Genomic DNA, 57366 nt, shown 5'->3' with positions numbered 1-57366 from the left:
GGGTGGGGCCGGGAGCGGGGACCGAGCCCGTGGACCACCGGTCCTGGAGCCTGCCGATCTCGCCGTCCATGGCGCTGTCGGCCCGTACGCCGGTCCAGAAGAGGAGATAGACCACGAAGAGCACGATGAGCGCGCCCACGGTGACAGAGGTTTCGCTGAGCGTCCGTACGATCCACCGCGCCGTCGTCCCGCCCCGCAGCGTCATCCGGCCCCGCCCCTCCCCGCTGCCCCGGGGGGCGCGGCTACGGCTTCACAGGCTGTGCGTAGTGGAGATCCACTGTGCCGGAGTAGCCGGGCAGAGTCACCGCCTCGTGCTGGTCGACTTTCCAGCCCAGGCCGTAGGCGTTCACGTACTGGAGGTAGTTCTGGATGGCGGGGGAGGCGGTCAGCGCGTTGGTGAGCGCCTCGCGGTCGCCCACGGCGGTGATCTTGTACGGCGGGGAGTAGACCCGGCCCTGGAGGATCAGGGTGTTGCCGACGCAGCGCACCGCGCTGGTGGAGATCAGCCGCTGGTCCATGACCTTGATGCCCTTGGCGCCGCCCTGCCACAGGGCGTTCACCACGGCCTGCAGGTCCTGCTGGTGGATGACCAGGTCGTTGGGCTGCGGCTCGGGGATGCCGGGGATCTTGGCGGTGGCGTTCGGCGGGGCGTCGGTGAGCGTGACCGTCACGCCCTGGCCCTTGACCGGCTTGGTGCCGGCGTTCTTCTCCAGCGCCTTGAGCTTGGCCTCCTCGGCCTTGGAGTTTCCGTTGTCGCGCTGGGCGAGGGCGTCGACCTCGGCGCGCAGCGTGGCGTTGGTTTCGTCCTGGGAGCCGTTCTTGTGGCTGCGTTCCTGGATGAGGTCGGACAGCCGCAGCATCGAGTCGTCCGAGCGCAGATTCGTGCCCCGTGCGGTGTCGAAGCTCAGCCAGAACAGCAGCCCGGCGAGCGCGAAGACGATCAGGGTGAGAAGACGCACAGGCCGCAGGCGGGAACGGGCGGGGCGATCGGGGGAGTCAGCGGAATTGCTCAACGTACCCTTACTCCTTACGGCGCCTCGGAAGCACTACGCTAACGGACGCCCGGGAAAGGAATCCGCTCCCCACCGCATCCGCGCCCCGGCGCACACCTCGTACCTCCCCGCGGATGGGGGCACCGCCCGCTCGAGCACGGACGAGAGCGGGGGAGCAGCGCATCGACAGGAGAGTTCCTCGTGCCGAAGTCACGGATCCGCAAGAAGGACGACTTCACGCCGCCTCCGGCGAAGACCACCAACCTGAAGATGAACTCAGGCCGTGGCTGGGTGGCGCCGTTGATGCTGGCGATGTTCCTGATCGGGCTGGTGTGGATCGTGACGTTCTATGTGTCCGAGGGCAGTCTGCCGATCGGGGCCATGGGCAACTGGAACATCGTCTGCGGCTTCGGCTTCATCGCGGTGGGCTTCGGCGTATCCACCCAGTGGAAGTAGCGCAAGCCCTGCCCAAGGCCATCCACACGGTTATCCACAGCCGGGGAAAACTTCAGAAGATCTGTGGATAACCCTCGGGAGGTTGACGCCGGTGTGATCGGCGACTCCTCCCTTCGGACCACGTCTCCCCCTGCCCCGACTGGGGAAACGCAGGTCAGCGCGGTGCGGAAGGAGAGTTCCGCACCGCATGCACAAGATCGGCCACGCACTGTGGACAACGTGCGGTACGGACTCCTCAGCCCACGAGCTGCAGGGTCCGTACCCACACCACGGCGCCGATCGCGAGCAGCGTCACCGCGCAGGTCGCGACGTGCACCAGGGTCCGTCGGTCGCGCGGCGCATGCACCATCCCGAACGCCACCGCGGCGCCCACGACCAGGCCGCCCACATGCGCCTGCCAGGCGATGTTCGGCCACAGGAACGTGAAGACGAGGTTGAGGCCGAGCAGGATCAGCACCGGCTTCATGTCGTACCGCAGCCGGCGCAGCAGGACGGCGGTCGCACCGAGGAGCCCGAAGATCGCGCCGGAGGCACCCAGCGAGGGCTGGTTCTGCGCGGCGAGGAAGTACGAGAGGGCACTGCCGCCCAGGCCGGCGAGCAGATAGAGCGCGATGAACCGCGCCCGGCCGAGCGCCGCCTCCAGGGGCGGGCCCAGCCACCACAGCGAGAGCATGTTGAACGCGATGTGCGCGATCTGCTGGTGCAGGAACATCGCGGTCAGCAGGCGGTACCACTCGCCCTCGGCGACGCCGACGAGTTGGTACCGGCCCGGTTCGGAGGCGAGGCCGACCAGGTCGAGTTGGTTGACCAGCGGGCTCAGCGCACCGCCGGTCGCCATCACGGCGACGAAGACGGCGATGTTGAGGCCCAGCAGGATCTTGGTGATCAGCCGGGGGTCGGCCGCGATCGTGCCGCCCGCGATCGTGCGCGGCGCCGTCGTCTGCGACGCACGGCCGGTGCCGCTGCCGCTGCGTACGCAGTCCGGGCACTGGAAGCCGACCGAGGCGCTGATCATGCACTCCGGGCATATGGGCTTGTCACAGCGGGTGCAGCGGATGCCGGTCGGGCGGTCCGGATGACGGAAGCAGCCCGGCAGGCCGTCGTCGCCCTGCGCGTCCCGCGGCTCCTGTGGGCTGCCTGGCACCTGGTCCATCGATCCCCTCGTCCTCTTCTCCGTCCGGGCGCCCGTCGCTCGCCCTCCCGCCCGGCTCCGGACGAGCGTCGCGCCCCGCCTGATGTACGACCGGGCGGGGCGCAATGGTTCCCCGGCGCGGGCCGGGGCACAAGACGCAGCTCAGCGGGTCTCGATGAGCACCGATTCGATGACGACGTCCTGCACCGGACGGTCGGTGCGCGGGTTGGTCTGGGTGCCGGCGATCGCGTCGACGACCTTCTTGCTCGCGTCGTTGGTGACCTCACCGAAGATGGTGTGCTTGCCGGTCAGCCAGGCCGTCGCGCCGACGGTGATGAAGAACTGCGAGCCGTTGGTGCCGGGGCCGGCGTTGGCCATGGCCAGCAGGTACGGCTTGTTGAAGGCCAGGTCGGGGTGGAACTCGTCCCCGAACTCGTAGCCGGGGCCACCGGTGCCGTTGCCGAGCGGGTCGCCGCCCTGGATCATGAAGCCACTGATCACCCGGTGGAAGACGGTGCCGTCGTACAGGCGGTCCGTGGACTTCTTGCCCGTCGCCGGGTGGGTCCACTCCCGCTCGCCGTTGGCGAGCTCGACGAAGTTCTTGACCGTCTTGGGTGCATGGTTCGGCAGAAGCCGAATCTCGATGTCGCCCTGGTTCGTCTTCAGGGTGGCGTAGAGCTGCTCAGCCACGATCTACCTTCCATAAGTCTGCACTGACGGTTCACGATCCTCGCATGGACCGGCCCGCCCGTCGCCCGACCTCACCCCTGTCGGGCCGTGCGCCACTCTTTCCCGCCGCCCGGCCGCCGTCTCCGCGGCACCTTCGATGCCCTGCGCGGCGCTGTGCGCCGGCGCCCGGCGACCGCTCCCGTCCGTGGCGTGCGCTGCATGTTCTCCGGTCATCCGACCGCGGACTCTTGACGGCCTTCGTACGGATTTCATGCGCCTGAAGCGGCAAACCGTGGCATTGTCGTCAACAAGGCTCCGGAAGGTCCGCAATGACCCGGATGCCCGCTCGCACATGCCGTATGACGTCTGAGCGGGCATGATCTTCAAACGGGTGGACAGGCGATACAGCAGACACGGGGGACCAACCCCCCTAGCCCCGGACATGCCACCGAGGAGGAGGATCCCGTGACCCGCAAGGACAGCGTGCGCGCCGCGACCGGTACGGCCAGGGACAGCGTGCGGCACGCCGCGGAGGTGGTGGCTCCGTATGCCGGTACGGCCAAGGACGCCGCCGTGCACTTCGCTCACGAGGCTCGTACCCGAGCGGCTCCCAAGGTGGCCGAGGCCGCCCACCAGGCGCGCGTGCAGTACGACGCCCATCTGCAGCCCCGGTTCGAGCACGCCCGGGGCACCCTGCCGCCCAAGGTGGACGCAGCGGCGACCCGGGCGGCGCGGCGGACCCGCAAGGCCGCCCGCCAGGCGGCCGACTACACGGCACCGCGGCTGGAGAACGCCGTGACCAGCGCGCGCGCCGCGGCCGAGCCGGTCCGCGAGGAGGCCCTCGCGCGCGGCACCGCCGCGCTCGCCGCACTCCGCGGCCAGGTGACGGCCAAGGAGATCGCCAAGCTCCAGAAGAAGCACAGCCGGCGGGCCAAGTGCGGCAAGCTCGCCAAGCGCCTCACCGTGCTGGGCATCCTGGCCGGCGGTGCGATGGCCGCCTGGAAGTGGTGGGACAAGCAGGCCAACCCGGACTGGCTGGTCGAGCCGCCGGCTCCGACGGAGGTCAGCGACCGCCGCCGGCTGAGCGCGGTCGACGGCAGCGAGGGCGCCGCGCTCGACCCCGAGGTCCAGGCCAAGCAGGCCGAGGCCGAGGCCGAGGAACGCGGTCGCGGCAACACCTGACCCGCCCGCCACCGGCTCACCGGGCCGTGTCCGCCCTCCCGTCACGGGGGTGGTGGACACGGCCCGTTCGCGTCCGGCCTCAGGGTCAGGATGCCGCGGGGGCCCGTGCGTACGTCCGCTGGGCGGCGGCCGGGCCCGTGCCTGCCTCCGCTCAGCGGAGGGCGGCGCGCAGCCGGGCGAAGGCCGTGCGCAGGACGGCCGGGTGGCTTGCCGCGTTGAGGCGGAAGCAGCGGTCGAACGCCGTCCCGCCGAAGCTCTCCCCGGCGAGGACGTGTATGCCGCTCGTGTCGAGCGCCTCGGCGAACCGGCGCGCGTCCCGCTCCCCGTCGGCCTCGGCCCACACCAGGTACGTGGCCTCGGGGGCGGTCGCGGAGACCCGCACGGGCAGGCTCGCCAGTTCGTCGAGGACGAGCCGTATGCGCTCGGCGAGTTCCTCGCGCAGGGTGCGCAGCCACGCGACGCCCTCCGGCCCGTAGCAGGCGACGGTGGCGACGGCGCCGAGGCTGCCCGGGCGCCCCAGGAGGCTCTGCGGCAGGTCGGCGAGGGCTGCCGCGGAGCGCTCGGAGCCGTAGACGGTGGCGCTCTTCAGCCCGGGAACGTTGAACGCCTTCGACGCGGAGGTGAGGCCGAAGGCGCGTACCCCGTGGATGGCGGTGTCCGCGAACGCCGAGGGCATCGCACGACCGGGCATGCCCAGCGGAATGTGCACCTCATTGGCGAGCAACAGCAGGTCGTGCTCCCGGCACACCGCGATGGCCTGCGACATCTCCGGAAGGGTCCAGGCCCGTCCGACCGGGTTGTGCGGCTGGCACACGATCCAGCCCCGGGCGCCCTCCCGGGCCGCGGTGGCCAGGGCCGCCCAGTCGTGCTGCCACTGCGCCCCGGTGCGGAGCAGGGGCACGGCCACCGGTTCGAGGCCCGCCTCGCGGACCACCGTGAACAGATCGCCGTACACCGGCGTCTCGACGATGACGGGGCTTCCCGGCGCCAGACCGGACCGCATCAGGGTGCGCAGCCCCGTCAGCACGTCCGTGGTGCAGCGCAGTCCGGCGACGCCGGCGTCATGGTGGGCGGACAGATAGCGCCCGCACGCCGCCTCCTGCGCCTCGGGCAGGCCGTATCCGGTCTCACCGAGGCCGAGCGCCTCGACCAGGGCGGAGCGCAGGAACTCCGGGGGATACAGGTCCATTTCGGCGACGCCGAGGCAGATGCGGTCGGGGGTGTCCGGCCCGAGCTGCCACTTCAGGGTGCGACGGGCGCGCAGCACGTCGAGATCGTTGATGAAGCGCGGCCGCTCCGGCAGGTGCACCGGGGAGGCCGGACGAGCGGAGCGGACCACGGGCTCCTGTGCCCGCGCCGCGCGGAGGTCATTCGGCATTCCGGTCCAGTTCGATGTAGAGCCGGGTGCCGCCCTTGCCCTTGGTGCGGCGGCGCACGGTCACCGTGCCCTGGATCTCCTTGGGGTGGCGGACGTGCGTACCGCCGCAGGGGATCTCCAGGTCTCCCGAGCGCCACACGAAGACGTCCTGCGTGCCGGGCAGCGGGTCGACGGTCGCCTCCGGGGAGTCGGCCAGCAGGTCCACGATGCGCTCCTGGATGCCGGGGACGACGTCCGTCGGAATCGCGCAGCTGAAGTCGAAGCGGGCGGAGCTGTCGCTGATGTGGCAGCCGCGCGTCGACCGGGTCAGGCCCTGGGACTCCAGGTACTCGCCGGTCGCGTGGAAGAGGAAGTGCGCCAGGGTGTGCATCTGCATGTTGTGCAGCCGCCGCTCCCAGTCGATCTCCATGGTGACCTGCTCGCCCACGGTGAGGGCACAGGGCTCCGCGAACTCGTGGTAGAACACCGCCTCGATGGTGGCGACTTCCCCGTTGGGCAACTGGAACGGGCGGCCACCGGCCTTCTGCACGTCGATGACGCGCTGCCCGTTGACGGTCCCCTGATCGGCGACCTGGCCGCCGGACTCGGCGTAGAAGACGGACTGGTCGAAGATCGCGTAGCGGTCACTGACCTGCAGGACCGTCGCGGTGCCCGTGGTCGCGTAAGGGTCGTGGTGGAAAAGCTGCTTGGTGGGCGGGCAAGAGCTCCACAGGGCGGCTTCAATCACTGCTGTCTCCCCAGTTCAGTAGCGTGGTGCCATAGAGTTCGCCGCGGTCGGCGAAGAAGGTGAGGATCTCCCCCTCGGCGTTCGGCCCCAGCGCGGCGGCGAGCCGGCGGGCTCCCATGTAGCAGACGCCGGAGGAGCCGCCCACGCTGATCCCGCGGGCCGCCAACTCCTGGACGCCGGCGCAGGCTTCGGCGTCGGACACCTCGAACACCCCGGTCACGCGGTCCCGGGCGGAGTCGATGACGGCCGGTATGCGGTTCTGATTGCCGGTGCCCCGCAGGATGCTGGGGGCGGGGTCGCCGCCGAAGGTGATGGAGCCGTGCCGGTCGGCGACGTAGGAGCGGATGCCCTCGGCCTCCAGCATGGCGGACAGCGCGGAGAAGTGGCCGCCGCTGCCGACGCAGAAGATGCCGGCGGCGATGCGCGCGAAGTCCAGGGTGCGCACGAGGTGGGGGACCACCCAGCGGGTGTAGACCTCGGGGTTGAGCGGGCTGTCGTTCTGGTTGGTCCAGTAGTAGTCGGGGTGTTCCGTCCGCAGCTGTTGCAGGAGGTCGTCCCGGGCCTGCTGGAAGCCGAGCACGGGGTGCGGCGCGGGCGCGAGGTGCAGCACGCCGCCCGCCAGCTCGATCTTGCGCCGGGTCACGGCCGGGATGCCGGGGTCGGACACCAGGTGGACCTCGTGGCCGAGTAAGCGGCCCGCGGCGGCGAGGCCCAGGCCCAGCGACCCGGACGTGGACTCGATCACCGGCTGGCCCTCGGCGAGCAGGCCGCGCTCCCTGGCCAGGAGCAGCAGGCCGAGGCCGAGGATCGACTTGAAGCTGGTTTCGGTGGCGGGGCTGCCGTGGACGGCGCGCAGCACGAGCCGGGTGTCGCCGAGGCGGCCGGCGGTGAGGGTGGTCAGTTGGCTGAGCCCGTCGAGGACGGCGTAGGGGTCGACGCGGTCCGGGGGCGCGGCGGTGATGTGCCCGACGGTCATGAGCGGCCCTCCAGAAGGTTTTTGGCCCAGAAGATCGAGATGAGGAGGATGGCGATGCCCGCCAGCTGGATCGGGCTGAGTTCCTGGCCGAACAGGACGAAGCCGTACACGGCCGCGGCGACCGGCTGGAGCAGCACGTAGACGGCGGCCAGTTGCAGCCGCAGGAACTTCACCGCGTGCGCCATGAGGGTCTGCCCGAGCACCTGGGAGGTCACGGCGAGCGCGATCAGCACCAGCCAGCCCTTGACCGTCGTCGGCCACAGGCGCTCGCCGAGGACCGCGGCGACCACGAAGCAGGCCACGGCGCACGCCAGGCTCAGGGTGGCCATGATGCGGGTCGCCTCGTAGCGCTCGCGCAGGCCCTTGGCCACGACGAGGAACAGCGCGTAGAACACGGCGGTCAGCAGGGCGAGTACGTCACCGCGCAGGTGCTCCGGGTCGAGGCCGGTGCCCAGAATGACGAGGATGTAGAGGCCGCCGAGCGCCAGCAGCGCGGGGAAGAGCAGCTTCCACGGAATGCGGTCCCCGAAGAGGAAGAACATCAGCGGGGCGATGATGAACGGCACGAGGTTGGCCAGGAGATTGGCCTCGGCCAGCGAGGTGTAGAGGAACGAGATGTTCCACAGGCACAGGTCGGCCGCGAGGAACAGCCCGCCGAGCACGATCAGGAGGCGGTCGCGCGGCGTCACCCTGGCCTGCTTGGCCGGGGCGGCGCCCGTCCCCGGGTCCCGGCCGTCCTTGGCCGTCCTGGTCGCGTGCCGGGACAGGGCGACGGACATCCCGAGGAGCAGCGGGACGGCGAAGAGCGAGCGGTACGCACCGGTCGCGACCGGGCCGATCTCACTGATCCGTACGAACACCCCGCCCAGGGCCAGGCAGCACACGGCGAGCAGCACCATGCCCTGGTAGTGGGCCTGGGACCGGGTACGGGGCGGGCTCGCGGCCTGCGCGGCCGGCTCGGGAGCGGCTCCCGGCTCCGGAGCCGTGCTGGTGGTGCTGGTCGTCAACGCTGGGCCTCTTTCAGGGTGAACGTCTCGCTGCTGTATCCGCAGGACTCCAGCTCCGCGCGGCATTCCCGGACCCGCAGGTCGTGGTCCGGCTGGTGGCGGGAGAAGATGAGCCCCGCGAGGGTTCCGCTGTGCGCGACGCAGACGCCCAGGGCGCCCAGGTCGCGCTGAATCCGCCGCAGGTCCTCCAGGGATTTCTTGGGCAGCCGGTCGTTGTGCAACTCGGCGCTGCGGGAGGCGACTTCGGCCGCGGCCGCGTAGTCGTCGGCCCGCAGGGCGGTGTCGAGCTGCGCGAAGAGCTCCGCGTAGACGCGCGCCTTGCCCAGGTCCTCGGGGCTCTCCTGGTGGAACTCCTCGGTGCGCACCCAGCCGCCCTCGTCGACGCCGACGAGGGTCCAGCGCAGGTCCGTGCGGTAGGCGGTCAGGAGCCGATGGGAGCGCTGGGCGCAGGCCGCGACTCCGGGGTGCAGGAGGTAGTCGCCGTACTCCAGCTGCCGGGCCACGGAGAGCGCCAGAGCATGCACGACCGGCTCCGGGGTCTCCGGGTGGCGGCTGCGTATGCAGAGCTGAGCGGTGGCCAGGATGTCCGCGGTGGAGCTGGCATAGCCCTTCGCCACCGGGATGTTGGAATCGATCTCGATAGTGCAGTCGGTAGCGCCGTATCCCAACTCGGCGCTCAGCATTTCAAAAGCGGAAAGGGCTTTGTCCCGGCCGCTCGGAGTGATGCCGAGCCGCTTCTCAGCCGTGCCGTCATGCGGGCACAGCCGAGCTTGGCTTTTCAACTCCTCGACGGGGGCAGTGAAAAGAAAATGCTCGAACCCATGCGCACCAAAGGTATACCCCTGGAGAATTTCTCCGAAAGTGCCATGGACCGTTGTGACGATCTCGGCAGGCATGCGGGCAGTTCTATACGGCCATGATCGGAGCCGCAATCCAAGACGCCCTTTAGGTATCCATAAAAGAATTTTTGGAGGCGGGAAAACGGTGTCCACTCCGTCCCTTTAATGCCCTTTGTTGCGGACAAGTCGCCGACCCCTCGCCCGGTTTGCGCCGCTTGATGCCACCGCCGAGCCCATCCGGATTTCCGTGCTCCATTTCTTCGCACCCCATCTCTTTACCTGGACTTGAATGATCCGGTTACTGCCGGCACCGCACGGAGGGTTTCCCGGGCCGCTTCCGGTCTTTCCCGGGACCGCCGATGGGGTTGATCGGAAACACAGCAATTCCGTATGCTCACCGCGTGATCGAGCCCCGCCACCTTCGTGTACTGCATGCCGTGATGAAGGCCGGTTCATTCACCGCAGCAGCACGTGAGCTGAGATGCACACAACCGGCAGTCAGCCAGCAGATAAAAGCCCTTGAGAAATCCGTGGGCACGCCGCTTCTGGCCCGATCAGGGCGGGACGCGCATCTCACGGAAGCCGGCGAGATCCTCGCGCGGCACGCCACCTCCATTCTCGCCAGGCTGACCGCGGCCGAGGAGGAGGTAGCCGCCATCGCCGGCCTGCACGCCGGCTGCGTACGGCTCGTGTCCTTCCTCAGCGGCACCTCCACGGTGATCCCGCCCGCCCTGGCCGCCCTGCGTGCCGCGCGGCCGGAGGTGGAGGTCACGCTCAGCGAGGCGACGCCGCCGCGCGCCATCGGCATGCTGCGCGACGGCGACTGCGACATCGCGCTGGCCTTCCGGTATCCGGAGCTCCCCGGCACCTCTCCGGGTGCCCCCGGCGCGCATCCGGAAGTCCCGGGCACGGAGGAGGAAGACGCCGACTGGAACGGTCTGGCCGCGCATCCCCTGCTGACCGACCGGCTCGTCGGCCTGCTCCCCGAGGGCCATCACCTCGCCGGCGCCGCGAAACTGGAGCTCGCCGATCTGGCCGGCGACACCTGGATCCTCGGCTGTGCGAGCTGCCGCCGCCATGTGGTGAAGGTCTGCCAGAGCACCGGGTTCACCCCCCGGATGGACCTGACCACCGATGACTACCCCACAGTGATCGGCCTGGTCGGCGCGGGCATGGGGGTCTCCGTGCTGCCGGAGCTGGCGCTGAGCTCCCTGCCGTCCGGGACGGTCCGACGGGTGCCGATCGTGCCCACCATCCAGCGGGAGGTGGTCGCCCTGACCCTGCCCGCCTACGAATCCGTGCCCGCCGTGCGGCTCATGCTCCAGCACCTGAAGAGCGCCGCCCGTCTTGCCGGGCAGGCCCTCGACGGCACGTCCTTGCCGCCCCGGTGACACGCACGCCGACGAACGGCCCTGCACGGCGCGGAAGACGTGGTGCACGCCACGGGGTGCGTGGCGCACACCGCGGGGTACGTGGTGCACGCCACGGCGAGAGCCGGGCGGCGCCGGCGGCCGTCAGCGGTCGGGCCGGGGACGACGCCGCGGCCCCGATCTCCGGCGCGACGTGTGCACACGTACGCCCCCCTGCACGCCAAAATGCCCTCCGAAGCCACGTTTCCGCAGTTCAGAGGGCATTTATACGTGGAGCCTAGGGGAGTCGAACCCCTGACATCTGCCATGCAAAGACAGCGCTCTACCAACTGAGCTAAGGCCCCTTCGCGCACCAGGGTACCCGGTGTCCGGACCCTTTCCCGACCGGGTATCGCCGCACACCGTCGCTCTCCGTAGGATGCTTCGCGAGATTCGCGGCAGCGAAGCGACCGGGGAGAACAGGGGAGACGGTATGGACGCAGCACAGCAGGAAGCCACCGCGCGGGCCCGGGAGCTGCAGCGCAGTTGGTACGGGGAACCTCTGGGTGCGCTGTTCCGCCGTCTCATCGACGATCTCGGTCTCAACCAGGCCCGGCTTGCCTCGGTGCTCGGTCTGTCCGCCCCGATGCTGTCCCAGCTGATGAGCGGGCAGCGCGCAAAGATAGGCAACCCGGCCGTGGTCCAGCGGGTGCAGGCGCTGCAGGATCTGGCCGGCCAGGTCGCGGACGGCAGCGTCAGCGCCGCCGAGGCGACCGACCGCATGGAGGAGATCAAGAAGACGGCGGGGGGCTCGGTGCTCAACAACACCGCGCAGCAGACGTCTTCGACCGGGGCGACCACGGTGCGGCGCGTGGTGCGGGAGATCCAGTCGCTGCTGCGGTCCGTCTCCGACGCCGGGGACATCATCGATGCGGCGAACACCCTCGCCCCCGCTCACCCCGAACTGGCAGAGTTTCTCCGGGTCTACGGCGCCGGCCGTACCGCGGACGCGGTCGCTCACTACGAGGCGCACCAGAGTTAGCCACAGGGGACCTTGCGAGTTCAGACAGCGGACGGGGCGCCATGGGTGAGATCTTCGCCGGCCGGTACGAACTGATCGACCCGATCGGTCGCGGCGGGGTGGGCGCGGTCTGGCGCGCCTGGGACGCCCGGCGCCGCCGCTACGTTGCCGCCAAGGTGCTGCAGCAGAGCGACGCGCACACGCTGCTGCGCTTCGTCCGCGAGCAGGCACTGCGGATCGATCATCCGCATGTGCTGGCCCCGGCGAGCTGGGCCGCGGACGACGACAAGGTGCTGTTCACCATGGATCTGGTGAACGGCGGCTCGCTGGCGCATCTGATCGGGGATTACGGCCCGCTGCCGCCGCGGTTCGTGTGCGTCCTGCTGGACCAGCTGCTGGCCGGGCTGACCGCGGTGCACGCGGAGGGGGTGGTGCACCGTGACATCAAGCCGGCGAACATCCTCCTGGAGGCCACCGGTACCGGCCGTCCGCATCTGCGGCTGTCGGACTTCGGTATCGCGATGCGCAAGGGTGAGCCCCGGCTCACCGAGGCCAACTACGTGGTGGGCACGCCCGGTTACTTCGCGCCGGAGCAGATGCTGGGCGCCGAACCGGACTTCCCCGCCGACCTATTCGCGGTCGGCCTGGTCGCGCTCTATCTGATCACCGGCGTCAAGCCGGACGCCGAGGCGCTGATCGACGTCTTCAGCGAGCGCGGTATCCCGAACGCGCCCGAGGGCGTGCCGGAGCCGCTGTGGCAGGTGCTGGCGTCCCTGGTGCACCCCGACCCGGAGGCCCGGTTCAAGACGGCCACAGGGGCGCGCAAGGCCATCCTCGCGGCCGTCGAGCTGCTGCCGGACCTCACGATCGAGGACGAGATCGTCGAGGTCTTCGACCACATAGGCCCGCTGCCGGCCGGCTTCGGGCCGGACGGACCGCTGAGAACCGCCGGGGACGCCCCGGGGCCCGCGACCGCCGGCGCCACCACAGGCACGGCGTCCACCGGGCACGTCTCCATGTCGGACACCGGCAGCTTCCAGCTGGCACCGCCGGAGCCCAGCACCTCGCCCACCCCCGCTCCTGCGCCCGCCCCCACGCCGATGCCGCTGTCGCCGCCGGGCGCCGCGCCCACGGGCCACGGCGCGGCGTCCACGGGCCACGGCGCGGCGTCCACGGGCCACGGCAGTTCGCCGACGGGACACGGCAGTTCGCCGACGGGCCAGGTGGGCGCCTCCACGGGACAGGTGGGGATGCCTACGGGCCACGGCGGTACGTCCACCGGCCATGGCGCCCCGGCCGGCCCGGCGGGACCCGTCGGGCCGGGCACCTCGTCCGGCATCCCCCTGACGCCGCCCCCGGCACCCGCGTACGAGCCGACGTCCGCCGTCCACCCGGAGCACGCCGCGACCCGCCCCTACACGGCGGCTGCGCAGCCGGTCCCCGGCCGGCCGCCGGCCGGGGCAGCCGTCGCCGCGCCGGCCGCGGCGCCCCCCGCCCCGTACCGGAGACCGGGACCACCCGCGAAGGTCGCGGTCCCGGTGCTGATCGTGGCCCTGCTGTGCATCGCGGTCGGCGTCTGGGCGCTGCTGACCGCCTGACGCCCCGCCACGGGCCGCTGCGGGACCGGCCCGTCCGCCCGCTACCAGCCCTGTGGCGGCCCGAACTGCGCGCCCCGCTGCCCCTGTTGCGTGGTCCGGGTCGACTGCCCCGGCAGCGCGGGCGGTGCCGGCGGCTCACCGGAGGCCCCCGCCACGCCGGCCGGACCCGCCACACCGGCCGCCCCCGCCGCCTGCCGCCGGGCCACCAGCGTCCACGTCCCGAGCCCCGCCAGCAGCACCACCCCGGTGCCGATCCCGGCGTACGCCACCGTCATCAGCGTGCCGCTGGTCGCCGCCTCCTGGGCGTTCTGCCCCTTGCGCGCCGTCTCCTGGTCCTCGGGCGTCACGGAGAAGGTGCCGGCCGGCTTGGTGTAGCCGGGCCCGGCCTTGGGGTGGAGCAGGACGTCCACCCGGAGCGTGAGGTCCGTGCCCTTGGGGAAGTACCGCGCGGCATCGGGGTGCAGGGAGACCGCGAGGTAGTACCAGCCCGCGAACCGCATCGCGCTGACTGCGTCGACCGGGTTGAAGCGGTTGCCGTAGTCGACCGGTGCGGTGAACTGCTTGGCGGCGGCGGGCTTGCCGGTGTACGGGACGAAGGTGGCGGTGCCGACCGCGCCGCGGGCCGGGTTGTAGACGCCCAGCCCCAGGGCGTTGCCGACGATTCCGGTGACGTTGCCGGTGGCGTTCGGCAGCTCCGCGCTGAGGTTGAGGCGCTGGCCCCAGTCCACCGGGACGCGGTAGAAGCGGGTCTCGCCGGGCCGGATCCGGTCCGTCCACACCCCGGTGGCGACCGAGCCGGCATCGTTGAAGCCGGTGCCTCCCTTGGCGGCGCGCTCGGTGGGATCCGTGCGCGGTGCGGGCGTCGCGGTGCTCCAGGTGCCCTGGCCGGGCCGAGCGGGCGTGCTGCCCTTGAGCGGGGGCTCTTCGAGGTAGTCCAGCTCGATCGGCCAGGTGTCGGGCCCGGAGGTCGCCGAGCCCTCCCGGGTGAGCACCAGATAGTACGGGCCGGCCTTCTGGCAGTCCGGGCGGTCGGCCCCGATGCGGCGGGTGGCGTAGTCGGCGATCGGATAGGCCATGCCACCGCCGCGGAAGAACGGGCTGGCTCCCGTGTCACAGGAATTGCCGTTGCTGTCCTGGACGTTGATGGTGAGCTTGTCGCCGTAGTCCTCGACCTTGGTGCCGGGCCGGGGCGCCGCGACGGCCGAGAAGTACGCGTTCGTCCTGTCGTCCAGGGTGACGGCGTAGTACTTCTGCTCGCCGCGCTTGATGGTGTCGGTGTGCAGTCCGGGCTTCAGCTGTGGTGCGTCCTCGTTGGTGGGGGTGCCGCCGATCTGCGTGGCGCCGTCCGCGGTGCGGTAGCCGGGGACCGCGTCGGCCGAGGCCACGCCCACCGTCCCCGGCAGCACCGCCACCGCGGCGAGCGTCGCCAGCACGGCGATGCCCCTGTGCGTCGTGCGCGCCGTCACCACGAGCCACCCCTCCTCGGATCCGCGGCCCTGTCGGCAGCGGCCGGCCGACGGCGGGGCCGTACGTAGGCCAGCGCCAGGCCGGCCAGCAGCAGTACGCCCACCCCGCCGACGGCGACCGCCACCACACGTCCTGTGGACCATCCTCCACCGCTGTCCTGCCCGACGTCCGCCGAGCTCCCGGATTCCCTCCGGGAGGCCTCGGCCACGGACGCCCCGGTCTGCGGACCGTCCTTCTCCTTGCCCAGCACGGCGACCCGCAGCACCACGCCGATCTGCGGATTCTCCGCGACCTGGGAGGCCCGGGCGCCCAGCGTCACCGCGATGTAGAAGTCGCCATTGAGGTGCACGGGACGGACGTTGGGGTGTGCCTCGTAGCGGTTGGTCCAGGCGACCGGGACCGTCCCCATGCTGAGCGACGCCGACCGGCCGGTGTAGGGCACATGGGGGCTGAATTCACCGGTGCCGTTGCCGACCGGGGTACGGAACGGTGTGTAGACCTGGGTGGCGCCGTAGGACGCAGCGGCGCGAGAGCCCTTGATCCTCGGCTCGTTGGCGAACTCCACGTCGTAGCGCAGCTGCTGGCCCCAGCCGACCGGCACCTTGTACCAAAGGGTCTGCGCCGGCAGGACCTTGTCCCGCCAGACGCCCGGGTGCAGCGTGCGGGCGTCGTTGAAGCCGGTGCCACCGGTGACGTCCTCAGGGGCGGTGGCGGGCAGCCTGGCGTCCTTGCCGCCCGCGCCGTACTCCGGTGCGGACTGCGCGGGCGTCACGCCCTTCTTCAGCGGATGTTCCACGTGAAACGTCAGCTCCAGCGGCCACCGTGTGGCGTCCGAGCCCCGGGCGGCCTTGCGCTCGACGACCAGCCAGTACCGCCCGGCCTTGTCACAGCTGCCGGTGCCGCTCTGCGTGGGGATCCGGCTGACGCCCGACGTCAGCGGTGCCGCGCCCTCCCGCTGTGCGAACAACCCGGTGGTGGAGTCGCAGACGCCACCGCTGCCGTACGCGATCCGGGTGTGCAGCGAATCGAGCAAGCCGACGGCCGCGCCGGACGGGGGCACCACGGTCGCCGAGAAATCGGCCGCCGAGGCGGCGTCCAGGTCGGTGGCGTAGTAGCGCTCCTCGTTGGGCCCGAGGGAATCCAGATACTGCCCGGGGACGAGGCCCGGTGCCCCGCCGCGGGTCGCCGTGCCGCGGACCTGCTTCCCCTGGAAACGGTAGCCGTCCGCGGAGAGTTGGCCGGCCCGCTGGAGCTGACGGGCGAGCGCCTTGGCATCCGGGGCGTCGTAGTACTGACCGTTGCCCGCCTTGGCGATGCACTCCAGCTGTGTCCGGGCCCTGCCCGCCACCTGGAAGCCGACGGTGTCGATGTGCAGATCGACGCCGGACGCGGCGAGTTGGGCGGCGACCTTGCAGGGCTGCGGCGTCCGGCAGGTGTCCTCGCCGTCGGATATCAGCAGGATCGTGCGCGTGCCGATCGAGCCGGCGGCGGGACGGGGAAGGTCCGCGGCCGCCTTGCGCAGGGAGAGCCCGATGGGGGTGTCGCCCTTGGGCCGGACGCCCGCCACGGCCTTCTTGAGGCCCGCCCGGTCAAGCGCGGCGACCGGCTGGGCGAGCCGGGTGTCGTCGCACCCCTTGGGCTTGTCGGCACCGTAGACCCGCAGGCCGGTGGGGTAGCCGTCGGGCATCGCGTCGACGACCGTACCGACGGCCTTACGGGCGGCGTCGATCCGGGTGCCGCCGGAGCCGTCCTTGCCGGCCATCGACCCGGAGGCGTCGAGCACCATCACCATCCCGCTGCCCTCGGCGGCGGGCACCCCGGCCGGTGCGGCCGCGGCCTGCAGCGGCCCGGCGGTCAGGGCCAGCAGCAGCCCCCCGAGCAACGCCGGCACCCCCCTGCGTGATCGTCGCGCCATGCCCTGCTCCCCCTTGTGTCCTGCTGGTCACTTCACCGACAGAATCTTTGCTTATGCAAGCTAATGGTGTGCTATAGCAAACCCAAGGGGGTCGCCGTCACGGTCCCACAACGACCATCAGCCGCCCCGGCGCCACCGCCGGCCACGCCACCGGAGACCGCTCCACCCGCCGCCGGATGCACGAAACCCCGACCACCCAGGGGCAGTCGGGGTCCGTACGAATGTGCTGTGCGTGTGGGGTCTCAGACACCCGAACCTGCGGGCACGGAGTCGGTCGCCTCCGTCCACAGATCCTGCTCGGCGCGATCCGCCTGGATCTGGCGGTACACGAGGAGCCCGCCGATGGCGGCCAGTGCGACCAGGAGAAGCTTCTTCACCGCGCGACCTCGTCTTTCGTTGACGTAGGGGACCTATGTCGGCCGATGATACACACCGGTTGATACCGATCGGTTACCTAGCCCACCGTCGGCAACACCTCGTCCGCGGCGCCTGTACGCGAGCCAACTTCCGCCCGCGTACAACGAATCGGCCCGGCCGGAGAATTCTCCGGCCGGGCCGACTGTGCAGTGCGGCTACCAGGACTTGAACCTGGGGCCTCTTCCTTATCAGGGAAGCGCTCTAACCGTCTGAGCTATAGCCGCGCGTTCGCTGCACCGAAAGATTAGCGCACTTCAGAGGCGTTCCCAAAATCGGTTCCGGGAGCCGTGCGCACACCCGTCCGCGAGGGCTCACTCGTCCTCGGCGAGGGTGAGCTCGACGCCGCCGACGAAGCCCGCCGACAGGTTGTAGATGAAGGCACCGAGCGTGGCCAGCGCGGTCGCCAGCACCACATCGATCACCGCGATGATCGAGGTGAACAGCAGCACCCGCGGCAGCGACAGGAAGGACTGCAGATCGAAGCCGGAACCGTCGCCGGAGCCGGTGGCGTCACTGATCGTCCCGCCGACCGTGGTGAAGACGCCCATGGCGTTCATGACCATCCACAGCACCGCGACGGCCACGACCGTGCAGATGCCCAGCGCGATGGAGAGCAGGAAGCTGACCTTCATCACCGACCACGGATCGGCGCGGGCCACCCGCAGCCGGGCCTTGCGGGTGCGCGGGGCCGTACGGGCGCCCGTACGCGGCAGGCGCACCGCGGACCCGCCCTGTGATCCGCCGCCGGTGGCATACGCCTGAGGAGGCTCGTACGGCTGTGTGGAGCCGCTCTCCGGCCGCCCCTGGGGCTGCGGTTGCGGCTGACGGGTATCGGTCACGGGTCCCCCCTGGTGAGAGCCCTCGTCTCGGGGGCCGGTGGCAGAAACGGCGGAGCCACGGGCGCTGTCATCCGTCACGGTGGCGGGTCCGGACGAGGAGCCCTTTCCGGCTCCCGGTCCATCCGCTGCAGCGCCCGTGGCTCCACTCACGACCTACTCCTCGTGCTACTCCGCCGCGGGCTGCTCGCCCTCGGCCACTGTGGGCTCGGTCCCCTCGGCCGCGTCGGTCTCCTCGGGCGCCTCGCCCCCGTCGACCTCTTCGGCCTCACGGCCGGCCTCTGCGTTCCGTGCGATGCCGACGACGGCATCCCGCTTGCCCAGGTTGATCAGTTGGACGCCCATGGTGTCACGGCCGGTCTCGCGCACTCCGTTGACCCGCGTACGGATCACGCCACCGCCGAGCGTGATCGCGAGGATCTCATCGGTGCCCTCGACCACCAGCGCGCCGACCAGGGAACCCCGGTCCTCCACGATCTTGGCGGCCTTGATGCCCAGACCGCCACGGCCCTGGACACGGTACTCGTCGACCGGAGTGCGCTTGGCGTAGCCGCCGTCCGTCGCGGTGAAGACGTACGTACCGGCGCGGACCACGTTCATCGAGAGCAGTTCATCGCCCTCGCGGAAGCTCATGCCCTTCACACCGGAGGTGGCCCGGCCCATCGGGCGCAGCGCCTCGTCGGTCGCGGTGAACCGGATCGACTGCGCCTTCTTGCTGATCAGCAGCAGGTCGTCGGTGTCCGACACCAGCTCGGCGCCGATCAGCTCGTCGTCCGTGCCGTCCTCCTGCTCGCGCAGGTTGATCGCGATCACACCGCCGGAGCGGGGCGAGTCGTAGTCCTTGAGCGGCGTCTTCTTCACCAGGCCGGCCTTGGTGGCGAGCACCAGATACGGCGTGGCCTCGTAGTCGCGGATCGCCAGGATCTGCGCGATCTGCTCGTCCGGCTGGAAGGCGAGGAGATTGGCCACATGCTGACCCCGGGCATCGCGCCCCGCGTCCGGGAGCTCGTACGCCTTGGCGCGGTAGACCCGGCCCTTGTTCGTGAAGAACAGCAGCCAGTGGTGGGTCGTGGAGACGAAGAAGTGGTCGACGATGTCGTCTTCCTTGAGCTTCGTGCCCCGGACGCCCTTGCCGCCGCGCTTCTGCGAGCGGTAGTCGTCGGTCTTGGTGCGCTTCACATAGCCGCCACGGGTGATCGTGACGACGATGTCCTCCTCGGCGATCAGGTCCTCGATGGACATGTCGCCCTCGAAGGGCACCAGCTTGGAGCGCCGGTCGTCGCCGAACTTCTCGACGATCGCGGCGAGTTCCTCGCTGATGATCTGGCGCTGGCGCTCCGGGGAGGCCAGGATCGCGTTGTACTCGTTGATCTTGCGCTGCAGCTCGTCGTGCTCGGCGGTGATCTTCTGGCGCTCCAGGGCGGCCAGCCGGCGCAGCTGCATCTCCAGGATCGCGTTCGCCTGGATCTCGTCGATCTCCAGCAGGCCCATCAGGCCCTCGCGCGCCACGTCGACGGTCTCACTGCGCCGGATCAGCGCGATGACCTCGTCGATGGCGTCCAGCGCCTTGAGCAGACCGCGCAGGATGTGCGCCCGCTCCTCGGCCTTGCGCAGCCGGAACTTCGTCCGGCGGACGATGACCTCGACCTGGTGCGTGACCCAGTTGCGGATGAACGCGTCCAGCGAGAGCGTGCGCGGCACCCCGTCGACCAGCGCGAGCATGTTGGCGCCGAAGTTGGTCTGCAGATCGGTGTGCTTGTAGAGGTTGTTGAGGACGACCTTGGCGACCGCGTCCCGCTTGAGGACGATGACCAGGCGCTGGCCGGTACGCGAGGACGTCTCGTCGCGGACGTCCGCGATGCCGCCGACCTTGCCGTCCTTGACCAGGTCGGCGATCTTCTGCGCGAGGTTGTCCGGGTTGACCTGGTAGGGCAGCTCGGTGACCACCAGGCACTGGCGGTTCTGGATCTCCTCGACCTCGACCACCGCACGCATCGTGATCGAGCCGCGGCCGGTGCGGTAGGCCTCCTCGATGCCCTTGCGGCCGACCACCAGGGCGCCGGTGGGGAAGTCGGGGCCCTTGATCCGCTCGATCAGCGCCTCCAGCAGCTCCTCATGAGAGGCCTCCGGGTGCTCCAGCGCCCACTGGGCACCGGCGGCGACCTCGCGGAGGTTGTGCGGCGGGATGTTGGTGGCCATACCGACCGCGATACCGGCCGAGCCGTTGATCAGCAGATTGGGGAAGCGCGCCGGCAGGACCGTCGGCTCCTGGTTACGGCCGTCGTAGTTGTCCTGGAAGTCGACGGTCTCCTCGTCGATGTCCCGGAGCATCTCCATCGACAGCGGCGCCATCTTGCACTCGGTGTACCGCATGGCCGCAGCCGGGTCGTTGCCCGGAGAGCCGAAGTTGCCGTTGGAGTCGACCAGCGGCATCCGCATCGACCAGGGCTGCGCCAGGCGGACCAGGGCGTCGTAGATCGAGGAGTCGCCGTGCGGGTGGTACGTACCCATGACGTCGCCGACGACGCGGGCGCACTTGTAGAAGCCCTTCTCGGGGCGGTAGCCGCCGTCGTACATCGCGTACAGCACGCGGCGGTGGACGGGCTTGAGGCCGTCCCGGACGTCGGGCAGCGCACGCGAGACGATGACGGACATCGCGTAGTCGAGGTAGGAGCGCTGCATCTCCGTTTCGAGCCCGACGGGCTCGACGCGCATGCCCACGCCTTCGATGGCGGCGGGCGTGCCCTCGGCGGTCACGCCGTCCGGGGTCACGGGGGTGTTCTCGTCGGCCATGGTGGTTCAAAGTCCTTTCGAGCTGCGGCTGTTGTACGGGCCGACAGGGCTCAGATGTCGAGGAAGCGGACGTCCTTGGCGTTGCGCTGGATGAACGAGCGACGTGCCTCGACGTCCTCACCCATCAGCACCGAGAACAGGTCGTCCGCGCGGGCCGCGTCGTCCAGCGAGACCTGACCCAGGACACGGTGGTCGGTGTCCATGGTCGTGATGCGCAGCTCCTCGGCGTTCATCTCACCGAGACCCTTGAAGCGCTGGACCGAGTCGTCCTTGATGCGCTTGCCGCTCCGCTTGCCGAGCTCGATCAGCGCGTCCCGCTCCGGGTCGGAGTAGGCGTACTCGAAGTCGTCCCGGCCCCACTTGATCTTGTAGAGCGGCGGGCGGGAGAGGTAGACGTGCCCGGCCTCGACCAGCGGCCGCATGAAGCGGAAGAGGAAGGTCAGCAGCAGGGTGTTGATGTGCTGGCCGTCGACGTCGGCGTCCGCCATCAGGATGATCTTGTGGTAGCGGAGCTTCTCGATATCGAAGTCCTCATGGACTCCGGTGCCGAAGGCGGAGATCAGCGCCTGGACCTCGTTGTTCTGCAGGATCTTGTCGACCCGGGCCTTCTCGACGTTGAGGATCTTGCCTCGGATGGGCAGGATCGCCTGGTACTCCGGGTTACGGCCCGACTTGGCCGAGCCACCGGCGGAGTCACCCTCGACGATGAAGATCTCGCACTTGGTCGGGTCGTTGGACTGGCAGTCGCTCAGCTTGCCCGGCAGCGACGCGGTCTCCAGCAGGCCCTTGCGGCGGGTCAGATCCCGCGCCTTACGGGCCGCGACCCGGGCCGTCGCCGCCTGGATGCCCTTGCGGACGATGTCTGCGGCCTCGTTGGGGTTGCGGTCGAGCCAGTCCGTGAGGTGCTCGTGGACGACCTTCTGCACAAAGGTCTTGGCCTCGGTGTTGCCCAGCTTCGTCTTGGTCTGGCCCTCGAACTGCGGCTCGCCGAGCTTGACCGAGATGATCGCCGTCAGACCCTCGCGGATGTCCTCACCCGTGAGGTTGTCGTCCTTCTCGCGCAGCAGCTTCTTGTCGCGTGCGTAGCGGTTGATCAGACCCGTCAGCGCCGCACGGAAGCCCTCCTCGTGCGTACCGCCCTCATGCGTGTGGATGGTGTTCGCGAAGCTGTAGACACCCTCGCTGTACTGGGTGTTCCACTGCATCGCCAGCTCGACCGAGAGCAGCCGCTCCTTGTCCTCGGCCTCCACGTCGATGACCGTGGGGTGCACCAGCTCGCCCTTGCGGGAGTTCAGGTACTTCACGAAGTCGACGATGCCGCCCTCGTAGTGGTAGCGGACCGCGAGGGGCTTGCCCTCCTCGTCCACATGGTCCGGGCGCTCGTCCGTCAGCGCGATCGTCAGACCCTTGTTGAGGAACGCCATCTCCTGGAAGCGCCGGGACAGCGTCTCGAAGCTGTACTCGGTGGTCTCGAAGATGTCGCCGTCGGCCCAGAACGTCACCGACGTGCCGGAGTCCTCCCTGGCCTCGTGCTTGGCCAGCGGCGCCGTCGGCACACCGAGCTTGTACTCCTGCGTCCAGCGGTAGCCGTCCGTGCGGACCTCGACCGCCACCCGCTGCGACAGCGCGTTCACGACGGAGACACCCACGCCGTGCAGACCACCGGAGACCGCGTAGCCGCCGCCGCCGAACTTGCCGCCGGCGTGCAGCACCGTCATCACGACCTCGACGGCCGGCTTGTTCTCGGACGGCACGATGCCGACGGGGATGCCGCGGCCGTTGTCCACGACGCGGACGCCGCCGTCCGGCAGGATCGTCACGTCGATGGTGTCCGCATGGCCTGCCATCGCCTCGTCGACGGAGTTGTCGACCACCTCTTGCACGAGGTGGTGCAGACCGCGCTCGCCCGTCGAGCCGATGTACATGCCGGGGCGCTTGCGGACCGCGTCCAAGCCTTCGAGGACGGTGATCGCACTGGCGTCGTACGACTTCTCCACCGAGGAGTCGCCCAGGGCGCCGGCAGGAACCCCCTCTTCTGTAGAAGCCGTGTTGTTCTCGTTGAGGTCGCCGGAGTCGGCCACGAAGCGCCCTTTCTGGCACAGCACGAGCCCTTCCGCGCCTGTGGGGATCACCCCAGGGAAGACAGGCGGGAGCGGCTGCGTCGTTCGACATGTTCCGCGAGTGGGCGGGATTGCCATCAGTCTACCGGTAGCGCCGACACTCATGGGGGTTTGCAGGCACCTGAGTCGTCATGTGCCGCCCTGAACTGGCGTCCGCCGACTCCCCATATCCGAGAAGGGGCCCCAGGACGCTCACACGGGCACTCAGCGCTTCCGGCTGTCAACCGGCGGCTACCGTGAGCGGAGTCTCACCCGCCTCACCCGTATGCAGGGGTTCCGCCGCACGTCACCCACGGGCCACGGGGCTCAGCCGTAGGTGTCGCCGGGGCCCTTGCTTCCCGGTGCCCGCAGCGCTCCGTAGCGCCGGGCGGGACCGCCGGGGCCCAGCACCTTGATCACCTTTACGGTGCCGTGGCCCAGGTCCCCGTTGAGGCGTGCCACCAGCGTCGGGGCCAGCAGCCGCAGCTGCGTCGCCCACGCCGTCGAATCGCACTGCACGGTCAGCACCCGGGCGTCCTCGTCGTACTTCTGCGGCTCGCAGTGCTGCGCCACCTCGGGCCCCACCAGCTGCGGCCAGCGCCCCATCACTCCGCCGACCGCCGCCGGGGTCTCCCAGCCGCGCTCCGTGATCAGCCGGTTGATCGCCGCGCCGAGCGGCAGCGGATCGCGGCCGTCCGCCCGCGCGCCCGACCGCAGCCCCCCGCGCCTGGCCTGCTTCTTCTGCTGCGCGGCCGCGCCCCGCGCGCGCGCCTGCTCCTTGGCGGCCACCAGTGCCTGACGGGCCAGATCCACACCGGAGAGCTCCGGGGCCTTGGGCCGCTCGGGCTGCGGGTCGCTCACGGGGTCACCTTCTCCACGGCGCCGTCGGACACCGCGTAGCGCGCGCCGGCCAGCACCTCCGGCACATCGTCGGCCACCGCCGCCGTCACCAGCACCTGCTCGCCCGGCGCCACCAGCTCCGCCAGCCGCTCGCGGCGCCGCGCGTCCAGTTCGGCGAAGACGTCGTCGAGGACCAGGACCGGTTCATTGCCCTCGGCCCGCAGCAGGTCGTACGACGCCAGCCGCAGCGCCAGCGCGTACGACCAGGACTCGCCGTGGCTGGCGTAGCCCTTCGCCGGGAGCTGGCCCAGCTTGAGCACCAGGTCGTCGCGGTGCGGGCCGACCAGCGTCACCCCGCGCTCGATCTCCTGCTTACGGGCCTCGCCGAGCGCGGCCAGCAGCACGCCGTACAGCTCCTCGCGGGTCCCGGCGGCGGCCATCGCCTCGCCCGCGGAACCGCGGTACTCCAGCGCCAGCGGTCCGCCGCCCGGCGCCAGCTGTTCGTACGCCTTGTCCGCGAGCGGCTGCAGCGCGGCGATCAGATCGAGCCGCTGCGCCAGCAGCTCGGCGCCGGCGCGCGCCAGATGCTGGTCCCAGACGTCCAGCGTCGACAAGTCCATCTGGCGGCCCCCGTGCCGGCGTGCCAGCGCGGCGGTCTTCAGCAGGGTGTTGCGCTGCTTGAGGACGCGGTCGTAGTCGGACCGCACCCCGCCCATCCGCGGTGCACGCGCGGTGATCAGCTCGTCCAGGAAGCGCCGCCGCTCCCCCGGATCGCCCTTGACCAGCGCCAGATCCTCCGGCGCGAACAGCACCGTGCGCACGATCCCCAGCACGTCCCGCGGCTTGACCTGCGAGGACCTGTTGATCCTGGCGCGGTTCGCCTTGCCCGGATTGAGCTCCAGCTCGATCAGCTGCTGCCGCTCGCCCTGGACGACCGCGGCCCGGACGACCGCTCGCTCGGCGCCCATCCGCACCAGCGGCGCGTCCGAGGAGACCCGGTGGCTGCCGAGCGTGGCGAGATAGCCGACGGCTTCGACCAGATTGGTCTTGCCCTGTCCGTTGGGTCCCACGAAAGCCGTGACGCCCGGTTCGAGCGGAACCTCGACCCGGGCGTACGAGCGGAAGTCGGCGAGGGACAGATGCGTGACATGCATGACGGAGCGCCGACCTCCCCCGGCTGTTCCTGCGGTTTCGTACTGCTTCGAGCTGCTGCGTGCTACTTCTTGCTCTCGACCGCGTGGCCGCCGAACTGGTTGCGCAGCGCGGCGATCATCTTCATCTGCGGGGAGTCGTCCTGACGCGACGCGAAGCGGGCGAAGAGCGAGGCCGTGATCGCGGGCAGCGGCACGGCGTTGTCGATCGCGGCCTCGACCGTCCAGCGGCCCTCACCGGAGTCGGCGGCGTAGCCCCGCAGCTTCTCCAGGTGCTCGTCGTCGTCGAGGGCGTTGACGGCCAGGTCGAGCAGCCAGGAACGGATGACCGTGCCCTCCTGCCACGAGCGGAAGATCTCCCGGACGTCGGTGACGGAGTCGACCTTCTCCAGGAGCTCCCAGCCCTCGGCGAAGGCCTGCATCATCGCGTACTCGATGCCGTTGTGGACCATCTTGGCGAAGTGGCCGGCGCCGACCTTGCCCGCGTGCACCGCACCGAAGTCGCCCTCGGGCTTGAGGGCGTCGAAGATCGGCTGCACCGTGGCGACGTCGTCCTTCTCGCCGCCGTACATCAGTGCGTAGCCGTTCTCCAGGCCCCAGACGCCGCCGGAGACGCCGCAGTCGACGAAGCCGATGCCCTTGGCCTTCAGCTCCTCGGCGTGCTTCTCGTCGTCGGTCCAGCGGGAGTTGCCGCCGTCGACGACGATGTCACCCGGCGACAGCAGCTCGGCCAGCTCGTCGATCGTGGACTGGGTGGCGGCACCGGCCGGCACCATGACCCAGACCACCCGCGGACCCTTGAGCTTGTCCACAAGCCCCTGCAGGCTGTTGACATCCGCCAGGTCCGGGTTGCGGTCGTATCCGATGACGGTGTGGCCGGCGCGGCGAATGCGCTCGCGCATATTGCCGCCCATCTTGCCGAGACCGACGAGACCGAGCTCCATCAGAGACCCTCTTTGCACGTAGTCGTTGCTGTCGTACCCGAGTCCGAGCCTACGCCCGCAGGTCCGCGCACACCTGTGGGCTCAGCCGCTCATCAGGGGCCCTTCAGCCGGTCGCCGCACGGGGCGGGGCCAGGGCACCGCGACCCACGGCGGCTGCCCGCCGCGGGTCGCACGCACGGCCGTCAGCCCGACAGCCGCACCGGCATGATCAGGTACTTGTACGCGTCGTCCGCTTCGGCGTCCTTGGCCGGCCGGCCGCTCAGCAGCGCGGGCTTGGTCGAGGTCGTGAAGGACAGCTGCGCCACCGGGGAGTCGATGGCCGACAGGCCCTCCAGGAGGAAGCCGGGGTTGAAGGCGATCGAGATGTCGTCGCCGTCCAGATCCGCGTCCACCCGCTCCACAGCCTGTGCATCATCGCTGGAGCCGGCCTCCAGGATCAGCACACCCTGCTCGAAGCTCAGCCGGACCGGGGTGTTCCGCTCGGCCACCAGCGCCACACGCTTGACGGCCTCGACGAACGGGGCGGTCTCGATCACGGCGACGGAGTTGAACTCGGTCGGGAAGAGCGTGCGGTACTTCGGCAGGTCGCCTTCCAGCAGCCGCGTCGTCGTCCGCCGTCCGGCGCCCTCGAAACCGATCAGACCCTCGCCCTGCCCGGAGCCGGACAGCGCGAGCGTGACGGTGTCGCCGCTGCTCAGGGACTTGGCGGTGTCCAGCAGGGTCTTGGCGGGGACCAGCGCGACCGCGGAGGCGTCGGGGCTCTCCGGCTTCCACAGGAACTCACGCACGGCGAAGCGGTAACGGTCGGTGGAGGCCAGCGTGACCGTGTCGCCCTCGATCTCGATCCGTACGCCGGTGAGCACCGGAAGGGTGTCGTCACGGCCGGCGGCGATGGCGACCTGGGCGGCGGCCGCGGCGAAGACCTCACCGGGGACGGTGCCGGTGGCGGTGGGCATGGCCGGCAGCGCCGGGTACTCCTCCACAGGAAGGGTGTGGAGGGTGAACCGCGAGGAGCCGCAGACGACGGTCACCCGTACACCGTCGGTGGAAATCTCCACCGGGCGGTTGGGGAGGGCGCGGCAGATGTCGGCGAGCAGCCGGCCGGAGACGAGGACCGTGCCCTCCTCCTCCACCTCTGCGTCCACCGAGACCCGTGCGGAGACCTCGTAGTCGAAGCCGGAGAGGCTCAGCGCGCCGTCCTCCGCCTTCAGCAGCAGGCCCGCGAGGACGGGCACCGGCGGACGGGCCGGGAGGCTCTTGGCCGCCCAGGCCACTGCCTCCGCGAGTACATCGCGCTCCACCCGGATCTTCACCGGAACCGCCTCCTGCTGTTGCTGGCTCTCGCCCTGCTGGCCTTCGTCGTCGGCTGAGTTGCCGGAGACCAGTCTGACGCACACCACCGACAGTCGGTGCGGCTCGGGGTCAAGTCGGATCGACCGATGCCGGATGCCCGGCGGCCAACTTGTGCACAGGCCCCGTTTCCGAACGAGTTCCCCGGTAGATATCCGTGGTCGTAGTAGTAGGGCCTGTGGAAACCGTGGACAACTGCTTTTGCGCAGGTCAACACGGATTTTTTGTCCACTGCTCCTGTGGGCGGCGGCCGTGGATAAGCCGGCGACTCTGTGGACCGCGGGAAGTTCTGCACACCCGATGCACAGGGGACGGCTACTTCTCCCCAGTGCCATCCCCAGCTTTACCCCGGTTCCCCACAGCCCAACCAGCCAACTTGGTGTGACGGCTTTCACTCGCCCCGGTGAGAGCGGGTGTTGCGTTGCCGAACAGTGGACAGGGGTGTGGAGAAGCTGGGGACAACAGCGGCCTGCCTGTGGGCGGCCGGTGGACAAGACCGTACCTCCCCTGTGGACGAATCCGCTGTCCACATCCTGTGGAGGGCGGTTGGTCACAAATCCACACGCGGCTGACCTCCCCCGATGCACCGTCAGCTCATCGTCCTGTGGATCCCACAGGGATAACTTTCCCTTCCCCAGGATGTGGAAGGAAATTTGTTGCCCAATCTGTGGAGAGAGGCCGTGACCGGGCCGGGATTCGAACACGGCCGGCACGCTCCACAGGTTTGGGACGCCCGCGGGGCGGATCGATCCGTGGCGGAAGCACCTCCGAGACGGCTCGGGACGGGCTCGGAACCGGCTCGCAAGGGGCTCGGGAGAGCGTCGGCACGAGCGCGGGAGCCGCTCGGGAAGCTCACAGGACCGCCTGGAGAAAGCTGGGCGGCGCCGGGACAGCCGGGAGCGCGACGAAATGACTCGCGGTGCAAAGGACTGCGCGACGCGAGGACTCGCGACGCAAGCCCGGGAGCCCCAGAAGGGAGGTCCCCCGCCGTCTCCCCTCTGTACGACGAAGGGCGCTCCGGGAGCGGTCCCGGAGCGCCCTGGGCGTCCTGTGGTGGCCGGTGCGGGGCCGTCGCGCCGGCCTCAGCCGTTCTTGATGCGGTTGGTCAGCTCGGTGACCTGGTTGTAGATCGAGCGCCGCTCGGCCATCAGCGCGCGGATCTTGCGGTCGGCGTGCATCACGGTCGTATGGTCCCGGCCGCCGAACTGCGCGCCGATCTTCGGCAGCGAGAGATCGGTCAGCTCGCGGCACAGATACATGGCGATCTGGCGGGCGGTCACCAGCACCCGGCTGCGCGAGGAGCCGCACAGATCGTCGATGGTCAGCCCGAAGTAGTCGGCCGTCGAGGCCATGATCGCGGTCGCGGTGATCTCCGGCGCGGCGTCTTCGCCCCCGGGGATCAGATCCTTCAGCACGATCTCGGTCAGCCCCAGGTCCACCGGCTGCCGGTTGAGCGAGGCGAACGCGGTGACGCGGATCAGCGCGCCCTCCAGCTCACGGATGTTGCGCGAGATCCGGGACGCGATGAACTCCAGCACCTCCGGCGGCGCGTTCAGCTGCTCCTGGACCGCCTTCTTGCGGAGGATCGCGATCCGGGTCTCCAGCTCGGGCGGCTGGACGTCGGTGATCAGACCCCACTCGAAGCGGTTGCGCAGCCGGTCCTCCAGAGTGACCAGCTGCTTGGGCGGCCGGTCACTGGAGAGCACGATCTGCTTGTTGGCGTTGTGCAGCGTATTGAAGGTGTGGAAGAACTCCTCCTGCGTCGACTCCTTGCTCGCCAGGAACTGGATGTCGTCGACCAGCAGGATGTCCATGTCGCGGTAGCGCTTGCGGAACGCGTCCGCCTTGCCGTCGCGGATGGAGTTGATGAACTCGTTGGTGAACTCCTCCGAGCTCACATACCGCACCCGGGTGCCCGGATACAGACTCCGTGCGTAGTGCCCGATCGCATGCAGCAGGTGGGTCTTGCCCAGCCCCGACTCCCCGTAGATGAACAGGGGGTTGTAGGCCTTGGCAGGCGCCTCGGCGACGGCGACCGCGGCGGCGTGCGCAAAGCGGTTCGAGGCACCGATGACGAAGGTGTCGAAGAGGTACTTCGGGTTCAGCCGCGCGGTCGGCTCCCCGGGGCCGGTCGCCGGCGCCGGCTGGGCCGCGAGCGGGCTGGGCGCACCGCTGGGTGCCGGAAGGACGGCGCCGGGGCCGGAGCCGGGAATGCCCGAGCGGCCACCGTGCCCGCCGGGCTGGTGCTCGGAAAGATCGCGGCGCGGCTGGTCGTAGCGGGAGCGTGGATCGTCGGAGTGCTGTGACGGCCCGCCGCGGTCGGGCGCCTGCCCGCGGTAGTCGTTCTGCCGCTGCTGGTGCTGCGCTACATGGGACGACGGGGAGGCGTACGGATCGCGGTCGGGGAAGCCGCCCAGGTGCTGCTGCCAGCCGTAGTCGTCGCGCGGGCCGGGGCCGCCGGCCATGGGGGAGTGCTGCGGCCAGCCGCCGGGCTCGTGCCGGGGCTGTGGGTAGTCCGGATAGGCGGGCCGGACACCCGGCAGGTCGTCGCCCTGGCGCCCGTAGCCCTGCCGGCTGTCGTGCCGGGGCTCGTAGCTGTCGTACTGCTCATGCTGTGGCGACTGACGCGACTGCTGGTGCGACTGCTGAGAGTGCGGGGCCTGCTGCTGCGGCTGGTGCTGAGGCGGCTGGTGCTGCTGGGGGGCAGCGGGAGCGGACGGTGCCGCGGGCTCCTCGGAGGAGTCGTCGACGGTGATCGCGATCCGGACCGGGCGGCCGCACTCATGGCTGAGGGCCTCCCCGATCAGTGGCGCCAGCCGTCCCTCGAGCACGCCCTTGGCGAATTCATTGGGCACGGCGAGCAGCGCGGTGTCGGCGACCAGCGCCAGCGGCTGGGTGCGCTTGAGCCAGTCCTGGTCCTTGGGCTTGAGGCCGTCGGCCTCCGCACGAAGGAGATGATCGAGTACCCGCGGCCACACTGCGGCAAGATCGGCAGGGACATCAGCCACAGGGCACGCTCTCTCACAGTCCCACGAATGTGTGATTCTCAGGACGGGCGGGAAGGAATCGGAGTTCAGCCACGGTAGTCAGGGCGGGCCTGGGTATTCAAGTTGTTGTCCACAGGCTGTGCATAGTGTGTCCCGGCGCGGGGCCGGCAGGGGCTGCCGAGGAGCCGGTTTGACCGGATGGCGTAGCCGCGCGTACCGTGACCAGGTCGAGTTGTCGATGGCTGCTGCCGCCTGCCTCCGATGGGCAAAGATCACGCTCGAGTGATCGTGTAGCGGTGCACTTAGGCGTTGCGAGCTACTCGTGGGCGCACGGTGACAGCCAGTCGACGCCCCACATCTGTCTCTCCTTGAGACAACAAGCATTCCTGGAGCCCCCGAGTGAGCAAGCGCACCTTCCAGCCGAACAACCGCCGCCGCGCGAAGACCCACGGCTTCCGTCTGCGCATGCGGACCCGTGCCGGCCGCGCGATCCTCGCGTCCCGCCGTGGCAAGGGTCGCGCCCGTCTGTCTGCCTGAGCAGCCTGAACCTAGGTCCATGACGTGCTGCCTACCGAGCATCGGCTGAGGCGGCGCGAGGACTTTGCGACCGCGGTACGCCGGGGACGCAGGGCCGGGCGCCCGCTCCTTGTCGTTCATCTTCGCAGCGGTGCAACGGACCCGCACGGGTCGGGGGAAAGTGTTCCCCCGGCACGTGCGGGTTTCGTCGTGAGCAAGGCAGTTGGCATCGCTGTCGTCCGGAACAAGGTCAAGCGCAGGCTCCGCCATCTCGTGCGCGACCGGCTGGACCGGCTCCCCGCCGGTAGCCTGGTTGTCGTACGGGCCCTGCCCGGTGCGGGTGATGCGGAGCACGATCAGCTGGCCCGCGACCTGGACGCCGCCTTCGAGCGGCTGCTGGGAGGGGTGCCGAGAGGCTGCAATCCCCCGGGGTCTGCGACCGGCAGCAGCCGCGCCGCAGGCTCCCGGAACCCCGGACGGGACCCGGGAGGGAGCGCACAGTGAAGTACCCGCTGCTGCTTTTGATCAAGATCTATCAGTGGACCATCAGCCCCCTGCTGGGACCGGTCTGCAAGTACTACCCGTCGTGCTCGCACTATGGCTACACGGCCATCGACCGGCACGGCGCGGTGAAAGGGACTGCGCTGACAGCCTGGCGCATCCTGCGGTGCAATCCGTGGTCGCTCGGGGGCGTCGACCACGTCCCTCCCCGGAAGCGTCCGGTTTGGCATCAGCGGCTGAGGAGCCGCCTGGGCGGGCCCACCGTCCCTGAGCCTGTCGCCCAGCCCGAGACTCAGCCCAACGCCCAAGGAGCCTGATTCGTGGACACGATCCTCGGTCCCCTCTATATCGCTGTTTCCTGGATCATCGTCCAGTTCCACTCGTTCTACAGCCTCATCTTTGACAAGGACAGTGGCGCGGCGTGGGGTCTGTCCATCGTCTCGCTGGTGGTGCTGATCCGTATCTGCCTGATCCCGCTCTTCGTGAAGCAGATCAAGTCGACGCGGAACATGCAGGCGCTCCAGCCGAAGATGAAGGCGATCCAGGAGCGCTACAAGAGCGACAAGCAGCGCCAGTCCGAAGAGATGATGAAGCTCTACAAGGAGACGGGCACCAACCCGCTCTCGAGCTGTCTCCCGATTCTGGCCCAGTCGCCGTTCTTCATCTCGCTGTACCAGGTTCTGAGCCACATCGCGCAGAACAAGACGGTCGGCGTCATCGACCAGCCGCTGCTGGAGAGCGCGCAGAAGGCGCACATCTTCGGTGCCCCGCTGGCGGCGAAGTTCATGGACAGCGCGGAGAAGATCCAGAGCCTCGGCGCTTCGGTGCTCGACGTCCGCGTGGTCACGATCATCATGATCGTCCTGATGTCGGCGTCGCAGTTCTACACGCAGCGCCAGCTGATGACCAAGAACGTCGACCTCACGGTGAAGACGCCGTTCATGCAGCAGCAGAAGATGCTGATGTACGTCTTCCCCATCATGTTCGCCGTCTTCGGCATCAACTTCCCCGTCGGTGTTCTCGTCTACTGGCTGACCACCAACGTGTGGACCATGGGCCAGCAGATGTTCGTCATCCGTCGTAACCCGACGCCGGGCAGCAAGGCGTTCGCCGAGCGTCAGGAGCGGCTGCGGGCCGCCGGCAAGCTCGTCGAGGACCCGGCCGAGGTCGCGGCGAAGCAGGCCGCCGAGGAGGCGCGCCACAACCGTCAGCAGCCCAAGCGCCAGACGAAGGCCAAGCGGCAGACCGGCGGCGCCCCGGCCGGCGGTGCGCAGAGCCGTACGCGGGCCGGATCCGCGGCGCGTGGCACGGACGCCGGCACGGCGGGCTCTGGTCAGGGTGCCGGGAAGAAGCAGTCGCTGGAGAAGAAGGACGCGCAGGGCGGCAAGGAGAAGGGCGGCGCCTCCGGGTCCCGCACCACCAAGTCCGGACAGCGCAAGGGCCAGCAGCCCAAGCACCCGTCGAAGAAGTAAGAAGGAGTCCCTTTCGTGACGGACACGACCCCTGCCGCCGAGGGCACCGACACCCTGACCCGCCTGGAACAGGAAGGCGAGATCGCGGCCGACTACCTCGAGGGCCTGCTGGACATCGCGGACCTCGACGGCGACATCGACATGGATGTCGAGGCCGACCGTGCCGCCGTGTCGATCATCAGCGACTCGACCAGCCGTGACCTGCAGAAGCTCGTGGGCCGCGACGGTGAGGTGCTGGAGGCGCTGCAGGAGCTGACCCGGCTGGCCGTCCACCGCGAGACCGGTGACCGCAGCCGTCTGATGCTGGACATCGCCGGCTTCCGGGCGCGTAAGCGTGAGGAGCTCGCGGAGATCGGTGCGAAGGCGGCCGAGGAGGCCAAGGGCACCGGTGAGCCGGTGAAGCTCGACCCGATGACGCCCTTCGAGCGCAAGGTCGTCCACGACGCGGTGGCCGCCGCCGGGCTCCGGAGCGAGTCCGAGGGCGAGGAGCCGCAGCGCCGAGTGGTCGTCCTCCCGGCCTGACCGCTCAGCGCTCCCGTTTTTCTTTGGCCCCGTCTGCTCGCAGGCGGGGCCAAAAGTTGTCAGCGTTCTGTGTTATCCCGGGTGGTTGACCCGGGTTCCCGGCAGGAAAAGCAGTCCAAAGGAAGGGCGGTTCCCGTGACGGAGGCAGCAGCGGAGCTCCCTCCTCCGCCGAAAGCGGCGGAGGAGGTATTCGGCGAGCGCTTTGCGGAGGCCGTGCGGTACGGCGAACTGCTCGCCGACGCCGGCGTGACGCGAGGGCTCATCGGCCCGCGCGAGGTGCCGCGCCTGTGGGAACGGCATCTGTTGAACTGCGCGGTGCTCTCCGAGGTGGTGCCCGAGGGCGTCTCGGTCTGTGACGTGGGCTCGGGGGCGGGGCTGCCCGGCATCCCGCTCGCTCTGGTGCGCCCGGATCTGAAGATCACGCTCCTGGAGCCGCTGCTGCGACGTACGAACTTCCTTCAGGAGGTCGTCGAGCTGCTGGGGCTGGACCATGTCACGGTCGTGCGTGGCCGGGCCGAAGAGGTCATGGGCAAGCTTCCTCAGGTGCATGTGGTGACGGCGCGCGCGGTGGCTCCGCTCGACCGGCTGGCCGGCTGGGGCGTTCCGCTGCTGCGTCCGTACGGAGAGATGCTGGCGCTCAAGGGCGATGCCGCGGAGGAGGAGCTCAAGGGTGCCCGGGCGGCGCTGAGCAAGCTCGGCGTGGTGGAGACCTCGGTGGTGCATGTCGGCGAGGGCATCGTGGATCCGCCCTCGACCGTCGTGCGGGTCGAGGTAGGTGAGAGCCCGGGCGGAGTGCGCTTCGCGGCGAAGCGGGCGAAGGCGGCCCGTGCGAGCCGGGTGTCGAGGGGTCGCCGACGTTGATGCCCGAGTGATACAGATCAGCACTGATTGAGGCGCGGAGTCTGCCGGTCCGTGAATGGGGATCGGCAAATTCCGTAAATGCCACCAAAACGACACAAGACGGAGTGTCGCGGCTCATTCAGACGTGACGCTGGCATCGTGTTTCACGTGAAACGTCGTTCTCTGCTGCAAGGGATCATCGGCCGTGGTCGTGCGGCCGCCGCGCCGCGCGACCGCAGGCCCACAAGGGTCACGGAAGTATCCACAGGAGTGGGTTCGTCCACAGGAGAACGGACCTCACTGGTTCACGACACCGAAAGCATGGCAGGCTCTGAACATTGCGAGCCCTCTGTCGAGGAGAGTGAATCCTTGCGGTCCGACGCCAACATCGCGGGACCGATGACCGATCCGGTCCCCGGTCCCCGTAGTGAGTCGTTCGGGGACGACGTTTCACGTGAAACGCCGCCCCCGATGGACGACACCCCGATCGGTCGTGCAGCTCAGCTGGCGGTGGAGGCACTTGGCCGCGCGGGTGAGGGGCTGCCCCGGCCTGAACAGACTCGGGTCATGGTGGTTGCCAACCAGAAGGGCGGGGTCGGGAAGACCACGACCACGGTGAACCTGGCGGCCTCCTTGGCTCTGCACGGCGCACGCGTGCTGGTGATCGACCTTGACCCCCAGGGCAACGCCTCGACGGCGCTGGGGATCGACCATCACTCCGAAGTGCCGTCCATCTATGACGTTCTGGTGGAGAGCAAGCCGCTCTCCGATGTGGTGCAGCCGGTCGTGGATGTGGAGGGCCTGTTCTGTGCGCCCGCCACGATCGATCTGGCCGGCGCGGAGATCGAACTGGTCTCGCTGGTGGCACGCGAAAGCCGGCTGGACCGGGCCATCAAGGCGTATGAACAGCCGCTGGACTACATCTTCATCGACTGCCCGCCCTCTCTCGGTCTGCTGACGGTCAACGCTCTGGTTGCCGGCGCCGAGGTGCTGATCCCGATTCAGTGCGAGTACTACGCCCTTGAGGGGCTGGGCCAGCTGTTGCGGAATGTCGACCTGGTGCGGGGACATCTGAATCCCGCGCTCCATGTCTCGACGATCCTGCTCACCATGTACGACGGGCGCACCCGGCTGGCCTCTCAGGTCGCCGATGAGGTGCGCAGCCACTTCGGCCACGAGGTGCTCCGTACGAGCATCCCCCGGTCGGTGCGCATCTCCGAGGCACCCAGCTACGGGCAGACGGTGCTCACCTATGACCCGGGATCCAGCGGCTCGCTTTCCTACCTCGAAGCGGCCCGGGAGATCGCATTGCGTGGGGTCCCGCAGACCGGGGGCCAGGGCCTCAGCGTGAACTATGAAGCACAGCACAGCATCTCGGAGGGGACGCAGTGAGCGAACGACGTAGAGGCCTGGGCCGTGGGCTCGGTGCGCTGATCCCCGCAGCACCGCAGAGCACGGACCATGTCGGAACCGCAGGACAGGGTGCGACGTCACCGTCCGCCGTACCGGTCTTGACCCCGGAGCGAGGAGTAGCGGCCGCCAAGGTGACCTCGCTGCCGGCGCACGGTGTTTCACGTGAAACGGAAGCACCGGCCGGGAGGGAGACATCGGAGACGGGCGTCTCGGAAGTATCCGGCGCGCACTTCGCCGAGGTTCCCCTGGATGCGATCAAGCCGAACCCCCGCCAGCCGCGCGAGGTCTTCGACGAGGATGCCCTTGCCGAGCTGGTGACCTCCATCAAGGAGGTGGGTCTGCTCCAGCCGGTGGTGGTCCGCCAGACGGGACCGGGGCGGTACGAGCTCATCATGGGCGAGCGCCGCTGGCGGGCCTGCCGTGAGGCCGGCCTGGAGAAGATCCCCGCGATCGTGCGGGCCACCGACGACGAGAAGCTGCTGCTCGACGCGCTGCTGGAGAACCTCCACCGGGCACAGCTCAATCCGTTGGAAGAGGCAGCTGCGTACGACCAGTTGCTCAAGGACTTCAAGTGCACCCATGACGAGCTGGCCGACCGGATCGGGCGTTCGCGTCCGCAGGTCTCCAACACGCTGCGGCTGCTGAAGCTCTCGCCGTCCGTACAGAAGCGGCTTGCCGCCGGTGTGCTTTCCGCGGGACACGCCCGCGCGCTGCTGTCCGTGGAGGACTCGGACGAGCAGGACCACCTTGCCCGCCGCATTGTTGCGGAGGGGCTCTCGGTCCGTTCGGTCGAAGAGATCGTGACACTGATGGGGACGACACCCCAGAGTGCGAGCAAAGCCAAGGGGCCCCGTGCGGGTACTCGGGTGTCCCCCGCGCTCACGGGTCTCGCCTCCCGGCTGTCCGACCGCTTCGAGACCCGGGTGAAGGTCGATCTGGGGCAGAAGAAGGGAAAGATCGTCGTCGAGTTCGCCTCGATGGATGATCTGGAGCGCATCCTTGGCACCCTCGCCCCTGGTGAGGGGCGCGTCCTGGGCCAGACACTGGCCGAGGAGAGCCACGAGGACGAGTGAGCTGACCCCTCGGTCCTGGGCGGGCCGTGTTCCGGAGTCGATACCGGAACACGGCCCGCCCTTTGCTCTCTTGCGGTACCGGTGCCCGTAAAGGCTGGTTACGATGCGTTCGGGTATGGCACGCATCCATGTGGAGACACCTCATACCGAGGAGAGGGCCATGCGATCGGTGAGCCGCACCGGACTGTTGGCCGCGGGGTTCAGCCTCGCAGCCGTCGGAGGATTCGTTGGAGGACTGCTCAGAGAGCAGGCGGCACTGACGGTGCTGCGCGGTGCGGCAGGCGAGGGAAGTGAGGACCTGGGTTCATGGGCCGTCGGTTCGTACCGCTCACGCTGGACAACCTTCCGGATCTCCCCAAGCGCTGCCGCTCCTGTGTCTTCTGGGAGCTCGACCCCGTCAGCGGCGAGGCCGCGGTAAAGGCGGGTCGCCCCGAGCTGGAGAAGGAAGCCTGGATCTCGGCAGTACTGCTGGAGTGGGGGTCCTGCGGGCGGGTGGTCTATGTCGACGAGGTGCCCGTGGGCTTCGTGATGTACGCCCCACCGGCTTATGTGCCGCGCTCCACGGCCTTCCCCACGAGCCCGGTATCGCCGGACGCGGTGCAGCTGCTGACGGCCTGGCTCATTCCCGGCTACCAAGGTCAGGGGCTGGGACGGGTGATGGTGCAGACGGTCGCCAAGGACCTCATCCAGCGCGGCTTCAAAGCCATCGAGGCCTTTGGCGATGCCCGCTGGAGCGAGCCGGCATGTGTGCTGCCCGCTGATCATCTCCTTGCGGTGGGCTTCAAGACCGTACGCCCTCACCCCCGCTTTCCCCGGCTTCGCCTTGAGCTGCGGAGCACCATCTCCTGGAAGGAAGACGTCGAGCTGGCGCTCGACCGTTTGCTGGGAGCTGTGCAGAAGGAGCCCGCGCTGCGGCCGCTGTGAGGCGCTGTTTCCCGTGAAACAGAGAACGGGCCCACCCCCTCGTGGGGTGAGCCCGTTTCCCGTGAAACGTGACGGCGTGCGTCAGGCGAGGTAGTCCTCCAGGTCGCGCACGATCGCGGCCTTCGGCTTGGCGCCGACGATGGTCTTCACGACCTCGCCGCCCTGGTAGACGTTCATCGTCGGGATCGACATGACGCCGTACTTGGCGGTGGTCGCCGGGTTCTCGTCGGTGTTCAGCTTGGCGATGACGATCTCGTCATGCTCGGCGGCAATGGCCTCCAGGGACGGGGCGACCTGGCGGCACGGACCGCACCAGGTGGCCCAGAAGTCCACGAGAACGGGCTTGTCGCTCTTGAGGACGACCTCTTCGAAGTTGTCGTCCGTGACGGTCACCGTGGCGCCGGCCATGGCAATCTCCTTACTGGGTGGGTGGTGGGAAAGCTGGGTGCGAGGATCAGACGGTGGCGGTCTTGTCCGGCTCGGCCGTCGCCTCGCCGTCCGACAGCGCAGCGAGGAACCGCTCGGCGTCGAGGGCGGCGGAGCAGCCGGTGCCGGCCGCGGTGATCGCCTGGCGGTAGGTGTGGTCAACGACATCGCCGGCGGCGAAGACACCGGTCAGGTTGGTACGCGTGCTGGGCGCATCGACCTTGAGGTAGCCGTCGTCGTCGAGCTTCAGCTGCCCCTTGAACAGTTCGGTCCGCGGGTCATGGCCGATCGCGATGAACAGTCCGGTGACGGGAAGCTCGGCGGTCTCGTCGGTCTTGAGGTTGCGCAGCGTCAGGCCCGACAGCTTGCTCTCGCCGTGGATCTCGGCGACCTCGCTGTCCCACACAAACTTGATCTTCGGGTCGGCGAAGGCACGCTCCTGCATCGCCTTGCTGGCGCGCAGGGTGTCACGGCGGTGGACGACCGTGACCGACTTGGCGAAGCGGGAGAGGAACGTGGCCTCCTCCATCGCGGTGTCGCCGCCGCCGATCACGGCGATGTCCTGGTCCTTGAAGAAGAAGCCGTCGCAGGTGGCGCACCAGGAGACGCCGCGGCCGGACAGCTCGTCCTCACGGGGCAGACCGAGCTTGCGGTGCTGGGAGCCGGTGCTGACGATCACGGTCTTCGCGCGGTGCACGGTTCCGGCGGAGTCGGTGACGGTCTTGATCTCGTCGGAGAGGTCGACCGCGATGACGTCGTCCGGCACCAGCTCGGCGCCGAAGCGCTCGGCCTGGGCGCGCATGTTGTCCATCAGGTCCGGCCCCATGATGCCGTCGCGGAAGCCGGGGAAGTTCTCCACGTCGGTGGTGTTCATCAGCGCGCCTCCGGCGGTGACAGCACCTTCGAAGACGAGCGGCTTCAGGGACGCGCGGGCGGTGTAGAGCGCTGCGGTATAGCCCGCGGGCCCGGAGCCGATGATGATCACGTTGCGGACGTCGCTCACGGGTGTCTTCCTTGTCTCTGCCGACTGCTTGCTGGGGCTCTCGGAATCTCTCACCCCACCCAACGGATCCTACGGGGCGAGCATTCCCGGAGTGTCACAGTGCACGTCTCGTCACTCAGTCTCGCTGGTACGAGTGCGTCAGCAGGACCTTTCCGGGAGCGGGTGGTGTGGCGGAGACGCACGAGGACGCGATGACATACGCAGAGACACGCTTCGTGTCGGCCGGGTCCGGCAGCACCACGAGGTAGGCGTCCTTGCCCTGGTAGCGGGTGTGGCTGGACGCGAGCGGAGCTTCCGGACGCCCGGTTCCCTGGCGTACACACGACGGAACGGTGTCGGCACTGCCGCGCAGGGGGCTGTCGGGGGAGCTTCGAGTGCCGAGGTCCGGGGTCTTGTGCGAGCCCTTGGCCGCGAGCAGATCGTGGACATGTGAGCCAAGGTTGGCGGCGGTCAGGTCGCCTGCCGCAGTGGTGCTCTTCTCGGTGGTGGCATGGGGGTGGGGGGTGCTTGCCTGGGTGCCGTCGAGAGCGGCGTTCTGGAGAAGGAAGCCACCGAAGCTCAGGACCGCCGCGGCCGCTGCGGTCCCGAGCAGGATCCGGGGCCAGCGCCGAGCACGGGAGGAGCGACTCCCCAGCGATGGCCGACCCGGACCCGAGGAGCCCCGGGGGCGCCCGGCGGGCCGGGTGGGCGGCGTGGCGCGGCTGGGCGGCTCGTCCTTGGTTTCACGTGAAACGGTGACCGGAGCGGCGACTGTTTCACGTGAAACAGTGACCCTGCCGGCGGGAGCAGTGGCATCCAGCAGCGCCTCGGCCGCGAGAGCGGCATCGATGCGACCGGCGACATCGGCCGGCATCCGCACCGGGCCGGGGAGTGTGCCCAGCAGCGCCCGGATCTCCTCCAGGGAGGCGTAGACGTCCGCACACAGTGCGCAGGTGGCGAGATGGTGGCGCAGATCCGCGGTGCGGGTGGGGGACAGCAGCCCGTCCGTGAGGTCGGAGATCTCGGCGACCTCCGGGTGCTCAGTGGGGTGCTCCCCCGTGCCGGTAGTCGATGTCACGCTCGCCCACCTCCGCCCTTCACGGCACCTGTGTCCTTCGGTCCTGCCGTCGGTGGGACGGATGTCCCCTGCGCCCGGTTCCTTCCCCCGCTCGCGGCATTGCTACCCCCGTCGTCGCCGCGCAGATGGGTGACCAAGGGAAGGAGTCGAGCACGGCCCCGTGCACAGCGGCTTTTCACCGTTCCGGTGGGGATATCCAGAATCTCTGCGGCTTCCGCGACGGGGTAGCCCTGCATATCGACGAGGACCAGGGCGGCACGCTGCTCCTCGGGGAGGGTGCGCAGGGCACCGAGCAACTCGCGGTGCAGGTCCTCACGCTCGGCCGGCACCGCGGCGGATTCCTCAGGTTCGAGAAGCTGCTCCAGCCGCTCGGTCTCGGCGACGGGCGAGGTACGCCGAGAGGCGGCCTTGCGGGCTCGGTCCAGACACGCATTGACCGTAATGCGGTGCAGCCAGGTGGTGACGGCGGACTGGCCGCGGAACGTATGGGCCGCGCGATAGGCGGACACCAGGGCGTCCTGTACGGCGTCGGCGGCATCTTCACGGTCCCCGAGGGTGCGCAACGCCACCGCCCAGAGCCGGTCGCGATGGCGCCGGACGATTTCCCCGAACGCATCGGGGTCGCCGGCAACGTGGCGGCTGAGGAGGTCTTGATCGCTGCAGTCGTCCAGCGAGCTCATGAAAAGACCCCCTCCCTTTGGGACTGACTTGATCTCACCAAGATCGTTCCTCGGTCGCAAGGCCCGCCGCACAGCTTATGGCACTACTTCGACCCTGTCTGGGGCCACATAGCAACCTGGCGCCGAACCGCGTGGGTTCGGCGCCAGGTCTCTGCGCAGTCAATGCATCGCTTGCCGGGTCAGCGGCGACTCAGCCGGTGACCTTCACATCGGAAATTCCGCCTCGGAACCAGCCGGACTCCCCGTCGCTGGGCAGCGCGGTGATGTGGATCAGGACGTACTGGGTCTTCACCGGCTTGTCCAGCTTCACCGTCAGCTTGTCTCCGGCCTTCGACGACGTCGCGAGCCGCTGGGAGAAGTCACTGAGAGAGGTCGGATTCGATGCGGAGGGGGCGGCGGCCAGAATCTCTGCGGTCTGGCCCGGGCGGTACATGCTGACCTGCACGCCGGAAACGTCCTTGGCGCTACCAAGGTCTATGACGACGCCGCTGCCGTCCTTGCGGTTCGGCAGGTTCCCGAAGTTCGGCCACCCCTTGAACCGCTTGGTGATCCACGCGGTCGACGGGTCGCCGTCCGCCGCGGCGGAGGCCTTGTCCCCGGAGAACGCCTCCCCGAGCGGGGAGAACTCCGTGGCACCGGCGATCGGCAGGGGCTTCGCGGGCTTCTTCTTGGCGCCCTGCTGCGGCTGGGAGTTCTGCGGCTCGTCCTGATCGTGCTCCCGCTTCAGCAGCGTGTCCGCCAGCTGCCAGCTGCCCAGCCCCAGCGCCGCGATGAGCAGGGCGGAGACGGACCACTTCAGGGCCCGGCCGGTGCGGCTCTGCAGCGGGGGCGGAGGCGTGGCGACCGGCTGCGTCTGCCGGGCGGACGGGCCGTTGTGGACCGACGTCTGCCGGTGACTGCCCTGCTGGTACCCCGTGCGCTGGTACGGCGGGGGCGTGGTGAATGCCGTCTCCGGGGGCCGGATGCGCGGCATGGTTGCGACGGCCTTGGCCAGTTCCTCGGGGGTGGTGCAGGGCTGTTCCTGGCGGGAGGCCGTGGCGCCATCGTTGATCAGAGCGCGCATGGCGAGCTCGGACAGCCCGCGGTGCACGCCGGCCCGCACCTGGTCGGGCGCGATGAGCCCGACGCCCTTCGGCAGGCCGGTGAGGCCGTGGGCGTCGTTCTCGTACGGCCAGCGCTGGGTCAGCGCGGCGTAGAGCAGCGCGCCGATCGCTTCCGTGTCCGTGCGCTGTGGGTGCTCGCAGGTGATGCCGCGCAGTGCTGCCATGACGGCCAGGCCGCGGATGCGGTACTGCCCGGACTCCGTCCGCAGCACCGAGCCGGGGGTGATCCGCAGATGGGACAGCCCCTCGCGGTGTGCGGCGGCCATGGCCTGGGAGACCTGGCTGACGAGCTGGTAGGCGTCGTGCGGCTCCAGCGGGCCGTTGGCGAGCACCGTGGTGAGCTCGGTGGCGTCCGGCAGCCACTCGTGGACGACATAGACGAGGTCGTTCTCCTCGACGGCGTCCAGGACCTGGACGAACCGTGGGTCGCCGAGCAGTGCCGAGGAACGGGCGGCGGACAGCACCGGCCGGGCCCGTGGGTGTTCGGCGGGCAGGATGTGTACGCCGACGGCGCGGCGCAGCTTTTCGTCGACCGCGCGCCAGCTGCTGAATCCGTCCAGACGGGTGACGCACTCCTCGAGGCGATAACGTCTGGCAAGCTTGTGGCCGCTGTGCAGTTCCGGTGGCTGGGCTTCGATCGCCTCGGCACGCTCCTCGTCGGTGCCTGCGGCGTCGTTTTCCCTGCCGGATACCTTCTCGGCCTTAGCACCGTCGTCCGTGGCCTTACCCGCCTTGGCGGTCAGCGGTTCTTCACCGCTCGTGTCAGCCACGTCGACGGCAGCCGTGCTCCGTTCCGCCACCGTCGTTCCTGCCTCCCCATCCGTTGCAGGCTCAATGAGCCAAGACAATTGTGCCCACAGTCCGCCACTATGCACGACACACGGTGGCAGTCGATGGTTGTGCTCTTTCAGCGCCCCAGCTTCGACCGGACCATGCCGACCAGGGCGTTCAGTTCCTCGATGCGCATTTTGCGTGCGGCGACGTAGAACACGGCCAGAAGTGCGGCAGCGCCGACGACCAGAGCGGCCAGCGACCCGAGGACCCCGCTGCCGAGCGACTGCATGATGCCGTAGACCGCGGCCCCGGAGATGATCGTGGCCGGGATGCTCGCGCCGGCCAGCCGCGCGTAGGTCCGGACGACGTGCGCGGTGTCGAGATCGCCGTCCATCCGCTTGCTCAGACGCTGCCAGGCCACGCCGACGCCGATGATGTACGCCAGGCCGTAGGAGGCAGCCATGCCGACCACAGCCCAGCGGGCGGGCAGGACCAGGAAGCACAGGGCGGAGGCCGCGGCGTTCACGGCGGCGACGATCACCGTGTTGTAGAAGGGGGTGCGGGTGTCCTCGTACGCGTAGAAGGCGCGCAGGACGACGTACTGCACCGAGAAGGGGATCAGACCCACGCCGAAGGCCATCAGCATGTAGCCCATCGGGACCCCGGCGCCGGACGAGCCGTAGACCAGCGTGCACAGCGGGATACCGAGGGAGAGGAAGCCGAACGAGATCGGGACGATGGCGACGGCGGAGGTGCGCAGGCCCTGCGACATGTCGTCGCGGACGGCTCCGGCGTCACCGTCGTGCGCGGACCGTGCCAGCCGTGGCAGCAGCGCCGCCATCACGGAGACGGTGATGATCGCCTGCGGCATGTTCCAGATCAGCTGGGCGCTGGCGTACGAGATGAAGCCGGTGCCCGGGTGTCCCTGCTGGTCGGCGGTGTTACCGGCCCAGGTGGAGAGCTGGGTGACGACGAGGACGCCCGCCTGGTTGGCGAGCACGAACAGCACCGTCCACTTGGCGAGCTTGGCGGCCTTGCCCAGGCCGTGGCCCCGCCAGTCGAAGCGCAGCCGGAGCTTGAAGTCGGCGTCGCGCAGGTACGGGATCATGGCCAGCGCCTGGACGACGAGCCCGAGGAGGGTGCCGATGCCCAGGAGCCGGATGCCCTCGTCGGGGATGGTGGTGACGCCGATGTGCGAGGTCTTCGCGGTGCCGTAGACCCAGATGAACAGGCCGAAGGTGGCGATCATGACGATGTTGTTGAGGACCGGGGTCCACATCATCGCGCCGAAGCGGCCACGGGCGTTGAGGATCTGGCCCATCACCACATGCAGGCCCATGAAGAAGATCGTGGGCACGCAGTATCGGGTGAACGCGACCGCGACCTCGTTGGCTGCCGGGTCGCGGGAGATGTCGAAGGAGACCAGTTTCACCAGGAGCGGCGCGGCCACGACCGCCAGGACCGTCAGCACGCCGAGGACCACGATGACCAGGGTCAGCAGCCGGTTGGCATAGGCCTCGCCGCCGTCGTCGTCCTCCTTCATCGCGCGCACCAGCTGCGGGACGAAGACGGAGTTCAGTCCGCCGCCGATGGTCAGGATGAAGATCATCGTCGGAAGTTGGTAGGCGACCTGCCAGGAGTCACCCAGCACCGCACCACCGAGCGCCGCGACGATCAGCGCCGAGCGGACGAAGCCCGTCAGACGGGACACCATCGTGCCGGCGGCCATCACCGCGCTGGACTTGAACAGGCCGGAGGCCCGGCCACCGGACGGCTTGCCGGCCGCCGCCACGGGGGCGGGCTCCGGCTCCGGCGCGGACTGCTGCGGTACGGCCTCGGGGCCGGGTGCTGCGGGCGGGTGTTGGGGCTCGTAGTGCTGCTGGTCCCGGTAGAGATGCGCAAAGGCATCCGGCTCCGGACGTTCCTGGGCGGCCTGGGTGATCAGGTCGTCGACGCCCAGGAACTGGGTGGTCGCCGCGGCGTCGCCATACGGGAGATTGCGGCTGGGCCCCTGGGGCTCGGGCGGCGGAGGTGAGGCCCACAGCTGCGGATCGGGGGCGTGCCGGCCGGCGGCAGGCTGCTGGTAGAGCGGCTGTGTGGGCTGCCCCGGCGCCTGCCCCTGGGGCGGCGGGTGCGCGGCGCGGTCGTAGAGCGCCTCGGTCACCGGGTCCTGTGCCGTCGGGTCCTGTGCGCGGTGCGGATCGTTGCGGTAGGCGTCCTGGACGTAGGGGTCCTGGTCCGCGGGCAACGGGGGCGTCGGAGGGACCGGCCCGTTGGGGTCGCCACTGGCGCCCCGGCCCCGGTCACCGTCGTACGGCGAATTCATCGCTGCCCCACCTCATCCGTAGCCGGCCGTCCGGCCCCGCCATCTATCAACGGTCCACTTTCTCACCTGAGCCGGACGGGTCGGAGCTTTCCGAACCGGTGTCCGGCGTGGGGTCACTCGGCTGCTCGGGTTCGTCGCCGTCCGTGCCGCCGTTGTCGCCGTCCGTGCCCGTATCGCCGTCCGTGCCCGTATCGCCGTCGGTCCCGTCTCCGTCGGATCCGTCCCCGTCGGTTCCCTCTCCGTCGGTTCCGTCCTCGGCACGCCGGCCGGCTGCCCGCTTGCGCTGGAGGTAGATCCGGACGCCGGCGAGGACGAGCAGCAGCACGCCGCCCGCGATGACGAGCATCACCGTCGCGGTGATCTCCGTGACGTTCACCTGGAACATCATGGGCTTACCGTAGGGCTTTCCGTCCGAGGTGTAGAGCTGGGCGGTCACCCACGCCCGGCCGTTCGCATTCGCTGTGGTGTCGAACTTGAACGACTGGCTGTGCCCGCCTTCCACCGTGATCGTCTGCGGCTTCCCCGCGTCCAGTCGGTTCGGCTGCGAAGAGGTCAGCCTCAGCGTCATGTCCTTGACGCCCTGGAACAGGTTGTTCTGGACCGTCACCGGAATCGTGGCGCTGCGCCCGGAGAGCGTCGCCTCCGACTTCTGGATCAGGTGCACCTTCTTGGTCAGGCCGTCGAGGTAGCTGCGGACGGAGTGACGGAACGCCTTGGCGTCGGTGGGATCCCGTCGCCACTGCGTCGACATCTCGCGCATTATGGCGTTGCCGAACGGGGTCACCACGCGCTCCGGCTGGGCCAGGATCACCTGGTAGTCGTCCAGTGCGGCCTGGGTGCCCTGGATCTGCCGGAAGGCCCCCGTGGGGAGCTCCTGCCGCCGCAGCGACGACGGGTAGGCGCTGCCGCTCGGGACGTGCCGGGTGGCCGCGCGGTCGGGCTTGGCCTTGGCCGCGCCGCTGAGGTTCAGCGGCTGGGTCCAGCGGTCGGACTGCTTGAGCTCCCGCAGCGCGGTGGCCATCGCCTGGGCCTGGCTGACCGACGGCATGCGCTGCGGTGCGACGACGATGCTGCGCTGCCGGCCGGGGTCCTCAAGGTTGATCATCTCTGTCTGGGCGAGGAACTCCTGGACCGCGTGGGCGGAGTTTCCCGCCTTCGACATATCGCCTTCGAAGGCCCGTGAGAGCTGCGCATCCGCGACGACGGCGGTGTTGCCGCCGCCGATGGGCCGGGCGGCCGTCGGGGTGTAGGGCAGCCCGCCGGCCTCGCGGAGGCTGTCACTGCGGGTGATCACGTTGTGCGCACCGGCCGAGGTCGCGACATCGACGATGGAGGAGTCGATCGCGCCGTCGACGGGCCAGGCGAAGTCCGTGCGCGGTTTGACGCCGAGGATCGTGTCCACGGTCTTGTCGGCAAGGTCGGTGGCCGGACCGAGGTGGCTGAGTGCGCTGGGCACGCTCTTTCCGTGGTGGGCCAGCGAGGCCAGGTCAGGGTCGGCGAAGGGCAGCGCGACCACCTCGTGGGTCTTGACCGCTTCCTCGAGTTCGTGGAGCCACTGCTTGGCGACCGCCTGGTTCTTGCCCATGCGGCCGTCCGGGCCGTTCACCCGGTACGACTTGGTCATCGCGTCGACCGTCGCGAGCAGGTCGGGATCGATGACGAAGGTCACCGGGAGGTTCTTGCCCAGCGCGACCATCTGCTGCAGCCGGCCACCGGGCGCGAGCTCGGCCGCGAGATCGTCGTCACGGAAGACCGGGGTCTGCTGGGCGTCGGGGTTGGTCTCCGCCGTGAGGTGCGTGGAGGAGATCAGTGGCCACATGTACGTGAGCTGCGTCTTCTTCTCGGCGTCGGACTCCTGCCAGGGGAGGAACGTCCGGTCGAAGCCGAGGACCTGCCCGGCCGGCGCGGACGCGGAGCGCCCTGACAGAGAGATACCGAGCTGGTACACCCCGTCCTTGCCGAGATCGAGATCCTTGACCGGCACGCTGAGGCTGAAGGGCTGGCTGACGCCGGGCTCCAGCTTGCCGATCTTCTCCGTGTGCCCGTCGACCGCTTCGCCGTCCGCGCCCGGCAGATAGCCGGTGCGACGGGACAGGCTCTCGATGGAGCTGCGGCCGCCGATTGCGGCGCCGCGGTGCATGGCGACCTTGGCGTCCGTGATCGTGCTGCGGCCGTCGTTGATCAGCGTGCCGGAGACGGTGACCGTATCGCCCTTGGACGGGGCGGACGGGGACATCGAGTCGATCGTCACGTCGACGGTCCGGGAGCCGGTGGGAGCCGCCTGGGCGGAGGGAGCGTGCGGGACCTGGAGCAGCCCCACGAGAAGGAGCACTCCAGTGAGCAGTGTCACGGTCCTTCGCAGCCATCGACCACGCGGCCGTTCAGTCGCCTGGAACCCTGCCGCCTCGGCCACGCGCTCGCCCGTCCCTCGTCGTCGTCTGTGGTCGTCGGAATGTGCGTCCACGAATGGTAACGAGGCCCGCCGCGCCGGAGTGCCAGGGACTGCTCCACATGATGGCGACGCAGCGGGCAGTGTGCCCAGCCTGTCCCCTTTATTACGTGACGCCTGGGGCTGCGCGGCCACGTACCCTGTTTTGTTGTGCCGAACGCCAACAATGACCTCCCCGCCCCGCTCTCCGAGCGGACCCCGCAGTCGACGAACGCGCTGAACCATGTGCAGCGTCGTGCCGTGAGCGAGCTGCTGCGGGTGTCCCCGGTTGCGGATGACCTGGCCCGTCGATTTCAGGAGGCCGGGTTCACACTTGCCCTGGTCGGCGGGTCGGTCCGGGATGCGCTGCTGGGGCGGCTCGGCAATGACCTGGACTTCACCACCGATGCCCGCCCCGAGGACGTCCTCAAGATCGTCCGCCCCTGGGCCGATGCGGTCTGGGAGGTCGGTATCGCCTTCGGGACGGTCGGCTGCAAAAAGGACTCGTTCGACATCGAGGTCACGACCTACCGCTCCGAGGCATACGACCGCACCTCCCGCAAGCCGGAAGTGTCGTACGGGGACACCATCGAGCAGGACCTGGTGCGCCGGGATTTCACGGTGAACGCCATGGCGGTGCTGCTGCCGCAGAAGGAGTTCGTCGACCCGCACGACGGTCTGGAGGACCTGGCGGCGCGCGTACTGCGGACGCCGGGGACGCCGCAGGAGTCGTTCTCCGATGATCCGCTGCGGATGCTGCGCGCGGCCCGTTTCGCCGCGCAGCTGGACTTCGAGGTCGCGCCCGAGGTCGTCGCCGCGATGAAGGCGATGTCGGCTCGCATCGAGATCGTCTCCGCGGAGCGTGTGCGGGACGAGCTGAACAAGCTGATCCTGGCGCCGCACCCGCGCGAGGGGCTGCGGCTGCTGGTCGATTCGGGCCTGGCCGACCAGATCCTGCCCGAGCTGCCCGCACTGCGGCTGGAGAGTGACGAGCATCACCGTCACAAGGACGTCTACGAGCATTCGCTGACGGTCCTGGAGCAGGCGATCGACCTCGAGGAGGACGGTCCCGATCTGGTGCTGCGGCTGGCGGCCCTGCTGCATGACATCGGCAAGCCCAGGACGCGACGCTTCGAGAAGGACGGTCGGGTCTCCTTCCACCACCACGAGGTGGTGGGCGCGAAGATGACCAAGAAGCGGATGACCGCCCTGAAGTACTCCAACGACATGATCAAGGACGTCTCGCGGCTCGTGGAGCTGCATCTGCGCTTCCACGGCTATGGGACGGGCGAGTGGACGGACTCCGCGGTCCGCAGGTATGTGCGGGACGCCGGCCCGCAGCTGGAGCGGCTGCACAAGCTCACCCGCTCGGACTGCACCACCCGCAACAAGCGCAAGGCCGGTGCCCTGTCCCGTGCCTATGACGGGCTTGAGGAGCGCATCGCGCTGCTGCAGGAACAGGAAGAGCTGGAAGCGATCCGCCCGGATCTGGACGGTAACGACATCATGCAGATTCTGGGTCTTCGCCCGGGCCCCGAGGTCGGCAAGGCCTACAAGCAGATGCTGGAGCTTCGGCTGGAGCACGGCCCCATGGACCGTGAGGCGGCCATCGCCGCACTGAAGGAGTGGTGGGCTACGCAGAGCTGATGTTTCACGTGAAACGTGCGGTCGATCAGCCGGCACGTTTCACGTGAAACGAGGAGCGGTGTTTCACGTGAAACACCGCTCCTCGCCTATCCGATGCCTTCAGGCCGGCTACTTCGCGGCAGTCAGGCAGAGCACCATGGCGGTGTCGGCGCGCCTGCGGCGGTGCGTTTCCTTGACGTAGGCCGGCTGACCCGCGGGGCACACGGACGTGTCCGAGGTGCCGTTGTGCACGGCGGTCACCTTGTACTGGGCCTTCGAGGTCCCGCAGTCCACCACTTCGAGGCCGTCATCGAGCGAGCTGCTGGACTTGTGCACGCAGTCGCCGACCTCGGCGGATTCTGCGTCGTCCATGCTGCTGATCCAGCCGACGGCGATGACGATCAGCCCGATGACGAGCCCGATGCCCTTCAAGATGGCCTTGGGGGAACGGCTCTTGGCAGGCCGCGGCGGCGGCACGGGAGGTCCGCCCTGCATGTACGGCTGCTGCGGAGCCATGGGGTAACCCGGCGGTGGCTGCTGTCCGTACGGAGCCTGCGGCTGCGCGGGGTGGGCGTAGCCGCCCTGGGGCTGGCCATAAGGAGCCTGCGGCGCTTGTGGTGCCTGCGGATAGGGGTTCTGCCCGTAGGGCGGCTGTCCGTATGGCTGTTGTCCGTACGGCGCCTGGCCGTACGGATTCGCGCCCTGAGGCGGCGTGGTCATGGGATTCCCCCGGTTTTGATGTGTACAGGCTTGTGTAGGACGCCCGTAAGGTATCCGGTCCGGGTGCCCTGCCGCAGAAGCCGGGGTACTCACCGCACGGGGGAGGGCCTCGCTCCGCGACCGAAGCGGACCCCGGCCGCGGCCACCAGCGCGTACAGCACGGTCACCACGCCCAGCAGCGCGGTGGACCGTCCGTCCGGAGGCAGCATGAGGGCCGCGACCGCGGCAGCGCCGACGTAGGCGACGTTGAAAAGGACGTCGTAAATGGCGAAGATCCGGCCGCGGAAGGCGTCGTCGACGGAAGACTGGACGATGGTGTCCGTGGAGATCTTGGTCCCTTGCGTGGTGAGGCCGAGCACGAACGCGGCAGCCAGCATCGGCCCCGGCGTGAAGAACAACCCGAGGGACGGCACCAGCACTGCGTCCATCGCGGCACAGCAGACGATCCAGCCGAACGCGGTCAGCCGTGTGACGGCCCAGGGCGTGACGACGGCGGCGGTGAAGAAACCTCCACCGGACACCGCGACGGTGATCCCGAGCAGTGCCAGGCCCTCGGATTCGGTGTCGGACCAGGAGTACCGGCACAGCATCAGCACCATGACCGTCAGGGCTCCGTAGCAGAACCGGATCAAGGTCATCGCGATCAGCGCGCGCGCCGCGGTGCGCCGCTCGGCGAGATGGCGCAGACCCTCCGCCAGTCCGCGCACCGTGCTCAACAGGGCTTCCCGCAGATGCGGTTGGAGGCGTGCGGGGTCGGGACCGAGCAGCTGCGGCGTCATGCGCAGCGAGGTGAGGGCCGAGCAGAAGTAGAGGGCCGCGGCGAGCAACACGACGAACGCGTCCACATCCGAGCCGGCCAGCCGGATGGCGAAGGCGAGCCCGCCGCCGGCCGTCGCGGCGAGCGTTCCGGCAGTGGGGGCAAGGGAGTTGGCCATGACCAGCTGTTGTCCCCCGTCGACCACTCTGGGGAGCGCGGCCGAGAGCCCGGCCAGGACGAAGCGGTTCACGGCGGTCACGGCCAGGGCCGAGACGTAGAAGAGCCCGTCAGGGACATCCGACACGATCAGCGCCGCGGTCACCATGGCCAGCAGGGTCCGCAGCAGATTGCCGTACAGCAGGACCTGTCGGCGCCGCCAGCGGTCGAGCAGCACCCCGGTGAACGGCCCGAGGAGTGAGTACGGCAGCAGCAGGATCGCCATGGCGGAGGCGATGGCTTCGGGCGAGGCCTGCTTCTCGGGTGAGAAGACGACGAACGTCGCGAGTGCGACCTGGAACACCCCGTCAGCCGCTTGGGACAGAAGCCGTGCGGCAAGGAGCGAACGGAAGTCGCGGAGCCGGAGTAATACGGACAGGGCGCGCACCGCATGCATGAGGCACAGCCTCACACAGCCCGCAGGCCTCCGGGTGGAATACCCGGAGGCCTGCGGAGGGAGAGTGCGTCGGGCGTCTCAGCGCTCGACCTCGCCGCTGATGAACTTCTCGACGTTCTCCCGCGCCTCGTCGTCGAAGTACTGCACCGGCGGCGACTTCATGAAGTACGAGGACGCGGAGAGGATCGGGCCACCGATGCCCCGGTCCTTGGCGATCTTCGCGGCGCGCAGGGCGTCGATGATGACTCCGGCGGAGTTCGGGGAGTCCCAGACCTCGAGCTTGTACTCCAGGTTCAGCGGGACGTCACCGAAGGCACGGCCCTCGAGCCGGACGTAGGCCCACTTGCGGTCGTCCAGCCAGGCCACATAGTCCGAGGGGCCGATGTGGACGTTGTCCTCGCCCAGTTCACGGTCGCGGATCTGAGAGGTGACGGCCTGCGTCTTGGAGATCTTCTTGGACTCCAGGCGCTCGCGCTCGAGCATGTTCTTGAAGTCCATGTTGCCGCCGACGTTCAGCTGCATCGTGCGGTCCAGGATGACGCCCCGGTCCTCGAAGAGCTTGGCCATCACACGGTGTGTGATCGTGGCGCCGACCTGCGACTTGATGTCGTCACCGACGATCGGGACACCGGCCTCGGTGAACTTGTCCGCCCACTCCTTGGTGCCGGCGATGAAGACCGGGAGGGCGTTGACGAAGGCGACCTTGGCGTCGATGGCGCACTGGGCGTAGTACTTCGCCGCGTCCTCGGAGCCGACGGGGAGGTAGCAGACCAGGACGTCGACCTGCTTGTCCTTGAGGACCTGGACGACATCGACCGGGGTCTCGGCGGACTCCTCGATGGTCTGGCGGTAGTACTTGCCCAGGCCGTCGAGGGTGTGGCCGCGCTGGACCGTCACGCCGGCGTTCGGCACATCGCAGATCTTGACGGTGTTGTTCTCGCTGGCGCCGATGGCATCCGCGAGGTCGAGCCCGACCTTCTTGGCGTCGACGTCGAAGGCGGCCACGAACTCGATGTCACGCACGTGGTAGTCGCCGAACTGCACGTGCATGAGGCCGGGCACGCGGCTCTTCGGGTCGGCGTCCTTGTAGTACTCGACGCCCTGTACCAGCGAGGCGGCGCAGTTGCCCACGCCGACGATGGCTACGCGAACCGAACCCATTCCGGTTGCTCCCTGTGATCTCGATGAGGCTCCGCACGACGGAACCTCATGTGGTGGTGTCATCGGACGGATCCGGCCGGGAACCACCCCGGTGCCGGGGCAGGCCGCCCGTATCTCTTGACTGGTGCTTGCTGTCCTGTGCTGCGGGATCCGGTGCGCGCTGATCGCGCCCGGCACGCTCACTTTCGATGAGCTCGTTCAGCCAACGGACTTCGCGCTCCACGGACTCCATGCCGTGCCGCTGCAGTTCGAGGGTGTAGTCGTCCAGCCGCTCGCGGGACCTGGCCAGGGAGGTGTGCATCCGCTCGAGGCGCTCCTCCAGCCGGCTGCGGCGGCCTTCCAGCACACGCATCCGCACGTCCCGCGACGTCTGGCCGAAGAATGCGAAGCGGACGCCGAAGTGCTCGTCCTCCCACGCGTCCGGTCCGGAGTGGCCGAGCAGTTCCTCGAAGTGTTCTTTGCCCGCTGCGGTCAATCGGTAGACGATCTTGGCTCGGCGCCCTGTCAGAGCCGCGGCCGGTACGGCCTCCGGGGCGCCGTCCGTCTCCTCGATGAGCCAGCCGTTGGCGACCAGCGCCTTGAGGCAGGGGTAGAGGGTGCCATAGCTGAACGCACGGAAGACCCCGAGCGAGGTGTTGAGCCGTTTCCGCAGCTCATAGCCGTGCATCGGGGACTCGCGGAGCAGGCCGAGGACGGCGAACTCGAGGATGCCGGAACGTCTGCTCATCCTCCACCTCCCTGGTCTGTGCCTTCTTTATGTCGTGCTGATGTATCGACTCGATACATCCAGACGATAGAACGGTCACCTGGGTGGAACAAGAGGGGGGATGGTGAACGGCGTCACATCACTGAATCGTGCTAATCAACCTGACTGATTTGGAGTGAATTTCAACACTGGGCAGGTTTTGGACGTGCGTAGTCTGTGCGGCATGCAGACTGCCGGGAACCGCGGGCCGATATCTGACGTCCCCGTCCTCGGTGTATTGCGGTTCGCGCCTCAGGAGCGAGCCGTGCATCGGGGGGACCTGAAGACAACTGCCGCCTTCAGGCGACGAGATAGCGCGCCTGCCCGAGGAGTATTCGTTCCATGAGCGAGCACCGTCGCAAACCGCCACAGCCGCAGAGTGGCGGACGTGCCGCGGCCCGACGCGCCGCACAGCCACCAGGGCGTCGTGGCGCCCCTTCGCGTGGCTCCGCTGCCGGCCCTGCCTCCCCCTCCGAGTCGTACGGCGACGAGCCGCGGCAGGGTGGGCGTGCCGAGGCCCGCAGAGCCGCTCAGCGCAGCGGCCGCCGCAGGGCGCCCGAGTCTGCTGGGATGGGCTCCGGTGCCGGAGCCGGCGGCCGCGGTGGCGGAGGCCGGCGCGGTGGTGGCGGCGGCCCCGAGGGAGGCCGCGGTCGCGGCAGCGGAAAGCCTGCCAAGAAGCGTCTGATCGATTACCCGCGCGCCAACCGCAGCGGCTGGCGACGCTTTGTGCCGTCCTGGAAACAGGTCGCCAGTCTGTGCGTCGGTTTCATAGGGCTGATCGTCGGCGTTTCCGGAGTCGCGCTGGCCGTGGTGCACGTTCCCGACGAGAGCCTGGCGGCCAAGTCGCAGAACAATGTCTATCTCTGGGCCAATGGCAAGGTCATGGCTCGCGACGGTGAGACAAACCGGCAAAACGTCACGATCAATGAAATTCCGCGTTCGATGCAGAATGCGGCAATCTCCGCGGAGAATGCCTCGTTCCGGACGGACTCGGGCGTGGACCCGATGGGTATCGCGCGCGCCGTGTTCAACATGGCCAAGGGTGGCGAGACCCAGGGCGGATCGACGATCACCCAGCAGTACGTGAAGAACGCGATGCTGAGCCAGCAGCAGACCATCGACCGCAAGTTCAAGGAACTGTTCATCGCGATCAAGGTCGGCTGGTCGAAGAACAAGGACCAGATCCTCCAGGGGTACCTCAACACGAGCTACTACGGACGCGGTGCCTACGGCATCCAGGCCGCGGCTCAGGCGTACTACGGCGTGGACGCCGCCAAGCTGAAGCCGGACCAGAGTGCCTTCCTGGCCACGGTGCTCAAGGGTGCGGATCTGTATGACCCCGCGGGTGGTACCAGTCCGGGAGCCACCCGGGCGGCGAACACCAAGCGTGCCGAGGCGCGCTGGTCCTGGATCCTCGACCGCGAGGTCGCCAATCACCTCATGTCGAAGGCGCAGCGGGACTCGTACCGGGGGAAGTTCCCCAAGCCGAAGCTGCCGAAGCCGGTGGCCAGCAAGAGCGGTCAGATCGGCTACATGATGGACACCGCGAAGAAGTATGTGCTGAAGCACTCCGGGCTCAGTGAGGCGCAGTTCGACAAGGGCGGCTACACGATCCGGACGACCTTCGACGAGAAGCGGACCAATCAGCTCGAGACCGCGGTCAAGAAGGTCGACAAGCGGTACATCGACCCCAAGAAGCGCGCGAAGGACAAATACGTCCAGTTCGGTGGCGCCTCGGTGGTACCGGGAGACGGCAAGATCGTCGCCCTGTACGGCGGTGAGGGCTACGACAAGGGGCACTTCAGCAACAACGCCGATACCTTCGGTGTGCCGGTCGGCTCGACCTGGAAGCCGTTCGTGCTCGCTGCGGCGATGAAGTACGGAACGGCCAAGAGCGAGGGTCAGCCGATCTCGCCGGACAGCCGGTACAACGGCAATGACCACCTCAAGGTGAAGGACGCTGAGGGTAACTTCGTCCGGAAGCGGGACAACTCGGTCTTCTATCAGGAGAACGAGAGCAACCACCCCTGGGGCTACATCCCCTTGACCAAGGCGATGGAGCAGTCCGTCAACACCCCCTTCGTGCAGCTCGGCATGGATGTCGGGATGAGCAAGGTCCGGGACATGGCGCAGTCGGCGGGCATTGCGCCGGCCAGTTTCGACAAGAACCTGAACCCGTCCTTCGCGCTGGGCACCTCCACGCCGAGCGCGATCCGGATGGCCGACGCCTACGCCACGTTTGCCGAGTCGGGCACGAAGGTCGAGCCGTATTCGGTGACCAAGGTGACGTTCGAGGGCGAGGACCTGCCGGGCTTCGACAAGCCCAAGTCCGAGACGGGGATGGACGCCAACATCGCCAACAACGTGACCAAGGTGCTGAAGAACGTCATCCAGAACGGCACCGCGACGGAAGCCAAGAAGCTGAACATGCCGGCAGCGGGCAAGACCGGTACCACCGACCAGAACAAGTCGGCCTGGTTCGTCGGCTACACCAAGCAGCTGTCGACGGCCGTGTCGATGTTCCGTGAGGACGCGCAGAACCCCCGTCAGCTGTCCATGAACGGTGTCGGTGGCTTCGACTCGATCCACGGTGGTGCGCTGCCCACCGAGGTGTGGACCGAGTACATGCTGCAGGCGATGAAGGGCGTCACCCCGGAGGACTTCCAGCCCGCCACGCCCATCGGGGACCGGGTGGACGAGGACGGCATGCCGACTCCGAAGCCGACCCCCACGCCGTCGGACACGCCGTCGAACACTCCGTCGGAGACTCCCAGCGAGTCCGCTCCCCCGACGAACTCTCCCAGCCCGAGCCCGTCGCAGTCCTGCTCCCCCTGGGACATCAACTGCAAGAACAGCGGTGGTGCCAGTAGCGGCGGAGGCAACGGAGGAGGAACGGGCGGACCTGGTGGTCCGGGCGGTGGCACCGGAGGCACCAGTCCGACGCCTGCCCCGACGGACGCAACCGGTGGTGGCGGCTGGTTCGGTGGCCCGACCGGTTGACGAGCACCGACCGTTTCACGTGAAACGCTGAATGTTTCACGTGAAACATGGAGCCACGAAGCCCCCGCCTGGATTGTCCGGGCGGGGGCTTCGCCGTTTTCCGTCCACGGCCGTACGGCAGGATGGGGCCATGACGAGCGTGCGACGGGACGAGTCGGTGCGGCCGACGAAGCGGGATGAGGTGGCGGCGGCCGGCAGCGAGCTGATCGGAGGGCCGATCGGCCGGCACGCGCTGCTCGGAACGAGTTGGCTGACGCCGGTCCGGGTCATCGCGCTCGTGGCCATCGGCATGTTCGCGCTCGGCATGGTGCAGAAGCTGCCGTGCTACAACGGCGGCTGGTTCTTCGGGGCCACCAGCCAGTACACCCACGCCTGCTACTCCGACATCCCCCACCTCTATGCGGGGCGGGGCTTTGCCGAGGGGCTGATCCCGTACTTCGACCGGCTGCCCGGCGATATGGAGTATCTCGAGTACCCGGTGCTCACCGGTGTCTTCATGGAGGTGGCCTCCTGGATGACGCCGCACGCAGGTGGCATTCAGCAGCGCGAACAGATCTACTGGCTGGTCAACGCCGGCATGCTGATGATCTGCGCCGCCGTGATCGCCGTGTGCGTGACCCGCACCCACCGGCGGCGCCCCTGGGACGGCCTCCTGGTCGCCCTGGCGCCCGCCGCCGCCCTCACCGCCACTATCAACTGGGATCTCCTCGCGATCGCCCTGACCGCTGCCGGGATGCTGATGTGGTCACGCAGCCGGCCGCTGGCGGCCGGTGTCCTCATCGGGCTGGCCACCGCGGCGAAGCTGTATCCGGTACTGCTGCTGGGCCCGCTGCTGGTGCTGTGCTGGCGCGCGGGAGCCTGGCGCGCCTACCGGAAGGCGGTGGCCGGTGCCCTGGTGTCCTGGCTGGTGGTGAATCTCCCGGTGATGATCACGCATGATGCCGCGGGATTCCACATCCGGGAAGGCTGGGCGAAGTTCTACACGTTCAGCCAGGAACGGCCCATCGACTTCGGATCGGTCTGGCTGCTGATCTCGCAGCGCACCGGGAATCCCCTGGAGAACGCCAATACCTACGCCACCCTGCTGATGATCCTCGGCTGCGGTGCCATCGGCCTGCTGGCCCTTTATGCGCCGCGCCGGCCGCGCTTCGCCCAGCTGGCGTTCCTCGTCGTTGCGCTGTTCATCCTCACCAACAAGGTCTACTCGCCGCAGTACGTCCTGTGGCTGACCCCACTCGCCGCGCTGGCCCGGCCGCGCTGGCGGGACTTCCTGATCTGGCAGGCCTGCGAGGTCATGTACTTCCTGGGGATCTGGATGTACCTCGCCTACACAGGAAACGGCGACAAGCACCAGGGGCTCCCCACGGAGGGATACCAACTGGCCATCGCCCTGCACCTCTTGGGCACCCTCTACCTGTGTGCCGTGGTGGTACGGGACATCTGGCTGCCGGAGCGCGACGTGGTCCGCAGGGACGGGGACGACGACCCCTCGGGCGGAGTCCTGGACCACAGTCCTGATGTGTTCGTGCTCGGCAGGAGCCACCACCAGCCGCGGCACGCG

Annotated in this window: 46 protein-coding genes, 2 tRNA genes and 2 pseudogenes (1 of these 50 cut by a window edge); 17 read left to right on the top strand and 33 right to left on the bottom strand. The window is 69.1% G+C overall.

The window, feature by feature from the left end; translation table 11 throughout:
* A pseudogene (locus EST54_RS06520) lies at window positions 1-205 on the bottom strand (class E sortase); the annotation flags it as partial.
* 37 nt (window positions 206-242) lie between these two features.
* The gene (locus EST54_RS06515) at window positions 243-1013 is read right to left on the bottom strand and encodes a DUF881 domain-containing protein (protein ID WP_129245916.1); all 771 of its coding nucleotides are present in this window, start codon (window positions 1011-1013) and stop codon (window positions 243-245) included.
* A 180-nt stretch (window positions 1014-1193) separates the two neighbouring features.
* Between EST54_RS06515 and crgA the strand changes: the two genes are divergently transcribed.
* Window positions 1194-1448: a cell division protein CrgA gene (crgA, locus tag EST54_RS06510; protein ID WP_006604446.1), complete on the top strand. Its 255-nt coding sequence runs from the start codon at window positions 1194-1196 to the stop codon at window positions 1446-1448.
* 235 nt (window positions 1449-1683) lie between these two features.
* On the opposite strand, the gene EST54_RS06505 is transcribed toward crgA, so the two are convergent.
* Together EST54_RS06505 and EST54_RS06500 are read right to left on the bottom strand one after the other, a co-directional pair.
* A complete protein-coding gene (locus EST54_RS06505; protein ID WP_129245914.1) occupies window positions 1684-2601 on the bottom strand; it encodes a rhomboid family intramembrane serine protease in 918 nt (305 codons plus the stop codon).
* Between the two features lie 141 nt (window positions 2602-2742).
* Window positions 2743-3270: a peptidylprolyl isomerase gene (locus EST54_RS06500; RefSeq protein WP_129245912.1), complete on the bottom strand. Its 528-nt coding sequence runs from the start codon at window positions 3268-3270 to the stop codon at window positions 2743-2745.
* A gap of 444 nt (window positions 3271-3714) precedes the next feature.
* Here EST54_RS06500 and EST54_RS06495 point away from each other — a divergent pair, with 444 nt between their 5' ends.
* Window positions 3715-4431, top strand: coding sequence for a DUF5324 family protein (locus tag EST54_RS06495; protein WP_129245909.1), 717 nt, complete (start codon window positions 3715-3717; stop codon window positions 4429-4431).
* Between the two features lie 151 nt (window positions 4432-4582).
* On the opposite strand, the gene EST54_RS06490 is transcribed toward EST54_RS06495, so the two are convergent.
* Genes EST54_RS06490 through EST54_RS06470 form a run of 5 tightly spaced genes read right to left on the bottom strand, consistent with a single transcriptional unit; the run spans window position 4583 to window position 9415 of the window.
* The gene (locus tag EST54_RS06490; protein ID WP_244942451.1) at window positions 4583-5770 is read right to left on the bottom strand and encodes an aminotransferase class I/II-fold pyridoxal phosphate-dependent enzyme; all 1188 of its coding nucleotides are present in this window, start codon (window positions 5768-5770) and stop codon (window positions 4583-4585) included.
* 28 nt (window positions 5771-5798) lie between these two features.
* Window positions 5799-6536, bottom strand: coding sequence for an alanine--tRNA ligase-related protein (locus EST54_RS06485; protein WP_129245905.1), 738 nt, complete (start codon window positions 6534-6536; stop codon window positions 5799-5801).
* Entirely contained in the window at window positions 6529-7512 is a 984-nt protein-coding gene (locus EST54_RS06480; RefSeq protein WP_129245903.1) for a pyridoxal-phosphate dependent enzyme, read from the bottom strand. Before EST54_RS06480 ends, EST54_RS06485 begins: the two co-directional genes overlap by 8 nt.
* Complete coding sequence (locus tag EST54_RS06475) at window positions 7509-8519, bottom strand: DMT family transporter (protein ID WP_129245902.1); 1011 nt, start codon at window positions 8517-8519, stop codon at window positions 7509-7511. Before EST54_RS06475 ends, EST54_RS06480 begins: the two co-directional genes overlap by 4 nt.
* Window positions 8516-9415: a GHMP family kinase ATP-binding protein gene (locus EST54_RS06470; protein ID WP_443742721.1), complete on the bottom strand. Its 900-nt coding sequence runs from the start codon at window positions 9413-9415 to the stop codon at window positions 8516-8518. The genes EST54_RS06475 and EST54_RS06470 overlap by 4 nt, the downstream gene beginning before the upstream one ends.
* A gap of 344 nt (window positions 9416-9759) precedes the next feature.
* Between EST54_RS06470 and EST54_RS06465 the strand changes: the two genes are divergently transcribed.
* Window positions 9760-10749 carry a LysR family transcriptional regulator gene (locus EST54_RS06465; RefSeq protein WP_244942450.1) on the top strand — a complete coding sequence of 330 codons (990 nt, stop codon included), beginning with the start codon at window positions 9760-9762 and terminating at the stop codon, window positions 10747-10749.
* 250 nt (window positions 10750-10999) lie between these two features.
* Here EST54_RS06465 and EST54_RS06460 read toward each other — a convergent pair.
* Window positions 11000-11072, bottom strand: a tRNA-Ala gene (locus EST54_RS06460).
* 128 nt (window positions 11073-11200) lie between these two features.
* Between EST54_RS06460 and EST54_RS06455 the strand changes: the two genes are divergently transcribed.
* Window positions 11201-11749 (top strand): helix-turn-helix domain-containing protein, encoded by a 549-nt coding sequence (locus tag EST54_RS06455; protein WP_006604436.1) that lies wholly within the window; start codon window positions 11201-11203, stop codon window positions 11747-11749.
* 41 nt (window positions 11750-11790) lie between these two features.
* Entirely contained in the window at window positions 11791-13326 is a 1536-nt protein-coding gene (locus EST54_RS06450) for a serine/threonine-protein kinase (protein ID WP_129245898.1), read from the top strand.
* A 41-nt stretch (window positions 13327-13367) separates the two neighbouring features.
* Here EST54_RS06450 and EST54_RS06445 read toward each other — a convergent pair whose 3' ends face one another.
* From EST54_RS06445 to dnaA, 12 genes are all read right to left on the bottom strand, one after another.
* Entirely contained in the window at window positions 13368-14795 is a 1428-nt protein-coding gene (locus EST54_RS06445) for a hypothetical protein (RefSeq protein WP_129245896.1), read from the bottom strand.
* Complete coding sequence (locus EST54_RS06440; protein ID WP_129245894.1) at window positions 14789-16708, bottom strand: vWA domain-containing protein; 1920 nt, start codon at window positions 16706-16708, stop codon at window positions 14789-14791. The genes EST54_RS06445 and EST54_RS06440 overlap by 7 nt, the downstream gene beginning before the upstream one ends.
* 242 nt (window positions 16709-16950) lie before the next feature.
* Entirely contained in the window at window positions 16951-17085 is a 135-nt protein-coding gene (locus tag EST54_RS06435) for a DLW-39 family protein (RefSeq protein WP_003958712.1), read from the bottom strand.
* 190 nt (window positions 17086-17275) lie between these two features.
* Window positions 17276-17349, bottom strand: a tRNA-Ile gene (locus tag EST54_RS06430).
* Window positions 17350-17436: 87 nt separating this feature from the next.
* The gene (locus tag EST54_RS06425; protein WP_174243906.1) at window positions 17437-18114 is read right to left on the bottom strand and encodes a DUF3566 domain-containing protein; all 678 of its coding nucleotides are present in this window, start codon (window positions 18112-18114) and stop codon (window positions 17437-17439) included.
* A gap of 15 nt (window positions 18115-18129) precedes the next feature.
* Entirely contained in the window at window positions 18130-20754 is a 2625-nt protein-coding gene (gene gyrA / locus EST54_RS06420; RefSeq protein ID WP_129245890.1) for a DNA gyrase subunit A, read from the bottom strand.
* A 50-nt stretch (window positions 20755-20804) separates the two neighbouring features.
* Window positions 20805-22859: a DNA topoisomerase (ATP-hydrolyzing) subunit B gene (gene gyrB / locus EST54_RS06415; RefSeq protein ID WP_129245888.1), complete on the bottom strand. Its 2055-nt coding sequence runs from the start codon at window positions 22857-22859 to the stop codon at window positions 20805-20807.
* 321 nt (window positions 22860-23180) lie between these two features.
* Window positions 23181-23714 carry a DUF721 domain-containing protein gene (locus EST54_RS06410; protein WP_129245887.1) on the bottom strand — a complete coding sequence of 178 codons (534 nt, stop codon included), beginning with the start codon at window positions 23712-23714 and terminating at the stop codon, window positions 23181-23183.
* Window positions 23711-24847 (bottom strand): DNA replication/repair protein RecF, encoded by a 1137-nt coding sequence (gene recF, locus EST54_RS06405; protein WP_129245885.1) that lies wholly within the window; start codon window positions 24845-24847, stop codon window positions 23711-23713. Before recF ends, EST54_RS06410 begins: the two co-directional genes overlap by 4 nt.
* Window positions 24848-24909: 62 nt before the next feature.
* Window positions 24910-25788: a phosphogluconate dehydrogenase (NAD(+)-dependent, decarboxylating) gene (gene gnd, locus EST54_RS06400; protein WP_129245884.1), complete on the bottom strand. Its 879-nt coding sequence runs from the start codon at window positions 25786-25788 to the stop codon at window positions 24910-24912.
* 182 nt (window positions 25789-25970) lie between these two features.
* The gene (gene dnaN, locus EST54_RS06395; RefSeq protein WP_093488890.1) at window positions 25971-27101 is read right to left on the bottom strand and encodes a DNA polymerase III subunit beta; all 1131 of its coding nucleotides are present in this window, start codon (window positions 27099-27101) and stop codon (window positions 25971-25973) included.
* A 1119-nt stretch (window positions 27102-28220) separates the two neighbouring features.
* On the bottom strand, window positions 28221-30146 hold the full coding sequence (dnaA, locus tag EST54_RS06385) for a chromosomal replication initiator protein DnaA (RefSeq protein WP_129245882.1): 1926 nt from the start codon (window positions 30144-30146) through the stop codon (window positions 28221-28223).
* Between the two features lie 378 nt (window positions 30147-30524).
* Here dnaA and rpmH point away from each other — a divergent pair, with 378 nt between their 5' ends.
* From rpmH to EST54_RS06340, 9 genes and pseudogenes are all read left to right on the top strand, one after another.
* Window positions 30525-30662: a 50S ribosomal protein L34 gene (rpmH, locus tag EST54_RS06380; RefSeq protein ID WP_003949374.1), complete on the top strand. Its 138-nt coding sequence runs from the start codon at window positions 30525-30527 to the stop codon at window positions 30660-30662.
* Window positions 30663-30686: 24 nt separating this feature from the next.
* Window positions 30687-31055 (top strand): annotated as a pseudogene (gene rnpA, locus EST54_RS06375) (ribonuclease P protein component); the annotation flags it as partial.
* Between the two features lie 86 nt (window positions 31056-31141).
* A complete protein-coding gene (gene yidD / locus EST54_RS06370) occupies window positions 31142-31459 on the top strand; it encodes a membrane protein insertion efficiency factor YidD (RefSeq protein ID WP_006604423.1) in 318 nt (105 codons plus the stop codon).
* Between the two features lie 3 nt (window positions 31460-31462).
* Window positions 31463-32614 carry a membrane protein insertase YidC gene (yidC, locus tag EST54_RS06365; RefSeq protein WP_129245878.1) on the top strand — a complete coding sequence of 384 codons (1152 nt, stop codon included), beginning with the start codon at window positions 31463-31465 and terminating at the stop codon, window positions 32612-32614.
* Between the two features lie 15 nt (window positions 32615-32629).
* The gene (locus EST54_RS06360; RefSeq protein WP_129245876.1) at window positions 32630-33136 is read left to right on the top strand and encodes a Jag family protein; all 507 of its coding nucleotides are present in this window, start codon (window positions 32630-32632) and stop codon (window positions 33134-33136) included.
* A 135-nt stretch (window positions 33137-33271) separates the two neighbouring features.
* The gene (gene rsmG / locus EST54_RS06355; protein ID WP_129245874.1) at window positions 33272-33997 is read left to right on the top strand and encodes a 16S rRNA (guanine(527)-N(7))-methyltransferase RsmG; all 726 of its coding nucleotides are present in this window, start codon (window positions 33272-33274) and stop codon (window positions 33995-33997) included.
* Window positions 33998-34297: 300 nt separating this feature from the next.
* A complete protein-coding gene (locus EST54_RS06350) occupies window positions 34298-35368 on the top strand; it encodes an AAA family ATPase (protein ID WP_093484167.1) in 1071 nt (356 codons plus the stop codon).
* The gene (locus tag EST54_RS06345) at window positions 35365-36462 is read left to right on the top strand and encodes a ParB/RepB/Spo0J family partition protein (RefSeq protein ID WP_129245872.1); all 1098 of its coding nucleotides are present in this window, start codon (window positions 35365-35367) and stop codon (window positions 36460-36462) included. The genes EST54_RS06350 and EST54_RS06345 overlap by 4 nt, the downstream gene beginning before the upstream one ends.
* Window positions 36463-36768: 306 nt before the next feature.
* Entirely contained in the window at window positions 36769-37386 is a 618-nt protein-coding gene (locus tag EST54_RS06340) for a GNAT family N-acetyltransferase (RefSeq protein ID WP_093484169.1), read from the top strand.
* Between the two features lie 81 nt (window positions 37387-37467).
* Here the strand turns inward: EST54_RS06340 and trxA are convergent, their stop codons facing one another.
* From trxA to EST54_RS06305, 7 genes are all read right to left on the bottom strand, one after another.
* Complete coding sequence (gene trxA, locus EST54_RS06335) at window positions 37468-37794, bottom strand: thioredoxin (protein ID WP_006604416.1); 327 nt, start codon at window positions 37792-37794, stop codon at window positions 37468-37470.
* A 46-nt stretch (window positions 37795-37840) separates the two neighbouring features.
* Window positions 37841-38815: a thioredoxin-disulfide reductase gene (trxB, locus tag EST54_RS06330; RefSeq protein WP_129245870.1), complete on the bottom strand. Its 975-nt coding sequence runs from the start codon at window positions 38813-38815 to the stop codon at window positions 37841-37843.
* A gap of 115 nt (window positions 38816-38930) precedes the next feature.
* On the bottom strand, window positions 38931-39872 hold the full coding sequence (locus EST54_RS06325; protein WP_129245867.1) for an anti-sigma factor family protein: 942 nt from the start codon (window positions 39870-39872) through the stop codon (window positions 38931-38933).
* A complete protein-coding gene (gene sigM, locus EST54_RS06320) occupies window positions 39869-40552 on the bottom strand; it encodes an RNA polymerase sigma factor SigM (RefSeq protein ID WP_129245865.1) in 684 nt (227 codons plus the stop codon). Before sigM ends, EST54_RS06325 begins: the two co-directional genes overlap by 4 nt.
* 190 nt (window positions 40553-40742) lie before the next feature.
* Window positions 40743-42455, bottom strand: a complete 1713-nt coding sequence (locus EST54_RS06315; protein ID WP_129245863.1) for a protein kinase family protein — start codon at window positions 42453-42455, stop codon at window positions 40743-40745.
* A 107-nt stretch (window positions 42456-42562) separates the two neighbouring features.
* Entirely contained in the window at window positions 42563-44755 is a 2193-nt protein-coding gene (gene murJ / locus EST54_RS06310) for a murein biosynthesis integral membrane protein MurJ (RefSeq protein ID WP_129245861.1), read from the bottom strand.
* 46 nt (window positions 44756-44801) lie between these two features.
* Complete coding sequence (locus tag EST54_RS06305; protein ID WP_129245859.1) at window positions 44802-47105, bottom strand: DUF6049 family protein; 2304 nt, start codon at window positions 47103-47105, stop codon at window positions 44802-44804.
* Window positions 47106-47354: 249 nt separating this feature from the next.
* Between EST54_RS06305 and EST54_RS06300 the strand changes: the two genes are divergently transcribed.
* Window positions 47355-48830: a CCA tRNA nucleotidyltransferase gene (locus EST54_RS06300; protein WP_129245857.1), complete on the top strand. Its 1476-nt coding sequence runs from the start codon at window positions 47355-47357 to the stop codon at window positions 48828-48830.
* A 108-nt stretch (window positions 48831-48938) separates the two neighbouring features.
* On the opposite strand, the gene EST54_RS34825 is transcribed toward EST54_RS06300, so the two are convergent.
* From EST54_RS34825 to EST54_RS06280, 4 genes are all read right to left on the bottom strand, one after another.
* A complete protein-coding gene (locus tag EST54_RS34825; RefSeq protein ID WP_174857398.1) occupies window positions 48939-49529 on the bottom strand; it encodes an LppU/SCO3897 family protein in 591 nt (196 codons plus the stop codon).
* An 89-nt stretch (window positions 49530-49618) separates the two neighbouring features.
* Complete coding sequence (locus EST54_RS06290; RefSeq protein ID WP_129245855.1) at window positions 49619-50899, bottom strand: MFS transporter; 1281 nt, start codon at window positions 50897-50899, stop codon at window positions 49619-49621.
* A 78-nt stretch (window positions 50900-50977) separates the two neighbouring features.
* Window positions 50978-52060: an inositol-3-phosphate synthase gene (locus tag EST54_RS06285; RefSeq protein ID WP_129245853.1), complete on the bottom strand. Its 1083-nt coding sequence runs from the start codon at window positions 52058-52060 to the stop codon at window positions 50978-50980.
* Between the two features lie 46 nt (window positions 52061-52106).
* The gene (locus tag EST54_RS06280) at window positions 52107-52787 is read right to left on the bottom strand and encodes a PadR family transcriptional regulator (RefSeq protein WP_129245851.1); all 681 of its coding nucleotides are present in this window, start codon (window positions 52785-52787) and stop codon (window positions 52107-52109) included.
* 360 nt (window positions 52788-53147) lie between these two features.
* Here EST54_RS06280 and EST54_RS06275 point away from each other — a divergent pair, with 360 nt between their 5' ends.
* Both EST54_RS06275 and EST54_RS06270 read left to right on the top strand, forming a co-directional pair.
* Complete coding sequence (locus EST54_RS06275) at window positions 53148-55805, top strand: transglycosylase domain-containing protein (RefSeq protein WP_372448240.1); 2658 nt, start codon at window positions 53148-53150, stop codon at window positions 55803-55805.
* A gap of 130 nt (window positions 55806-55935) precedes the next feature.
* A protein-coding gene (locus EST54_RS06270) for a glycosyltransferase family 87 protein (protein WP_129245849.1) crosses the window boundary here: on the top strand, window positions 55936-57366 show its 5' portion. Its footprint extends 51 nt past the window's final position; the window shows 1431 of its 1482 coding nt (coding positions 1-1431); it begins with the start codon at window positions 55936-55938; its stop codon lies off the right edge, out of view.

The sequence above is a fragment of the Streptomyces sioyaensis genome, from assembly GCF_004122735.1.
GTDB classification, from domain to species: domain Bacteria; phylum Actinomycetota; class Actinomycetes; order Streptomycetales; family Streptomycetaceae; genus Streptomyces; species Streptomyces sioyaensis.
The sequence above is the reverse complement of the archived record's forward strand: the minus strand, read 5'-3'. Positions and strand labels throughout refer to the sequence as shown.

Bases quoted from the DNA above. Each gene is read 5' to 3' on its own strand.
- EST54_RS06505 (WP_129245914.1), bottom strand. From the start codon at position 2,601: ATGGACCAGGTGCCAGGCAGCCCACAGGAGCCGCGGGACGCGCAGGGC.
- EST54_RS06480 (WP_129245903.1), bottom strand. From the start codon at position 7,512: ATGACCGTCGGGCACATCACCGCCGCGCCCCCGGACCGCGTCGACCCC.
- EST54_RS06470 (WP_443742721.1), bottom strand. From the start codon at position 9,415: ATGCCTGCCGAGATCGTCACAACGGTCCATGGCACTTTCGGAGAAATT.
- EST54_RS06455 (WP_006604436.1), top strand. From the start codon at position 11,201: ATGGACGCAGCACAGCAGGAAGCCACCGCGCGGGCCCGGGAGCTGCAG.
- EST54_RS06450 (WP_129245898.1), top strand. From the start codon at position 11,791: ATGGGTGAGATCTTCGCCGGCCGGTACGAACTGATCGACCCGATCGGT.
- EST54_RS06440 (WP_129245894.1), bottom strand. From the start codon at position 16,708: ATGGCGCGACGATCACGCAGGGGGGTGCCGGCGTTGCTCGGGGGGCTG.
- gyrA (WP_129245890.1), bottom strand. From the start codon at position 20,754: ATGGCCGACGAGAACACCCCCGTGACCCCGGACGGCGTGACCGCCGAG.
- recF (WP_129245885.1), bottom strand. From the start codon at position 24,847: ATGCATGTCACGCATCTGTCCCTCGCCGACTTCCGCTCGTACGCCCGG.
- gnd (WP_129245884.1), bottom strand. From the start codon at position 25,788: ATGGAGCTCGGTCTCGTCGGTCTCGGCAAGATGGGCGGCAATATGCGC.
- EST54_RS06350 (WP_093484167.1), top strand. From the start codon at position 34,298: ATGGCAGGCTCTGAACATTGCGAGCCCTCTGTCGAGGAGAGTGAATCC.
- EST54_RS06340 (WP_093484169.1), top strand. From the start codon at position 36,769: ATGGGCCGTCGGTTCGTACCGCTCACGCTGGACAACCTTCCGGATCTC.
- trxA (WP_006604416.1), bottom strand. From the start codon at position 37,794: ATGGCCGGCGCCACGGTGACCGTCACGGACGACAACTTCGAAGAGGTC.
- sigM (WP_129245865.1), bottom strand. From the start codon at position 40,552: ATGAGCTCGCTGGACGACTGCAGCGATCAAGACCTCCTCAGCCGCCAC.
- murJ (WP_129245861.1), bottom strand. From the start codon at position 44,755: ATGAATTCGCCGTACGACGGTGACCGGGGCCGGGGCGCCAGTGGCGAC.
- EST54_RS34825 (WP_174857398.1), bottom strand. From the start codon at position 49,529: ATGACCACGCCGCCTCAGGGCGCGAATCCGTACGGCCAGGCGCCGTAC.
- EST54_RS06290 (WP_129245855.1), bottom strand. From the start codon at position 50,899: ATGCATGCGGTGCGCGCCCTGTCCGTATTACTCCGGCTCCGCGACTTC.
- EST54_RS06285 (WP_129245853.1), bottom strand. From the start codon at position 52,060: ATGGGTTCGGTTCGCGTAGCCATCGTCGGCGTGGGCAACTGCGCCGCC.
- EST54_RS06280 (WP_129245851.1), bottom strand. From the start codon at position 52,787: ATGAGCAGACGTTCCGGCATCCTCGAGTTCGCCGTCCTCGGCCTGCTC.
- EST54_RS06275 (WP_372448240.1), top strand. From the start codon at position 53,148: ATGAGCGAGCACCGTCGCAAACCGCCACAGCCGCAGAGTGGCGGACGT.